Origin of the sequence: Celeribacter naphthalenivorans (assembly GCF_020524585.1) — a bacterium.
Lineage (GTDB): Bacteria > Pseudomonadota > Alphaproteobacteria > Rhodobacterales > Rhodobacteraceae > Celeribacter > Celeribacter naphthalenivorans.
Window position 1 is genome coordinate 1 of sequence record NZ_JAIVLK010000003.1, and the last position, 54,447, is coordinate 54,447.

At 59.9% G+C, this 54,447-nt stretch carries 64 protein-coding genes (1 of these 64 only partly in view); 25 read left to right on the plus strand and 39 right to left on the minus strand.

The window, feature by feature from the left end; translation table 11 throughout:
• The 5 genes from LC094_RS06540 to LC094_RS06560 form a co-directional block, all read right to left on the minus strand.
• The coding region (locus LC094_RS06540) for a GTP-binding protein (RefSeq protein ID WP_264186419.1) at positions 1 to 118 on the minus strand (118 nt) is incomplete at its 3' end.
• Between the two features lie 91 nt (positions 119 to 209).
• Positions 210 to 863, minus strand: coding sequence for a hypothetical protein (locus tag LC094_RS06545; RefSeq protein WP_226551020.1), 654 nt, complete (start codon positions 861 to 863; stop codon positions 210 to 212).
• Positions 864 to 944: 81 nt separating this feature from the next.
• Complete coding sequence (locus LC094_RS06550) at positions 945 to 2,147, minus strand: M48 family metallopeptidase (RefSeq protein WP_226551021.1); 1,203 nt, start codon at positions 2,145 to 2,147, stop codon at positions 945 to 947.
• Entirely contained in the window at positions 2,144 to 3,394 is a 1,251-nt protein-coding gene (locus tag LC094_RS06555) for a YjgN family protein (protein ID WP_226551022.1), read from the minus strand. Before LC094_RS06555 ends, LC094_RS06550 begins: the two co-directional genes overlap by 4 nt.
• A gap of 71 nt (positions 3,395 to 3,465) precedes the next feature.
• Positions 3,466 to 5,826 carry a DNA topoisomerase IV subunit A gene (locus LC094_RS06560; protein ID WP_226552207.1) on the minus strand — a complete coding sequence of 787 codons (2,361 nt, stop codon included), beginning with the start codon at positions 5,824 to 5,826 and terminating at the stop codon, positions 3,466 to 3,468.
• 174 nt (positions 5,827 to 6,000) lie between these two features.
• Between LC094_RS06560 and LC094_RS06565 the strand changes: the two genes are divergently transcribed.
• The 6 genes from LC094_RS06565 (at position 6,001) to LC094_RS06590 (ending at position 10,245) form a co-directional block, all read left to right on the plus strand.
• Positions 6,001 to 6,603 (plus strand): SH3 domain-containing protein, encoded by a 603-nt coding sequence (locus tag LC094_RS06565; protein WP_226551023.1) that lies wholly within the window; start codon positions 6,001 to 6,003, stop codon positions 6,601 to 6,603.
• Positions 6,604 to 6,696: 93 nt separating this feature from the next.
• Complete coding sequence (locus LC094_RS06570) at positions 6,697 to 7,530, plus strand: SDR family NAD(P)-dependent oxidoreductase (RefSeq protein WP_226551024.1); 834 nt, start codon at positions 6,697 to 6,699, stop codon at positions 7,528 to 7,530.
• A gap of 75 nt (positions 7,531 to 7,605) precedes the next feature.
• A complete protein-coding gene (locus tag LC094_RS06575) occupies positions 7,606 to 7,809 on the plus strand; it encodes a twin transmembrane helix small protein (protein WP_167600856.1) in 204 nt (67 codons plus the stop codon).
• 1 nt (position 7,810) lies between these two features.
• On the plus strand, positions 7,811 to 8,389 hold the full coding sequence (locus LC094_RS06580) for a cob(I)yrinic acid a,c-diamide adenosyltransferase (RefSeq protein ID WP_226551025.1): 579 nt from the start codon (positions 7,811 to 7,813) through the stop codon (positions 8,387 to 8,389).
• A gap of 183 nt (positions 8,390 to 8,572) precedes the next feature.
• A complete protein-coding gene (locus LC094_RS06585) occupies positions 8,573 to 9,325 on the plus strand; it encodes an electron transfer flavoprotein subunit beta/FixA family protein (RefSeq protein ID WP_226551026.1) in 753 nt (250 codons plus the stop codon).
• On the plus strand, positions 9,325 to 10,245 hold the full coding sequence (locus LC094_RS06590; RefSeq protein ID WP_226551028.1) for an electron transfer flavoprotein subunit alpha/FixB family protein: 921 nt from the start codon (positions 9,325 to 9,327) through the stop codon (positions 10,243 to 10,245). Before LC094_RS06585 ends, LC094_RS06590 begins: the two co-directional genes overlap by 1 nt.
• A 65-nt stretch (positions 10,246 to 10,310) precedes the next feature.
• Here the strand turns inward: LC094_RS06590 and LC094_RS06595 are convergent, their stop codons facing one another.
• On the minus strand, positions 10,311 to 11,138 hold the full coding sequence (locus LC094_RS06595) for a DUF6473 family protein (protein WP_226551029.1): 828 nt from the start codon (positions 11,136 to 11,138) through the stop codon (positions 10,311 to 10,313).
• Between the two features lie 178 nt (positions 11,139 to 11,316).
• Here LC094_RS06595 and LC094_RS06600 point away from each other — a divergent pair, with 178 nt between their 5' ends.
• Positions 11,317 to 12,192, plus strand: coding sequence for a 3-hydroxybutyryl-CoA dehydrogenase (locus LC094_RS06600; protein ID WP_226551030.1), 876 nt, complete (start codon positions 11,317 to 11,319; stop codon positions 12,190 to 12,192).
• Positions 12,193 to 12,251: 59 nt separating this feature from the next.
• Here LC094_RS06600 and LC094_RS06605 read toward each other — a convergent pair whose 3' ends face one another.
• The 7 genes from LC094_RS06605 to LC094_RS06635 are packed head-to-tail and all read right to left on the minus strand — an operon-like array spanning position 12,252 to position 17,633.
• On the minus strand, positions 12,252 to 13,154 hold the full coding sequence (locus LC094_RS06605) for a lysophospholipid acyltransferase family protein (RefSeq protein WP_226551031.1): 903 nt from the start codon (positions 13,152 to 13,154) through the stop codon (positions 12,252 to 12,254).
• A gap of 1 nt (position 13,155) precedes the next feature.
• Positions 13,156 to 13,419 carry an HPr family phosphocarrier protein gene (locus LC094_RS06610; RefSeq protein ID WP_226551032.1) on the minus strand — a complete coding sequence of 88 codons (264 nt, stop codon included), beginning with the start codon at positions 13,417 to 13,419 and terminating at the stop codon, positions 13,156 to 13,158.
• 45 nt (positions 13,420 to 13,464) lie between these two features.
• Positions 13,465 to 13,857: a PTS sugar transporter subunit IIA gene (locus tag LC094_RS06615; RefSeq protein WP_167600864.1), complete on the minus strand. Its 393-nt coding sequence runs from the start codon at positions 13,855 to 13,857 to the stop codon at positions 13,465 to 13,467.
• Positions 13,858 to 13,871: 14 nt separating this feature from the next.
• Positions 13,872 to 14,753, minus strand: coding sequence for an RNase adapter RapZ (gene rapZ / locus LC094_RS06620; RefSeq protein ID WP_404814982.1), 882 nt, complete (start codon positions 14,751 to 14,753; stop codon positions 13,872 to 13,874).
• Between the two features lie 20 nt (positions 14,754 to 14,773).
• Positions 14,774 to 15,211: an HPr kinase/phosphorylase gene (locus LC094_RS06625; RefSeq protein WP_226551034.1), complete on the minus strand. Its 438-nt coding sequence runs from the start codon at positions 15,209 to 15,211 to the stop codon at positions 14,774 to 14,776.
• Positions 15,208 to 16,932 carry a sensor histidine kinase gene (locus LC094_RS06630; protein ID WP_226551036.1) on the minus strand — a complete coding sequence of 575 codons (1,725 nt, stop codon included), beginning with the start codon at positions 16,930 to 16,932 and terminating at the stop codon, positions 15,208 to 15,210. The genes LC094_RS06625 and LC094_RS06630 overlap by 4 nt, the downstream gene beginning before the upstream one ends.
• Complete coding sequence (locus LC094_RS06635; protein ID WP_226551038.1) at positions 16,932 to 17,633, minus strand: response regulator transcription factor; 702 nt, start codon at positions 17,631 to 17,633, stop codon at positions 16,932 to 16,934. The genes LC094_RS06630 and LC094_RS06635 overlap by 1 nt, the downstream gene beginning before the upstream one ends.
• 380 nt (positions 17,634 to 18,013) lie before the next feature.
• Between LC094_RS06635 and LC094_RS06640 the strand changes: the two genes are divergently transcribed.
• Positions 18,014 to 19,612, plus strand: a complete 1,599-nt coding sequence (locus tag LC094_RS06640) for a phosphoenolpyruvate carboxykinase (protein ID WP_226551040.1) — start codon at positions 18,014 to 18,016, stop codon at positions 19,610 to 19,612.
• A gap of 102 nt (positions 19,613 to 19,714) precedes the next feature.
• Positions 19,715 to 20,053, plus strand: coding sequence for a c-type cytochrome (locus LC094_RS06645; RefSeq protein ID WP_226551041.1), 339 nt, complete (start codon positions 19,715 to 19,717; stop codon positions 20,051 to 20,053).
• Here the strand turns inward: LC094_RS06645 and LC094_RS06650 are convergent.
• Positions 20,045 to 20,815 (minus strand): sulfite exporter TauE/SafE family protein, encoded by a 771-nt coding sequence (locus LC094_RS06650; protein WP_226551042.1) that lies wholly within the window; start codon positions 20,813 to 20,815, stop codon positions 20,045 to 20,047. The two genes, LC094_RS06645 and LC094_RS06650, sit on opposite strands and share 9 nt — an antisense overlap.
• Before the next feature lie 207 nt (positions 20,816 to 21,022).
• Here LC094_RS06650 and LC094_RS06655 point away from each other — a divergent pair, with 207 nt between their 5' ends.
• Complete coding sequence (locus LC094_RS06655; protein WP_226551043.1) at positions 21,023 to 22,708, plus strand: acyl-CoA dehydrogenase family protein; 1,686 nt, start codon at positions 21,023 to 21,025, stop codon at positions 22,706 to 22,708.
• Positions 22,709 to 22,725: 17 nt separating this feature from the next.
• Here the strand turns inward: LC094_RS06655 and recO are convergent, their stop codons facing one another.
• The 12 genes from recO to folK all read right to left on the minus strand — a co-directional run bounded on the left by recO (position 22,726) and on the right by folK (position 32,046).
• Entirely contained in the window at positions 22,726 to 23,469 is a 744-nt protein-coding gene (gene recO / locus LC094_RS06660) for a DNA repair protein RecO (protein ID WP_226551044.1), read from the minus strand.
• A gap of 60 nt (positions 23,470 to 23,529) precedes the next feature.
• A complete protein-coding gene (locus LC094_RS06665; RefSeq protein WP_226551046.1) occupies positions 23,530 to 23,862 on the minus strand; it encodes a DUF1491 family protein in 333 nt (110 codons plus the stop codon).
• Complete coding sequence (era, locus tag LC094_RS06670) at positions 23,862 to 24,776, minus strand: GTPase Era (protein WP_219783603.1); 915 nt, start codon at positions 24,774 to 24,776, stop codon at positions 23,862 to 23,864. The genes LC094_RS06665 and era overlap by 1 nt, the downstream gene beginning before the upstream one ends.
• Entirely contained in the window at positions 24,769 to 25,458 is a 690-nt protein-coding gene (rnc, locus tag LC094_RS06675) for a ribonuclease III (protein ID WP_226551048.1), read from the minus strand. The genes era and rnc overlap by 8 nt, the downstream gene beginning before the upstream one ends.
• Positions 25,455 to 26,237, minus strand: coding sequence for a signal peptidase I (gene lepB, locus LC094_RS06680; RefSeq protein ID WP_226551049.1), 783 nt, complete (start codon positions 26,235 to 26,237; stop codon positions 25,455 to 25,457). Before lepB ends, rnc begins: the two co-directional genes overlap by 4 nt.
• A gap of 145 nt (positions 26,238 to 26,382) precedes the next feature.
• Positions 26,383 to 26,787 (minus strand): holo-ACP synthase, encoded by a 405-nt coding sequence (gene acpS, locus LC094_RS06685; protein WP_226551050.1) that lies wholly within the window; start codon positions 26,785 to 26,787, stop codon positions 26,383 to 26,385.
• 45 nt (positions 26,788 to 26,832) lie between these two features.
• The gene (locus LC094_RS06690; RefSeq protein ID WP_226551051.1) at positions 26,833 to 27,261 is read right to left on the minus strand and encodes an ABZJ_00895 family protein; all 429 of its coding nucleotides are present in this window, start codon (positions 27,259 to 27,261) and stop codon (positions 26,833 to 26,835) included.
• 22 nt (positions 27,262 to 27,283) lie between these two features.
• Positions 27,284 to 28,027, minus strand: coding sequence for a pyridoxine 5'-phosphate synthase (locus tag LC094_RS06695; RefSeq protein WP_226551052.1), 744 nt, complete (start codon positions 28,025 to 28,027; stop codon positions 27,284 to 27,286).
• Between the two features lie 109 nt (positions 28,028 to 28,136).
• Entirely contained in the window at positions 28,137 to 28,787 is a 651-nt protein-coding gene (locus tag LC094_RS06700; RefSeq protein ID WP_226551053.1) for a DUF2062 domain-containing protein, read from the minus strand.
• 18 nt (positions 28,788 to 28,805) lie between these two features.
• A complete protein-coding gene (locus LC094_RS06705) occupies positions 28,806 to 30,923 on the minus strand; it encodes a RelA/SpoT family protein (protein ID WP_226551054.1) in 2,118 nt (705 codons plus the stop codon).
• A 57-nt stretch (positions 30,924 to 30,980) separates the two neighbouring features.
• Positions 30,981 to 31,334 carry a DNA-directed RNA polymerase subunit omega gene (gene rpoZ / locus LC094_RS06710; RefSeq protein WP_167600880.1) on the minus strand — a complete coding sequence of 118 codons (354 nt, stop codon included), beginning with the start codon at positions 31,332 to 31,334 and terminating at the stop codon, positions 30,981 to 30,983.
• Between the two features lie 103 nt (positions 31,335 to 31,437).
• Positions 31,438 to 32,046: a 2-amino-4-hydroxy-6-hydroxymethyldihydropteridine diphosphokinase gene (folK, locus tag LC094_RS06715; protein WP_226552209.1), complete on the minus strand. Its 609-nt coding sequence runs from the start codon at positions 32,044 to 32,046 to the stop codon at positions 31,438 to 31,440.
• A 148-nt stretch (positions 32,047 to 32,194) separates the two neighbouring features.
• Between folK and LC094_RS06720 the strand changes: the two genes are divergently transcribed.
• The 5 genes from LC094_RS06720 to LC094_RS06740 all read left to right on the plus strand — a co-directional run bounded on the left by LC094_RS06720 (position 32,195) and on the right by LC094_RS06740 (position 35,603).
• Positions 32,195 to 32,755: a LabA-like NYN domain-containing protein gene (locus tag LC094_RS06720; protein WP_226551055.1), complete on the plus strand. Its 561-nt coding sequence runs from the start codon at positions 32,195 to 32,197 to the stop codon at positions 32,753 to 32,755.
• A 132-nt stretch (positions 32,756 to 32,887) separates the two neighbouring features.
• Positions 32,888 to 33,850 carry a 4-hydroxy-3-methylbut-2-enyl diphosphate reductase gene (ispH, locus tag LC094_RS06725; protein ID WP_226551056.1) on the plus strand — a complete coding sequence of 321 codons (963 nt, stop codon included), beginning with the start codon at positions 32,888 to 32,890 and terminating at the stop codon, positions 33,848 to 33,850.
• The gene (locus LC094_RS06730) at positions 33,847 to 34,458 is read left to right on the plus strand and encodes a LysE family translocator (protein WP_226551057.1); all 612 of its coding nucleotides are present in this window, start codon (positions 33,847 to 33,849) and stop codon (positions 34,456 to 34,458) included. The genes ispH and LC094_RS06730 overlap by 4 nt, the downstream gene beginning before the upstream one ends.
• Positions 34,459 to 34,521: 63 nt before the next feature.
• Positions 34,522 to 34,983: a ribonuclease HI gene (gene rnhA, locus LC094_RS06735; protein WP_226551058.1), complete on the plus strand. Its 462-nt coding sequence runs from the start codon at positions 34,522 to 34,524 to the stop codon at positions 34,981 to 34,983.
• On the plus strand, positions 34,980 to 35,603 hold the full coding sequence (locus tag LC094_RS06740) for a trimeric intracellular cation channel family protein (protein ID WP_226551059.1): 624 nt from the start codon (positions 34,980 to 34,982) through the stop codon (positions 35,601 to 35,603). Before rnhA ends, LC094_RS06740 begins: the two co-directional genes overlap by 4 nt.
• A 4-nt stretch (positions 35,604 to 35,607) precedes the next feature.
• On the opposite strand, the gene LC094_RS06745 is transcribed toward LC094_RS06740, so the two are convergent.
• The 7 genes from LC094_RS06745 to def (LC094_RS06775) are packed head-to-tail and all read right to left on the minus strand — an operon-like array spanning position 35,608 to position 38,661.
• On the minus strand, positions 35,608 to 35,745 hold the full coding sequence (locus tag LC094_RS06745) for a hypothetical protein (protein ID WP_226551060.1): 138 nt from the start codon (positions 35,743 to 35,745) through the stop codon (positions 35,608 to 35,610).
• Complete coding sequence (locus tag LC094_RS06750; protein WP_226551061.1) at positions 35,742 to 35,981, minus strand: GlsB/YeaQ/YmgE family stress response membrane protein; 240 nt, start codon at positions 35,979 to 35,981, stop codon at positions 35,742 to 35,744. Before LC094_RS06750 ends, LC094_RS06745 begins: the two co-directional genes overlap by 4 nt.
• 4 nt (positions 35,982 to 35,985) lie before the next feature.
• Positions 35,986 to 36,225 (minus strand): hypothetical protein, encoded by a 240-nt coding sequence (locus LC094_RS06755; protein WP_226551062.1) that lies wholly within the window; start codon positions 36,223 to 36,225, stop codon positions 35,986 to 35,988.
• Between the two features lie 9 nt (positions 36,226 to 36,234).
• The gene (fmt, locus tag LC094_RS06760; RefSeq protein WP_226551063.1) at positions 36,235 to 37,140 is read right to left on the minus strand and encodes a methionyl-tRNA formyltransferase; all 906 of its coding nucleotides are present in this window, start codon (positions 37,138 to 37,140) and stop codon (positions 36,235 to 36,237) included.
• Complete coding sequence (def, locus tag LC094_RS06765) at positions 37,137 to 37,652, minus strand: peptide deformylase (RefSeq protein ID WP_226551064.1); 516 nt, start codon at positions 37,650 to 37,652, stop codon at positions 37,137 to 37,139. Before def (LC094_RS06765) ends, fmt begins: the two co-directional genes overlap by 4 nt.
• Complete coding sequence (gene def, locus LC094_RS06770) at positions 37,649 to 38,140, minus strand: peptide deformylase (protein WP_226551066.1); 492 nt, start codon at positions 38,138 to 38,140, stop codon at positions 37,649 to 37,651. The genes def (LC094_RS06765) and def (LC094_RS06770) overlap by 4 nt, the downstream gene beginning before the upstream one ends.
• Positions 38,140 to 38,661 (minus strand): peptide deformylase, encoded by a 522-nt coding sequence (gene def, locus LC094_RS06775; RefSeq protein WP_226552211.1) that lies wholly within the window; start codon positions 38,659 to 38,661, stop codon positions 38,140 to 38,142. The genes def (LC094_RS06770) and def (LC094_RS06775) overlap by 1 nt, the downstream gene beginning before the upstream one ends.
• Before the next feature lie 136 nt (positions 38,662 to 38,797).
• On the opposite strand from def (LC094_RS06775), the gene LC094_RS06780 reads away from it, so the two are divergent.
• Positions 38,798 to 39,976 (plus strand): MalY/PatB family protein, encoded by a 1,179-nt coding sequence (locus LC094_RS06780; protein ID WP_226551067.1) that lies wholly within the window; start codon positions 38,798 to 38,800, stop codon positions 39,974 to 39,976.
• Between the two features lie 2 nt (positions 39,977 to 39,978).
• On the opposite strand, the gene LC094_RS06785 is transcribed toward LC094_RS06780, so the two are convergent.
• A complete protein-coding gene (locus tag LC094_RS06785; protein ID WP_226551068.1) occupies positions 39,979 to 40,326 on the minus strand; it encodes a hypothetical protein in 348 nt (115 codons plus the stop codon).
• 276 nt (positions 40,327 to 40,602) lie between these two features.
• Here LC094_RS06785 and LC094_RS06790 point away from each other — a divergent pair, with 276 nt between their 5' ends.
• On the plus strand, positions 40,603 to 41,577 hold the full coding sequence (locus LC094_RS06790) for a glutathione S-transferase family protein (protein WP_226551069.1): 975 nt from the start codon (positions 40,603 to 40,605) through the stop codon (positions 41,575 to 41,577).
• Between the two features lie 17 nt (positions 41,578 to 41,594).
• Here LC094_RS06790 and LC094_RS06795 read toward each other — a convergent pair whose 3' ends face one another.
• On the minus strand, positions 41,595 to 41,960 hold the full coding sequence (locus LC094_RS06795; protein ID WP_226551070.1) for a response regulator transcription factor: 366 nt from the start codon (positions 41,958 to 41,960) through the stop codon (positions 41,595 to 41,597).
• 218 nt (positions 41,961 to 42,178) lie between these two features.
• Between LC094_RS06795 and LC094_RS06800 the strand changes: the two genes are divergently transcribed.
• The 4 genes from LC094_RS06800 to LC094_RS06815 all read left to right on the plus strand — a co-directional run bounded on the left by LC094_RS06800 (position 42,179) and on the right by LC094_RS06815 (position 46,137).
• On the plus strand, positions 42,179 to 43,123 hold the full coding sequence (locus LC094_RS06800; protein WP_226551071.1) for a threonine-phosphate decarboxylase: 945 nt from the start codon (positions 42,179 to 42,181) through the stop codon (positions 43,121 to 43,123).
• The gene (cbiB, locus tag LC094_RS06805; protein ID WP_226551072.1) at positions 43,120 to 44,043 is read left to right on the plus strand and encodes an adenosylcobinamide-phosphate synthase CbiB; all 924 of its coding nucleotides are present in this window, start codon (positions 43,120 to 43,122) and stop codon (positions 44,041 to 44,043) included. The genes LC094_RS06800 and cbiB overlap by 4 nt, the downstream gene beginning before the upstream one ends.
• A gap of 52 nt (positions 44,044 to 44,095) precedes the next feature.
• Entirely contained in the window at positions 44,096 to 45,268 is a 1,173-nt protein-coding gene (locus LC094_RS06810) for a lytic murein transglycosylase (RefSeq protein ID WP_226551074.1), read from the plus strand.
• A 125-nt stretch (positions 45,269 to 45,393) separates the two neighbouring features.
• Entirely contained in the window at positions 45,394 to 46,137 is a 744-nt protein-coding gene (locus LC094_RS06815) for a siderophore-interacting protein (protein ID WP_226551076.1), read from the plus strand.
• 6 nt (positions 46,138 to 46,143) lie between these two features.
• On the opposite strand, the gene smc is transcribed toward LC094_RS06815, so the two are convergent.
• Together smc and LC094_RS06825 are read right to left on the minus strand one after the other, a co-directional pair.
• Positions 46,144 to 49,599: a chromosome segregation protein SMC gene (smc, locus tag LC094_RS06820; RefSeq protein ID WP_226551077.1), complete on the minus strand. Its 3,456-nt coding sequence runs from the start codon at positions 49,597 to 49,599 to the stop codon at positions 46,144 to 46,146.
• A 149-nt stretch (positions 49,600 to 49,748) separates the two neighbouring features.
• Positions 49,749 to 49,901 carry a hypothetical protein gene (locus LC094_RS06825; RefSeq protein WP_226551078.1) on the minus strand — a complete coding sequence of 51 codons (153 nt, stop codon included), beginning with the start codon at positions 49,899 to 49,901 and terminating at the stop codon, positions 49,749 to 49,751.
• Between the two features lie 114 nt (positions 49,902 to 50,015).
• Between LC094_RS06825 and LC094_RS06830 the strand changes: the two genes are divergently transcribed.
• Positions 50,016 to 50,477 carry a GNAT family N-acetyltransferase gene (locus LC094_RS06830; RefSeq protein ID WP_226551079.1) on the plus strand — a complete coding sequence of 154 codons (462 nt, stop codon included), beginning with the start codon at positions 50,016 to 50,018 and terminating at the stop codon, positions 50,475 to 50,477.
• Between the two features lie 6 nt (positions 50,478 to 50,483).
• Here the strand turns inward: LC094_RS06830 and LC094_RS06835 are convergent, their stop codons facing one another.
• Positions 50,484 to 50,855: a hypothetical protein gene (locus tag LC094_RS06835; RefSeq protein WP_226551080.1), complete on the minus strand. Its 372-nt coding sequence runs from the start codon at positions 50,853 to 50,855 to the stop codon at positions 50,484 to 50,486.
• A gap of 81 nt (positions 50,856 to 50,936) precedes the next feature.
• Complete coding sequence (locus tag LC094_RS06840) at positions 50,937 to 51,785, minus strand: MOSC domain-containing protein (RefSeq protein ID WP_226551081.1); 849 nt, start codon at positions 51,783 to 51,785, stop codon at positions 50,937 to 50,939.
• Positions 51,786 to 52,068: 283 nt separating this feature from the next.
• Between LC094_RS06840 and LC094_RS06845 the strand changes: the two genes are divergently transcribed.
• The 3 genes from LC094_RS06845 to LC094_RS06855 form a co-directional block, all read left to right on the plus strand.
• The gene (locus tag LC094_RS06845) at positions 52,069 to 53,271 is read left to right on the plus strand and encodes a TsoY family (seleno)protein (protein ID WP_226551082.1); all 1,203 of its coding nucleotides are present in this window, start codon (positions 52,069 to 52,071) and stop codon (positions 53,269 to 53,271) included.
• 152 nt (positions 53,272 to 53,423) lie between these two features.
• Complete coding sequence (locus LC094_RS06850) at positions 53,424 to 53,786, plus strand: CidA/LrgA family protein (RefSeq protein ID WP_226551083.1); 363 nt, start codon at positions 53,424 to 53,426, stop codon at positions 53,784 to 53,786.
• Positions 53,783 to 54,447, plus strand: the 5' portion of a protein-coding gene (locus LC094_RS06855) for an LrgB family protein (protein WP_226551084.1). The gene runs 52 nt beyond the window's last position; only the first 665 of its 717 coding nucleotides appear in the window; the start codon lies at positions 53,783 to 53,785; the stop codon falls past the right edge of the window. Before LC094_RS06850 ends, LC094_RS06855 begins: the two co-directional genes overlap by 4 nt.

Sequence of the window (54,447 nt, forward strand, 5' to 3'; positions counted from 1 at the left end):
TGAAGTCACCAAAGTATTTGGTGATCGCTGCCGTCAGGGTGGTTTTACCGTGGTCAACGTGGCCGATCGTGCCGATGTTCACGTGCGGTTTCGAACGCTCAAACTTTTCCTTAGCCATATCGAGGCGCCTCTTGGATTGAAGGGGCCTGCATGCGGCCCGAAATTAACATCGCGGGCTAGGTAGTGGTTTCGAGCAGGAAAATCAAGCGTCAGTTGCTATTTGTCGCCTGTTGCGCGGCTTCTTCTGCGGCCTCGGGCGCCAGAACTTCAAGCGCGGCCTTCGCCTCGTCGGCATCCGAACTGTCGGAGGCAATCGGCTCGATGCCGAACCACTGGCCGTTTTCCTGCAACCAGCGCTCGACTTTGAGGGCGGCATTGCGGCTCAGAATCTCGAGCTGTTCCTCTTTTGTGCGCGCAATACCCGACCCGACGAGCGTCGCGCCAGAAGCGCCTTCGAACACGGTCAACAGCTTGGGCTTTTCCGTCAGTTTCACACCTTTCGAATCGTCCCAGATGTTGACCGACAGCACGAGCACGGATTTCGGCGTGAACAGAACCGGGATGCCGGGCGCGGCAAGGCCATAGGCATCGACCTTGATCCCGATGTGATAGAGCTTGTCGCCATCGTACCGCCCAAAGCGCGCCTGCATCGCGTCCTTGATCGCGACTTCGATATTTTCCTCGCTCTCAGTGCGCGAAAATGGCGCTTTCGTCGCATCCGTGGCCACAACGACATTGTGCCCAAAGGCGAAATCCCCGAGGTCCACCAAAGGCGTATCCTCCGTAATGACCTTCGCATCACTACAGGCCGTCAGAGCCAAAAGGGAAAGACCAAAGACAGCGCGACGAGTGAATGACAACACGGGGGGAGACCTCCTGAATTTTCGGTTCCCTAGGGGTAGCGGCAAACGGCGGGCGGTGCAACGCCATGACTTCGACATGACTTAGTCGCAGATCGCGCGCAGGTCGGACCAGGCCGCCTCCGAGAGAATCGGCTGGGTGTCCTGATCAAAACCGACAGCGGCGGCATGGGCGCGATCCACCCGGTCGCCCAGTTTGGGGTGAGACGCCAGATGCGAGGCGAGGCCTTCGCTGTCGCCGTACTTCTCTTTGAGCCGTTCAAACAGAGGCGCAAGCGCGCCGGGCGACACGCCGACTTTCGGCAAAAGCGCATGGGCATAGGCGTCGGCGGCACTTTCCGCCTCTTGGCTATATTGCGCATTCACCAGTTGGTTGACGCCCAACAGCACCACCGTGCCCCCGGCAAAATCGCCGAAAACCAGAGACAAAACCCCAAAGGTCCCCACCCCGCGCAGGGCGTGTCGCGTGGGGTCGCGATGGGCGACGTGGCCAATTTCATGCGCGATGACGGCGGCGACCTCATCGGGACCACCGGCCTCGTCGATCAGCCCGCGCATCACGACGATCCGACCGCCCGGCAAAGCAAAGGCATTGACCATATCGAAATCGAGCACCGTAAGGCGCACAGCCTCCGGGGCCAGATCGGACGCGCCAATCAGTGCCTCCTGCATCTGCGTCAAAGCCGCAAATCCCGGATCGTTCGTACATTCCCGGATCGGGATATAGTCGTTTTGCGAAAAGCTCTCGCGGATGCGCTCATAGGTCTTGTCACCCAGCGCGCGCTCGCCCTCGACCGGCAAACGCATGGCCAGTTGATCGGCAATCGCCGGGATCAGCACGAAGACAATCAAGAGAACAGAGGCCACCGCCCCCGTGATCAACCCGGCGATGCGGCCTTTTCCGGTCACCGGCGCGCGGCGCGTCAGGTTGGGCGCGGCGGCTTTGATCTCGGACAACAGCACGCCATCGCGCACATAGAGCCGCGCCGTCGGAGACATCACAGTGGTGAACACCCCCATCGACACCTTGCCCCAACGCAGGTTGTGCTGTCCCTCAACATGGCGCAGTTGCGACAGCGGCCAACTCACACACAGGGTTTCATCGGACATGACCTTGCCCCAAATGTCCTCGCGCGGCTCACCAAGATAGCGCACTTCAAGCACACCCTCACCCGGCGGCATCGTCACATAGGCATCATGGCGCTTGGCCGTCTTGCCATCCACGAATTCACAGCGGACACCTTCGGGCGTCGCGGCCCAGGGATTGACTTGGGGGGTCATCGTCATATCGCCGCCCCCAGATCAAAGGCTTCAGCCATGCCCTCGGCCTGCCCTGCGTGGTCCCGATCACGTTGCTGGATCTGCGCCAGATGTTCGCCCCCCGTCAAAGACAGGGTCCGCGCATAGTGCCGCCAGGTCGGAAACAGCACAAAGGTCTGACGAAACACGGAAAAGAACAACAGCGTCGCCATGTAGAGAAACAGCGCAAAGGCCACGGTCAGCCCGGCAGACGGCAGGCCCTCACCATCCCCGGCGGTCCCTTCGCTCACCGCGCCCGAGGCAAAAACCCCGAAATCCGCAAGCCCCGGATAGAACAGGATCAAAAGACCAGAAGCCGCCGCGCCGACGACCAGCATCGCCAGCCCCGTGCAAATATTGGTCAAAAGATAGCCGCCGATGTTGATCCCCAAAACCCGCGGAAAAGACAGGCGCGAGATCAAGCCAACACCGCCCGCCGTCTTATGATTGGCCAGATAGCGCAGGGCAACGATCCGGTAGCGCAGATAGAAAAACAGCGCGATCAGGATCAGCAGCGGCACGAAAGCCAAAAGACCAAAAAGTTCGCCCCCAGCATCGAACCCATTGTCTTTTTCACCCACCGCAAAGCTTTGAGCAACAGCATAAGAGACCATACCCAGCCCAAGCCACAGACACATAAGCGTCGGCAAAAACGACTTCGCCAGACCGGTCCATTTGCCGCCTTGGTGCATCCGCTGATCGCCGAAAAACGTCCGATCGGTGCGGAACTTTTCCAGCTTGAAGGTCATGCGCGGCCAGAGGAATCCAAGCGTGATCAGCGACAGAAACAGATGCCCCATCGCAACCATCGCATATTTCCCCGCCGCCGGTTCAAGCCCAAAGCGAATGCCACGCCAGCGGGTGCGGGCGTAGACATAGCGTTTGGCCCGGTAGGAGGCGAAATAGATCAAAGGCAGGGCAATGACGGCGGCCACGAGATAGGCCTCGACCTCATCTTGGAACACCGCATAGGAGGCATAGACCAGCCCAAGCGCCAGCACACCGATCAGAAGCGCCAGCATCACAAGTGCGATGAGAAATCCGGTGAATTTCTCGATCCCCTTGCCGACATATTCCAAAGGCGTGCCGTCCGGGCGCACGGCGGACCAGAAATGCCGCCGGAGCCGGGTTTTCATCCAGAACCGATAAAAGCCAAGCGTCAGAACGGACAGCGTGGCGGTCCACAAAGACAGGCTCAAAATCGGGCCAACCCGACCCTCGAATTCAGTTTTCAAAAGCTGCGCCACATGTCCCCCACACACCACTCACGACGGTTCCCTGCCAGACAAACAGCGACCGATTAAAATCAGCTGAATTTATTGTCCCGCGGGAAGCCATGCGGCGGCTGTTTACCCACGCCCGCACGTTTTCCGAGCCATTGCGTCAGGTCTTTTTCCGTCCGCGTGTTGCCTCCGCCCATGGTCCAGCTCAGGCCATCTTCCCAATTGAAAGTGGTCAGATCGGACAACCCGCCATCGAGTTCCAGCATGCCTTGGGCGCCGCGCGCCTGATTGTATTTCTGCAACCGCACGCCCTTGCCCCGACCCAGTTCGGGCACCTCGGAAAGCGGGAAGACGAGGAAGCGCCGGTTCTGCGACATGACCGCGACATGATCGCCGGCAATCCGGTGCACGATCACGGCTTTCTCGTCGTCCTTGACGTTCAGCACCTGCTTGCCGGACCGCGTTTGAGCGACGATGTCTTTCTCCGCGATCTGGAATCCGTTGCCCGCATTCGACGCCACCAAAAGACGCCCCTCGGGATCGTGTTTGAAGATGTCGATGATCTCCACCTCATTGGGCAGATCGACCATCAGCCGCACCGGCTCGCCCATGCCCCGCCCACCGGGCAGGTTGGCCGCAGACAGCGTGTAGAAGCGCCCCGACGAGCCCATCAGGATGAGTTTATCCGTGGTCTCGGCGTGGAAGGTGAAACGCGGCCCGTCGCCGTCCTTGAACTTCAATTCGCGGGTCAGATCGATGTGACCGGACATGGCCCGGATCCAGCCCATTTGCGACAGCACGACGGTGATCGGCTCGCGCTCGATCATCGCCTCCAACGGCACATCCTCGACCTCGGCGGCCTCGGCAAATTGCGTCAGACGCGCGCCACGAGGACCGTAATCCTTGCCGAATTTCTTCTTGGTCTCTTTGAGTTCTTCGGAAATCCGAATCCATTGCAGCTCTTCGGAGCCCAAAAGCTCCACAAGACCGGCTTTTTCTTCGAGCAACGCATCGCGTTCGCGGATCAACTCGATCTCTTCGAGACGCCGCAAAGAACGCAGGCGCATGTTGAGGATCGCCTCGGCCTGCACCTCGGTCAATTCGCCTTGGACTTCGGGGGCCGGCAGCGGGCTGACGTAGTCTTTTTCCGTCATCGCACGCGGCACGTCGCGGCCCCAAATCTCCGCCATCAAGGCGGCTTTCGGGTCGTCGTCGTAGCGGATGATGTCGATCACGCGGTCCAGATTAAGGAAAGCAATGATGAAACCTTCGAGCACCTCAAGACGGTGATCGATCTTTTCCAGACGGTGCTGCGAACGGCGCTGCAACACGACACGGCGGTGATCGAGCCAGGCACGTAGCACCTCTTTGAGCGAACAGACTTTCGGCGTCCGCCCGTCGATCAACACGTTCATGTTGAGCGAGAACCGCGCCTCCAGATCGGAGTTGCGGAACAGCGTGTTCATCAACACGTCCGGGTCGACGTTTTTCGACTTCGGCTCAAGGATCACGCGAATGTCCTCGGCGCTCTCATCGCGCACGTCGGCCAGAATCGGCACTTTCTTGGTCTGGATCAGCTCGGCGAGCTTCTCGATCAGCTTCGATTTCTGAACCTGATAGGGAATCTCGGTGACGACGATCTGCCAGACACCACGTCCCAGATCCTCGACCTCCCACTTCGCCCGCAGACGGAAAGAGCCGCGGCCCGTGGCATAGGTTTTTGCCATGCTTTCACGCGGCTCGACAATGATGCCACCTGTGGGGAAATCCGGGCCTTTGACGTAATTGAGCAGAGTTTCGTCGCGCACATCCGGCGCCTTGATCATATGCAGCGAAGCGTCGATCAGCTCGCCGATGTTGTGCGGCGGGATGTTCGTGGCCATGCCGACCGCGATGCCGGACGAGCCATTGGCCAAGAGGTTCGGGAAGGCGGCGGGCAACACCTCCGGCTCGCGCAGCGTGCCGTCGTAGTTGTCGCGATAGTCGACCGCATCCTCATTGAGACCTTCGAGCAAAGCTTCGGCCGCAATCGTCATCCGCGCCTCAGTGTAACGCGAGGCCGCCGGATTGTCGCCGTCGATGTTGCCAAAGTTCCCCTGACCGTCGACCAGCGGATAGCGGACGTTAAAATCCTGCGCCAAACGCGCCATTGCATCGTAAATCGCGGCATCGCCATGCGGGTGATAGTTGCCCATCACGTCGCCGGAGATTTTCGCGGATTTGCGGAACCCCCCGGTCGCGGACAGCCGCAATTCACGCATCGCATAGAGGATGCGTCGGTGCACGGGCTTCAACCCGTCGCGCGCGTCCGGCAGCGCCCGGTGCATGATCGTCGAGAGCGCATATTGCAAATAGCGCTCGCCGATCGCACGGCGCAAAGGTTCAAAGCTTTCGCCCAGAGGCGCGCCTTCGTTTTCGGGATCTTGGGTCAAATCACTGCTCATAGGGAGCATGAATAACCGCCCGCCTCGGCCCCGGCAAGCGTCCCTCTCACAGGATTTTGTCCCCAGAGCGCCCGAAGGTGATCAAATTCTAGGTGGAGTTTTGGAACAAGTTTCCCCGTCAAGAGTTGAAGAATCGGTTATAATAGAACGCGTAACGATATTCGGGGGTGTGTTATGCTGCGTCTTTTGGCAATGACTTCTGTTGGCCTGTGGGCCTCATTCATGGTGTTTGGGCGGGATTTGAGCCCTCAGGAACAGGCCGCGCTCGATCTGCGCCGCGCCGAGAAAGTCTCTGTGTTTGCCGGGCTGTCCGACCGTTTCTCAGAAGCCTTCGGCACCGATGTGAAACGTCAGGGCGCCTATGTGCCCACCTTGGCAGAGTTGAACGCCCAAAGCACCGTGGCTCCGACAGCTGCGCCCTCTCGTGACTCTGGCCTTGTGCAACTGGCCAGCGCCCAGATCGGCACGCCCGACATCACGCCCACCAGCGCCACCACGACCGTCGCACATCCCGAGAAAATGGCCGCCCTGTTGGTCGATCCCGTGATGGACCCGACCGAGGCCGCGTCTGACATGATCCTGCGCGAAGTCACCGCAGCCCGCGTCAACGTGCGCTCCGGCCCCTCCACCGTCAATCCGGTGATGGGTCAGGTCGTGCGAACCGAGATTGTCCGCGTCATCTCTCCCGAAGAAAACGGCTGGGTCAAAATCTCTGTCGAAGGCGACGGGGTCGAAGGCTATATGGCCGCCCGCTTTTTGGCCGATGTTTCTCACTAAGAGTGAATTTTGCGATCTCGCCTGATTGGTGGATTCCCTCGTCGTCGATCATGCGATAAGCCTTTCCCGATCCTCTCGGGAAAGGCTTTTTTTATGCGCTCCATCCTCATCACCGGCTGCTCCTCGGGCATCGGCTATCATGCCGCGCATGCCTTGCAAAAAGAGGGCTGGCGGGTCTTTGCGACCTGTCGACAAGAGGCGGATGCAGCGCGGTTAAGGGGAGAAGGTTTGGAAAGCTTTCGTCTCGATTACGAGGACCCGGCCTCCATTGCTGCCGCCTTTGACGAGGCCCTGTCGCGCACCGGCGGCATGTTGGACGCGCTCTTTAACAATGGCGCCTATGCGATCCCTGCGCTGGTCGAGGACCTGCCTGTCGCCGCGCTGCGCCAGAATTTCGAGGCCAATCTCTTTGGCTGGCACGACCTGACGCAACGTGCCATTAAGGTGATGCGCCAACAGGGAGCAAATGGCCAAGGCCGCATCGTGCAATGCTCCTCCGTCATGGGGTTCATCACCACCAAATTTCGCGGCTCCTATGCGGCGACGAAACATGCGCTTGAGGCGCTGTCCACCGCCGCGCGTCTTGAGCTGCGTGACACGGATATTCACGTCTCGATCATTCAACCCGGCCCCATCGCCACCGATTTCCGTCTGAATTCACGCAAGAATTTCGACCGTTGGATCGACTGGGAAGGTAGCGACCAAGCGCCGCGCTATCGCCCCGTGGTGGATCGCCTCTATGCGACCGACAAATCCCCCGATCCCTTTGAGCTGCAATGCGATGCGGTGACCGCCAAGCTCCGGCGTGCGCTCAACAGCCCGCACCCGAAAGCCCGCTATCACGTCACGAAAGTCACCACATTCTCTGCCCTCGCCCTGCGGTTTCTGCCCGCGCGCGCCAGCGAATGGATGATGTCCAAAGGCTGACACCCGGATTCGCGACTTGGGTCGCGGACATAAAAGCGCTATCACAGTCACATCATTCCTAGGGAGGAAATGCACATGTCCGATCCGTTTCTCTATGTCATTGGCGCGGCCTGCCTCCTCGTCCTCGTCATTCTCGCGCTCGGCATCGGCCAGTTCGGTCGCGGCGGCGCCGAAGGGGCGAAACGCTCGAACAAACTCATGCAGGCCCGCATTTTGGCCCAACTGGGCGCGGTGATCCTCGTGGTCATCTTCGTGGCGCTGCGCAAATCGGGGAACTGACATGGTTGTTTTGAACAAGATCTACACCCGCACCGGCGACGCTGGCGAAACCTCACTTTCCGATCTGTCGCGCACGCCGAAATACGCCACCCGTGTCGAGGCTTACGGCACGGTCGATGAGGTCAACGCCACGTTGGGCCTCGCGCGCCTGCATGCCGAGGGCGAAGTGGACGCCGCCCTGTCGCGCATTCAAAACGATCTCTTCGACTTGGGCGCAGACCTGTCGCGTCCGAATTTGGACAAGGACGATGAGGCCGGCTACCCGGTCCTGCGCGCCGTGCCCTCGCAGATCGAGCGCCTCGAGGCAGAGATCGACGCGATGACCGCGGTCTTGGAACCGCTCCGCAGTTTTATCCTGCCTGCTGGCACCGCCTTGTCCGCGCATCTTCACATGGGCCGCACCGTGGCGCGCCGCGCCGAACGGCTGGCCGTCGCGCTGAACGCCGAAGAATCGGGGGACGTGAACCCGGCGGCGATCAAATATCTCAACCGGCTCTCGGATTGGCTGTTCTGTGCCGCCCGCATGGCCAACGACGATGGCAAAGCCGATGTGCTTTGGGTGCCGGGCGCCAATCGCTAGGCCTGCGCGCAGGGCAAAAACATCGGAACGCGGCGGCGGATGTTCTCTCAAACGCTGCGTCTTTGGGACGAAACGCGACGTTTTGGGGGTGTTTTCTGCGTCCGCAAACGGGTAATCACATCAGCGGAGAGCTTGAGCGCCCCCGGTATCCCGGGCGGCACAGTCATAAGGGAGTTTACGCCTATGAAGGTTTTGGTGCCTGTCAAACGGGTGATTGACTACAACGTAAAGGTCAAGGTTAAGGCCGACGGCACGGGTGTCGATCTTGCCAATGTGAAGATGTCGATGAACCCGTTCGACGAGATTTCTGTCGAAGCGGCCATTCGTCTCAAGGAGGCCGGTGTGGCCTCTGAGGTGGTGATCGTCTCGATCGGCGAGAAAAAGGCAACGGATACGATCCGCAATGCTTTGGCCATGGGTGCCGATCGCGGCATCCTGATCGAAGAGGATCAGGGCGTCGACATCGAGCCGCTGGCGGTTGCGAAAATCCTCGCCAAAGTGGTCGAAGAGGAAGCCCCCGAGCTGGTGATCCTCGGCAAGCAAGCCATCGACAACGACATGAACGCGACCGGTCAGATGCTGGCCGCGCTCTTGGGTTGGGGTCAGGCGACCTTTGCCTCCGAGATGGAGATTGCGGACGGCAAAGCCGTGGTGACCCGCGAAGTGGACGGCGGTCTTCAGACCATTTCCGTCAACCTGCCGGCCATCGTGACGACCGATCTGCGCCTCAACGAGCCGCGCTACGCCTCGCTGCCGAACATCATGAAGGCGAAGAAAAAGCCGCTGGATGAGAAAACCGCCGCTGATTACGGCGTCGACACGAGCCCGCGTCTCACGGTGGTCACCACCGAAGAGCCCGCCGCGCGTGAAGCCGGGATCAAGGTCGGCTCCGTCGATGAACTCGTTGCGAAACTCAAAGAGGGAGGTCTGGTCTGATGGCTGTTCTGCTTCTCGCCGAAGTCGCGGGCGGTGCGCTCGCTGTTGATGCCACCGCCAAGGCGGCCACCGCTGGTGCCAAATTGGGCGATGTGACCGTGCTCGTCTGTGGCCCCGCCGCCGCAGGGGACGCGGCCGCGAAACTCGATGGCGTGTCCAAGGTTCTGGTCGCCGATGACGCGGCCTATGCCAACGGTCTGGCCGAAAACCTCGCCGATCTGATCGTGTCTCTGGCAGGTGACTATTCCCACATCATCGCGCCCGCGACCACCACCGGCAAAAACGTTCTGCCGCGCGTGGCTGCACTCTTGGATGTGATGGTGATCTCGGATGTGACCGAGGTCGTCGACGCCGACACGTTCAAACGTCCGGTCTATGCGGGCAACGCGGTGCAGACCGTGAAATCCGCGGATGCGACGAAAGTCATCTCCTTCCGCACCTCGACCTTCGACGCCGCTGGCACCTCCGGGTCCGCCTCTGTCGAGGCTGTGTCGGGTGCGGGCGACAAAGGTCTCTCGGCCTTCGTCGAGGACAAGGTGGTCGAAAGCGACCGTCCGGAACTGACCTCCGCCAAGATCATCGTGTCTGGTGGCCGGGGTGTCGGCTCCGAGGAAAGCTTTGGCATCATCGAAGCGCTGGCGGACAAGCTCGGCGCGGCTGTCGGCGCGTCGCGGGCTGCGGTGGATTCGGGCTATGCGCCCAATGACATGCAGGTCGGCCAGACCGGCAAGGTCGTGGCACCCGAGCTCTACATCGCCTGCGGCATCTCCGGCGCGATCCAGCACCTCGCCGGCATGAAGGACTCGAAAGTGATCGTCGCGATCAACAAGGACGAAGAAGCCCCGATCTTCCAGGTCGCCGACTTCGGCCTCGTCGCAGACCTCTTCGACGCCGTCCCGGAATTGACCGAAAAACTCTGAGACCTCTCAGGTATGAAACACGAAAGGCCCGCCATAACGGCGGACCTTTTGCTGTCCGGCTCGCGTTAAAGATAAGGCGCAAGCGCATCCTGAAGAGCTTTGGCGGCTTTCGCGTGAGCAATCGGACCCAGCATTTCCCGCGCGGCAGGCGCGTCGAGATCGGAGTAGATCATCATCTCATAGCCCGCGTCGATCTCATCCTGACTCACCACCACCTCGACCACATCTTTGACCAAGGGTCGAATTTCCTCGATCATCTCACGATTCACAAAAAGCGGATCGCCTTCGATCGCGTCGCAAGCGGCCTCGTCATCCGGGGAATGGCCGGAGAGCCACAACAGCACGACATCGCCTTGCAACTTGTTGGCCATGGTCCGCATCCGCGCCACCCAAGCATCGCGCAGCTCTTGGCGCACCATGACGAATTTCTCCTCCGACGTGACCTCCAAGGTTTGCAGGAGATGCCGCGTAAAGTTGAAATCGGTAAAGTCGATCTCGCGATAGATCGTCCGCAGAAGCGTCGAGGCCCGCAGGAAACGGTCATTGCGGCGCGGGTGCACCGCGTAGAACCGGTTCGACATGTTTTGCGCGCCGGGCATTTGCAGCACCGTCACCTTGGCCTTTTTGCAGATGTCCGCCACGGTTTCATCATTCAGAAACACATCCACGCCGCCATTCACACAGCCGAGGTTGAGCGTCGTAGCCCCCAATCCGGCCTCGGTGAGCGCCGGAAACGGCACGTCGACGAATTTCCCGTATGTTTCCGTCCCCCCTAGGAAAGCCACATACGGATCGTCGAGATTTTTTTGCGGTCCGCGGAACAGAAGTTTCGATTTGCCGTACCGGCACGGCGTATAGTTTAACGAGCCTTCGCCCATATTTTGGTAAGCCATGTGTCCACCCACTGGTTCTTAAATTTCACCCGACACAGAGAGTCGCAGACACAGGTTTCGAAATCGCTAAATCGCCAATTCGTTAAAAATTTTATAGGTCAGCGCCCCTGCCTTGCCCCTTGAACCCGGCGGGATGTGGCGCGTAAACTTCATGCAAATTTGTCCAAGGAGAGTGCGGATGGAGATCAAGAAAGTCGGTATCGTCGGCGCCGGTCAGATGGGCAACGGCATCGCGCATGTCTTCGCTTTGGCGGGCTATGATGTGGTGGTGAACGACATCTCTCAAGACGCCTTGGACAAGGGCATTGTCACGGTCACGCGCAACCTCGACCGTCAGGTGTCGCGCGAGAAAATCTCCGAAAATGAACGGGATGCGGCGCTTGCGCGGATCTCCACCACACTCAACCTCGAAGAGCTGGGGCAGACCGATCTGGTGATCGAGGCGGCGACCGAGCGCGAAGACGTCAAGAACGCGATTTTCGAGCGACTTCTGCCGCATCTGAAGCCCGAGACGATCCTCACCTCGAACACCTCGTCCATCTCGATCACCCGGCTTGCGTCGCGGACGGATCGGCCAGAAAAATTCATGGGCTTCCACTTCATGAATCCCGTGCCGGTGATGAAGCTCGTCGAGCTTATTCGCGGCATCGCCACCGATGAGGCGACCTACAAGACGCTTCTGGGCGTGGTCGAATCACTCGATAAAACCGCCGCCAGCGCCGAGGATTTTCCGGCCTTCATCGTGAACCGCATCCTGATGCCGATGATCAACGAGGCGGTCTATACGCTCTATGAGGGCGTTGGATCGGTCAAATCCATCGACGAGTCGATGAAGCTGGGCGCGAACCATCCGATGGGGCCGCTGGAGCTGGCCGATTTCATCGGGCTCGACACCTGTCTGGCGATCATGAACGTGCTGCACGATGGCTTGGCCGATACGAAATACCGCCCCTGCCCGCTTTTGACAAAATATGTCGAGGCCGGCTGGCTCGGCCGCAAGACCCAGCGGGGCTTTTACGATTACCGGGGCGAAACGCCCGTGCCGACGCGCTAAATCGGGCGCATCCGGATATAAAGAAGGGGCCGCGCGGGCCCCTTTTTCGTGTGTGGAGTTTAATCCGTGCGCCCGCCCAGAGCCAACGTATGAGAGCGCATCCAATCCATGAATTCGCGCGTCTTCGTCTGCCAATCCTTGAGGTCGTCCGGCGTCAGCGGGTCACCGATGATCGGCGCCTGCGGCTTGTCCAGCGAATGTGCGATCTCATGCAGCAACAGCCCCTGTCGGAAGCTCGCCGCGATCTTGTCCGCGATCTGATAAAGCCGCGTGTTGCGCCCCGGGAAATAGATCGGCAGCACGGTGGCCCCGGATTTCAGCACCATCTTGGCGGTGAACGGGTTCCACGGTTTCTCCTTCACCGGCCCCCACCAATCCTCGGACGAGGCCACAGCGCCCGCCGGGAAAAGGATGATCACGCCACCGGCTTTCAACGTTTCCATCGCCTCGTTGCGCATCTTGATCGAGGCGCGGTGACTGTCGGGTTCGTGCGGGAAAGGCACCGGCAACATGAAGGGGTCGATCTCGCGAATGCCGGTCAACAGCGAACGCGTCAGGATTTTGTAATCCGTGCGCACCTTGCCGATCAGCTCCGCCATCACCAGACCGTCCACGAGGCCGTGCGGGTGGTTCGCGACCACAACCAACGGACCTGTGGCGGGAATCTTGGCGATCTGATCCTCGGGGGTCTGCACCTTGATGCCCATGACCTCAAGCGCCTGGCTGAAGAACGGCTGGCCCATCGGCGTGCCCATCTTTTCGAACCGACGGATGCGGCGCAAAAGCGGCAGCTTGCCGGTCACCCATTCGATGGTGCGGATGATCAGAACCTTAGAGGGATCGGAAAACGTGCCCGCATAGGACAGCCGGCGTGCGTCGTATTTGACGAAATCCTCGTCGCCAGGTTTCGGAGCGTGGAGGTCCGTCACGTCGTCTTGCCCATCTTTTTCGGGGTGAGACACTTTACATATCCTCGCCAAATCTGTCCTTGATCAGGGCCTCTATGGCATCCGCCAGCGCGTCCGCCTCCGGCCCGGTCGTCGTGACGTCAATAGTGGTTCCTTTGGAGGCTGCCAACATCAAAAGCCCCATAATGCTGTCGCCAGAAGTGCTCAGCCCGTCTTTGGAAACCTCGGCGCTGGCGTCGAACTCCTCGACCACTTCGACGAGTTTCGCCGAGGCGCGCGCGTGCAGCCCCTTAACATTCACGATTTCATGTGTGCGCATAACCGACGCCATCTCCCCACTCGACTTTATTCTTGTCCGACAGCTTTAACGCCCGTGGACGTCGAAACTGTCGATATATTTTCGCCCGGCATCAAGCGCATTGCCGACCGCCTCCGCAACCGTTTTGTGCCGCGATTTTGCCAGCTTGATCAGCATCGGCAGGTTCGCGCCATAAATGATCCGACGGTCGTTGTGATGACAGGCCAAAAGCGACAGGTTCGACGGGCTGCCGCCAAACATATCGGTCACCACGACCACGCCATCGCCACTGTCGACATCGTCGGCGGCGGCGCAAATCTCGCGCTGTTTGGCCGAGCGGTCATGATCCGGCTCGATCGAAATCGCTTCGATACCCACCTGTTTGCCAACGACATGTTCGACCGCCGCGAGATACTCGCGGGCCAGTCCCCCATGTGCGACGATCACAATTCCGATCACGTAAGCATTCCCGGTCAAAGGCCGCTCTGGCGGCGTTCAAGTTCCCTGTGTCTTATTGACACTTGCCAATTATGTTCTGCAAGGGCTTTGGATAGAATTTCCGCGAGCGTCACCGATCTGTGTTGCCCTCCGGTACACCCAAAGGCGATTGACAGGTGCTTTTTACCCTCATCGCGATAGGCGGGCAGCAGAAGCAGGGTCAGTTCCAGAATTTTCTGGAAAAACGCGTCAAAGCGCGGGTCGTTTTTCACGTAGTCCTGGACCTGCGCATCCGTGCCGTTCAGGGTTCGCAGGCTCTCGTCCCAATAGGGATTGGACAGAAAGCGCACGTCAAAGACCATATCGACGCCCCGCGGCATGCCGCGTTTGTAGGAAAAGCTATGAACCGAGAGCGCCATGTCCGCCTCGCGCCCTTCGGCGAACCAGTGTTCGATCTCGTCGCGGAGCTGGTGCGGCGTCATCTCGGAGGTGTCGATCAGGATGTCAGCCCGCGCCCGGATCGGCACCAAAAGATCGATCTCGCGCGCCACGCCATCCTGCGCAGTTTCGGCAGGCGCCAGAGGGTGGCGACGGCGGGTTTCGGAATAGCGCCGGATCAGCACCTCGGGCGCGCAATCGAGGTAGAGCACCTCCGCCTCATGGTTCGGATCGCGTGTCAAATCGTCGATCACTTCGATCAGCCCATTGACGGAAAAATCACGGTTGCGCACATCGAGGCCCAGCGCCAGAGGCTTGGTCAGCCCGCCGCCCTCCAAAAGCCGCGGCAGGATCGAGATCGGCAGGTTGTCGATGACCTCATAGCCCAGATCTTCAAGCGTATTGATCGCCGTGGAGCGCCCCGCGCCAGACGGACCGGTCACCAAGACCACGCGGTGGCGGGATTTCGATTGCGGGATCGGCATCTCTGCGGATGAAGTCACGCGCATCGGCCTCCTTTGAGCCATTGGATCAGGGCCGGGGCGAATTGCGGCCCATCGACCCGGTAGAACAGGGGAATCGAGACCCCGATGAGAGCCTTTTCGCGCCGGGGTGGCAAGCGCTCTGTTTCGACCTGTGCCATGTCGACCACAGCGCGCAATCGGGTGTGCGGCAGGCACTCTGCTGTCAAAATCCCGACCCCGCGCGCTTCGATCATGCTGGTCAGCGTCCCGGGCGCTGTCGCCACGAGGTCAGCCCCATCGCGCGTCAGGAGGGTGCGGTCGTCAGACACCAGCGTGGCGCCCAACGCCATCATCGTGAGCGACAGGGTCGATTTCCCGCTGCCCGATGGCCCGATGATCAAAAGCCCGCTTTCGGAGTCCAAAGCGACACAGGAGGCATGAAGGTTCACCTCCTCCTGCGCGTCCTTGCTCACACCGGCAGACCCACGACGAAACGGGCGCCCAGCGGATCGGAGGTGATGTCGGCATCGGTCGGGCGGATGTTCTCAGCCCAAATCACACCGCCATGCGCCTCGATGATCTGTTTCGAGATCGCAAGGCCAAGACCGGAGTTGTTGCCGAATTGCCCCTCAGGGCGCTCCGAATAGAAACGTTTGAAGATTTTCGTCAGCGCCTCTTCCGGGATGCCCGGCCCGGTGTCCTCGACCACGATCAGAACACGATGATCCCGCTTGCGGACCCAGACCCGAATGGCGTCGCCGTCTTCACAGAACGAGATTGCATTGGTGATCAGGTTCACAAACACCTGCGCCAGACGTGCTTCGAGCCCCGAAATCATGATCGGCTTGTCAGGCATGTCCGCGATGAATTCGACGCCCTTCTCCTGCGATTCCTGCGACAGGTAGTCGATCAGGTTCGTCAGCATCTGGATCAGGTTGAACTCTTCTTCCTCTTCCTTGACCAACTCACTGTCGAGGCGAGAAGCGTTGGAAATGTCGGACACAAGACGGTCAAGACGACGCACATCATGCTCGATCACATCGAGCAGCTTGATGCGATGCTCCTCTTTCTTGATCATCCGCAAAGAGCCTACAGCAGAGCGCAAAGACGCCAGCGGGTTCTTGATCTCATGTGCCACGTCCGCGGCAAATTGTTCGTTGGCGTCGATCCGATCATAAAGCGCAGACACCATACCCCGAAGCGCCGAGGACAAACGTCCGATCTCATCGGGACGCCCCGAGAGATCAGGGATACGCACCCGGCCCGGCGCGACTTTGCGGCTGTTCTTGTCGCGGCCAATCTCGGCGGCGGCGGCCAGATCGGCCAGCGGGTTGGCGATAGTCGAGGCCAACACAAGACTCAGCCCGATAGAGACCAGAATGGCGATCACAAAGACTTGCAGGATTTGTTCGCGCTCGACCCGAACCAGATCGTCGATCTCGCCCTTGGCGGAGACAAGCCCGATCACACCGATGGTCTCTCCAGTCTCATCCAAGGTGATCGGCGCGGCCACGGTAAAGACCGTGGAGCCTTCGGCATTCACGCTGGTGTTGACATGGATCTCGTTATTCAGCGCGAGCACAGCAAGGCCCGCAACATGTTCTTCGTAATCCGCAAAGCTCTCTTGGCCGCTACCTTTGGCAAAGGTGATGGCAGACCAGATTTTGTTGAGGAAATCGGAGATGACGGTCGAGCGGCCCTCCTCGCGCAGCCCGGCGACATTCGCAGGTTCCACCCGAGGCATCCCCTCGGTCGAGGCGATAAGAACGCCCGTCTGATCATAGATGTAGACATTATCGCGCAGAGGCAGCTCCAGCACCTGAAGCACGCCCGTCACATCATCAGAGCCATCGCTGACATCGAGCAGACCATCCGCCCCGGCCGTCACCTCAAGCATATCGGCGACCAGCGCCGCCTCCGTCACCATCGCCTTTTCGCGTTGCAGCACGAGGCTGTCGCGGAAGGGGTTGAGGTAGAGAATGCCCGCGACCATGAGAATGATCGCAACAAGGTTAAAAGTGATGATCTTCTGCGCCAGAGGCGAACGGTTCACAGCAATAAAACTGCGGCGCCGACGCTTTTCCCGCAGCTCCGCATCAGAGGTGCGCGGCGCAACCCAGTCGTCGCCGAGAACGACATCCGCGTTCTCGGAGTTGGACTTGCCCGAACGATCCATACCGGAAGCCAGAGTCATTACTCCTCGTTGTACCTGTACCCGATGCCGTACAGCGTTTCGATGGCCGAGAAATCGCCGTCGACGGAGCGCATTTTCTTGCGCAGGCGTTTGATGTGGCTGTCGATGGTGCGATCGTCGACATAGACCTGATCATCATAGGCCACATCCATCAACTGATCGCGCGATTTCACAAAACCCGGACGCTGTGCCAGCGCTTGCAACAGCAAAAATTCGGTCACGGTCAGGGTGACGTCGAGACCTTTCCATTTCACCGCATGGCGCAACGGGTCCATTTCCAACTCGCCACGGACCAGCACCTTGGTCTCTTCGGTCTCTGCCACATCGATGCCCGCAATCGCCTCTTGGCGGCGCAAAAGCGCGCGGATGCGTTCGACCAGAAGGCGTTGCGAAAACGGTTTCTTGACGTAATCGTCGGCGCCCATGCGCAGGCCCAGAACCTCGTCGATCTCATCGTCTTTCGAGGTCAGGAAAATCACCGGCATGTTGGTTTTCTGACGCACGCGCTGCAACAGATCCATGCCGTCCATGCGCGGCATCTTGATGTCGAAGACCGCCATATCGGGAAGGCGTTTGTTAAACGCATCCAGAGCCGACTGGCCGTCATTATAGGTTTCAACCTCAAACCCTTCGGCCTCAAGCGTCATGGATACGGAGGTGAGGATATTCCGGTCGTCGTCTACCAAGGCGATACGGGACATGGTCGGTTTCCTTCAACTGCTCAACTGGTTCATTTTTTGTACTATATTCCGTGTTTCAACCGCTCAAATCAAGCGAAACCACGAATCAGAGTCCGGGGTTAAAGCCATAGAAACCTGAAAGTTTCAAGGAATGGCTAATATGTCTCACCTTCGTGCTTATCCCTTATGCAGATTGGCTTTGACGCCCGGCTGTCGGCAAGTGTTTGCGCTACCCCCTATGTGGTTGCGCAAACACTTGATCTCGCGCCTGTTTACGCGCGGCGCAAGCGTGATATAGCAACTCCGTTGGCACATGTGTTGCCCATCCGCGAATGGCCCTTTCGCGGTACAGAATTCTATATCCAAAGACGCCGGCAAGGACACGGCGAGGGAGTTTGCATATGACAACCGGACGCGTGAACCCGGCTTTCACCCTTGAAGACCAAGGCATTACCGGACTTGGCAATGTCTATTACAACCTTCTCGAACCGGCCCTCATCGAAGAAGCCATCAAGCGCGGCGAAGGTGCTCTCGGCAAAGGCGGTTCTTTCCTCGTCAGCACTGGCGCCCACACCGGTCGGTCCCCGAAAGACAAATTCGTCGTCCGCACCCCGGACGTGGAAGACACCATCTGGTGGGAAAACAACCAGCCCATGGACCCGGCGAAATTCGACGTGCTCTACGCCGATATGCTCGAGCACATGAAGGGCAAGGATTACTACGTTCAGGATCTCTACGGCGGTGCCGACCCGGCCAACCAGCTCGACGTGCGCGTCATCTCCGAACTGGCCTGGCACAACCTTTTCATCCGCACCATGCTGCGCCGTCCCGAGCTCAGCGATCTGGATGATTTCACCGCCGATTTCACCATCATCAACTGCCCGACCTTCAAAGCCGACCCGGAAAAGCACGGCTGCCGCTCCGAGACGATCATCGCGCTGAACTTCGAGAAAAAGCTGATCCTGATCGGCAACACCGAATATGCGGGCGAGAACAAGAAGGGCGTGTTCACCCTGTTGAACTACATCCTTCCGGGCAAAGGCATCATGGCGATGCACTGTTCCGCCAACCACGCGCCGGGCAACCCGGTCGACACCGCGATCTTCTTTGGCCTCTCCGGCACCGGCAAGACCACGCTCTCCGCCGACCCGGCCCGTGTGCTGATCGGCGACGACGAACATGGTTGGTCCGACAAAGGCACCTTCAACTTCGAAGGTGGCTGCTACGCCAAGACCATCAACCTCTCCGCTGAGGCAGAGCCGGAAATCTATGCGACCTGTTCGATGTTCGGCACCGTGATCGAGAACATGGTCTATGACGAGCACACCAAAGAGCTCGACTTCCAAGACAGCTCGCTGACCGAGAACATGCGCTGCGCCTACCCGCTGCACTACATCTCCAACGCGTCCGAGACGGCGATGGGCGGTCACCCGAAGAACATCATTCTTCTGACCTGTGACGCTTACGGCGTTCTGCCTCCGATCGCGCGTCTGACGCCTGCTCAAGCCATGTATCACTTCCTCTCCGGCTTCACCTCGAAGACCCCCGGCACCGAAGTGGGCGTGACCGAGCCGATCCCGACCTTCTCCACCTGCTTTGGCGCGCCCTTCATGCCGCGTCGTCCGGAAGCTTACGGCAACCTGCTGCGCGAGAAGATCGCGAAACATGGCGCGACCTGCTGGCTCGTCAACACCGGCTGGACCGGTGGCGCGTTCGGCACTGGCTCGCGGATGCCGATCAAGGCAACCCGCAACCTGCTGCACGCCGCTCTCGAAGGCACGCTGGCCGAGGTCGAATTCCGCAAGGACGACAACTTCGGCTTCGACGTTCCGGTCTCCGTGCCGGGCGTGGCCGATGTGCTCTTGGACCCGCGCCGCACCTGGGCCGACAAAGAGGCTTTCGACGCGCAGGCTGAGAAACTGGTCCAGATGTTCAAAGAGAACTTCGAACAGTACCTGCCCTATATCGACGAGGACGTGAAAGCCGCCGCCATCGGCTAAGGCCTTCCCTCACCTCATGAATTGACGCCCCGGCCCATATGGTTCGGGGCGTTTTCTTTTGCGCGTCATTCGGATGTCACCCTGCTCAGGCAGTCTGCTTTCATGAAATATGCTCTGATTTTCACGTTCCTCACGCCCCCGGCTCTCGCGCAGGAGGTCGACTTTGCCGACCCCGCGTTGATCGACGCCGGCAAAGAGGTCTTCACCGATTTCTGCATGGCCTGCCACGGGGAAGAGGCCTTGGGCGGCAATGGTCCGGACATCCAAGGCGCGATTCTGAGCGATGTCACACAGGCCATTCGCGGCACGGATCAGATGGAGCCGGTTGAGCTTGTCGACGGCGAACCGGAGGCCGTCGCGGCCTATCTCATGGCACTGGCGCCCAAAGTGGCCGAGATCAAAATGCGCCTTCTGGCCGACCGCCAGCAGGGCTCAAAATAGCCCGCGCCGGACCAGATTGGCGCCAGCCACCAAAAGCACAAACAGCGTCGCGCGTTTGAATTTCTTTTGATCCAGACGATCCTGCACCCGCTGCCCCAAGGCCATACCCAAGAGCGCAGGCACCAAAAGCGCCGCAGACAGCGGAATGGTCTGAGCATTCAAAACGCCAGAGCGCAGATGCGCCAGCATCAGGGTCAAGGCGCCGGTGCCAAAGATCACGCCGGTGATCTTGATCTGGAGCTTCTTCGGCGTGTCCACGGCGGTCAGATAGGCCACGGTCAGCGGCCCCCAGATGCCCGCCACGCCGCCGATCACGCCGGAAATCGCACCGAGACCCAGATCGTAAAACCCACGATGATGCGACGGGATATTCAAAGCACGTCCGACCAAAAGATAACTCGCCAGCACGATCACGATGATCCCGAGGCTCAGAAACACCACCGATTGCGGCAGGATCACCACGAGTTGCGCGGAGAGCACAATCAGCACCAAAAGCGCGCCGATATAGAGCCTGTATTGTTTGGCGGCCGCCACCGCCTCGCCTGCGCCACCGCGCAGCGCCTGCCAGACGTTGGAGACGACGGTCGAAAAGATCAGCCCGGCCAGCGCCACCTCGGGCGCCAGAAAGGATCCCAGCCCAGAAATCATGATCATCGGCATGGCGAACCCGGTCGCGCCTTTGACAAATCCCGCCAAAAGAGTGATCGCCAAGGCGGCCAAAAGTTGCGGCAGGGTGAGAAAGGTCAGGAGGCTATCAAACATCATACCCCCTGATAGAGCGCAGCCCTGCATGCGGCTAGAGGAAAGCACCCCTAGGATGGGGCCAGTGTTTTTCTTTCGGCATGCCAGAGGTGATCACAAATTCATCGCGACACTTTAAGTCTCAATAAAACTTCATTTGAAAATATTATTGCGCTGCGGCTGCGAAAGGATTAGACAAGTTCGAGACCTTCAGGAGGAGAGAATCCCATGGCCCTTGATCAACAGGAGATGAAACAGGAGATGACAATGCCGAACCCCATTCTGCCCGATCTTCTGGCTCTGACCGGCGCGGCTGTGGCCCCGGCGGAGGCCATTCTCGACCGGGCGCGCGCCGCCTTGCGCTCCGAATTCCTTGAGGGCGACCGTGTCTCCAGCAAAAAGATCGAGGCCAATCAACCCGCCGCCCATGGGCTGGCGTGGCTCGCGACCTATGTCGAAAGCCTGCGTCAGATGCAGAAATGGGCCGAAGCGCTCTCCGCAGACGGCAAATTCGGTGAGATGGAGCAGCTGATCCACCAGATCGCCTTTGGCGAATACCTCAGCCAGATTTACGGCGGCATCCCGATGAACCAAGGCGAGATTTGCCGTCTCTCCGATCTGGGTCTGGGCCTTGTCCAGCCGAGCCACTGCGAAGTGGTCAAACTCATGCTCGACGGCAATTCCACCGGCGCACGCACGCGGCTTGTGGAATTGATGCGGACCAATTCCGGTCATGCGACCTTTGGCGCTTCTGGCCTCGACGACGAATTGGAAATGATCCGCGATCAGTTCCGCCGGTTTGCCGACGAAAAAGTCGCGCCATTCTGTCATGAGTGGCACCTGAAAGACGATTTCATCCCGATGGAGATCATCGAGGAACTCGCCGAACTGGGCGTCTTTGGCCTCACGATCCCCGAGGAATACGGCGGCTTTGGCTTTCCGAAAGCGGCGATGGTCGTGGTCTCTGAGGAGCTGTCACGCGGCTACATCGGCGTCGGCTCGCTGGGCACGCGCTCCGAGATTGCGGCAGAGCTGATCCTTGGCGGTGGCACCGAGGCGCAAAAGGAACAGTGGCTGCCGAAACTGTCCTCCGCCGAAATACTGCCGACCGCCGTCTTCACCGAACCCAATACCGGATCGGACCTCGGGAGCCTGCGCACCCGCGCGGTGAAAGAGGGCGAGACCTATACGGTGACCGGCAACAAGACTTGGATCACACACGCCGCGCGCACCCATGTGATGACGCTTCTGGCCCGCACCGATCCGGACACCACGGATTACAAAGGCCTGTCGATGTTCCTGGCCGAGAAAACACCGGGCGATGACGAAAACCCCTTCCCAACGCCCGGCATGTCTGGGGGTGAGATCGAGGTCCTAGGCTATCGTGGCATGAAGGAATATGAGATCGGCTTTGACGGGTTCAAGGTGAAGGCCGAGAACCTCTTGGGTGGCGAGGAAGGCAAGGGCTTCAAACAGCTCATGGAAACCTTCGAGTCTGCCCGTATCCAGACCGCCGCCCGCGCCATTGGCGTGGCGCAAAATGCGCTGGAGGTGGGTATGCAATATGCCGAGGATCGCAAACAATTCGGCAAGAGCCTGATCGAATTCCCGCGTGTCTCCGGCAAGCTGGCGATGATGGCGGTCGAGATCATGGTGGCGCGTCAGCTCACCTATTTCTCCGCTTGGGAAAAGGACCATGGCCACCGCTGTGACCTTGAGGCCGGGATGGCGAAGCTTTTGGGCGCGCGTGTGGCTTGGGCCGCCGCCGACAATGCGCTTCAAATCCATGGCGGCAATGGCTTTGCGCTTGAGTATCAGATTTCCCGCATTCTTTGCGACGCGCGGATTCTGAACATCTTTGAAGGCGCTGGTGAAATTCAGGCACAGGTGATTGCGCGGCGTTTGCTGGGCTGAGCCACCACACACAAGACCTAAAAAGGCGGTGCCTCCTGCGCCGCCTTTTTAGCGAGCCGGTCCACGAACCGATCCCGCGCGGCAGGCAAGCCCCGATCCGACAGCTCCGCCGTGATCTTCGCCAGAAAATACCCCGTCGTTTTGAGCCCCTGCCCAATCTCGGCAAAATCCAGCGAGGACTGCCCCAAGAGACACTGCGGCAAGGGCAAGAGCCGATCCGCCCACTCCCCCGCGCCTTTTCGCGACACGGCGCGGCCCGTCTTGGGCGAGACGTAAATCAGATCGTCAGGCGATCCGGTGACGGCACAAGAAGAGAGATCGAGGCCAAAGCCCAACTCCTCCAGCAAAGACACCTCCCAATGCAGATAGGCCAAGGGCCACATCGGATCGGTGCCGATCCGATCGAACAGCGCCAGACTGTCGATATAGAGATAGCCATGCGCCTCGCGCTCCGGCAAAAGCTGCGAGAGCATCGCGGCCATCGCCGTCATTCCGGCAAGCGCCATGGGATCACCCAGCACATGCGCGCGGCTTTTCACCGGCTCGAACGTAAAGCTCCCCAGATGATCTTCGATCCGCGCTTTCCAAGTGACGGCAACCTGCCCGCCCGGCTGCAAATGCGGCGTCATCTTGCGCGAAATACCGCCCCGCACCACGCCCGCATGCCGCCCGTGCCCGGGGGTAAACACCTCGACAATCACCGAGGTCTCGCCATGTTTTCGGACGGACAATACCACCCCTTCATCGCGCCACTCGATCATGCGCCTGCTTCATCGTAGCTGAAAATACTCACACGACCCTGCCCCGCGACGCGCGGAACGTCAATCAGACAGACCGGCCTCATCCAAAAGCGTGCGCCCCAGACGGTCCTCGACTTCAATGATCCAGAGATCAGGGTCAAAACTGCGTTGTTTGGCCAAGGAAGCATCCACATCACGCTCGTCGCCCTCGGCCAGAACGATCCACTCACGGCGATCTTCCATCAGGTTGAACTCGCGTTGAAACGCCTTGGCCTGACCGTCCAGCGTGTTGAGCTTGACCATCACGGCGCCAGCGGTCGCGTCGCCTTTTTTCACAACAAAGGCCGGAATATCGGCCAGCCGCAGCCGCGTCAGATAAGCCGAGACCCAGACATCCGCCGTCAGCCGCGCCATCAGTTGCCGTCTTTGAAATCGAGCCCCATTTCGCCGTAGCGCTCGGCCTCTTCCAACCAGTTCGGGCGCACTTTCACCTGCAGGAACAAGTGTACCTTGCGGCCCAGAAACTCCGACAATTCCTCGCGTGCGGCGCGCGAAATGCGTTTGATCGTCTCGCCACGTTTGCCGAGGATGATGCCCTTATGCCCGTCACGCGACACGTAGATCACCTGATCGACCTTGGCGGAGCCATCCTTGCGCTCTTCCCAATTCTCGGTCTCGACGGTGAGCTGGTAGGGCAATTCCTGATGCAGGTTCAGCGTCAGTTTTTCGCGGGTGATCTCGGCGGCAATCATCCGCATCGGCAGATCGGCGATCTGGTCCTCAGGGTAGAGCCACGGCCCCTCTGGCAGCTCGCGTGCGAGCCACTTGCGCAGGTCATCGACGCCTTTGCCCTTCTCGGCGGAAATCATAAAGGTCTCCACAAAGTCGCGGCGTTCGTTCATGTCCTTGGTGATCGCGAGGAGTTTCTCGACGTCCACCATGTCGATCTTGTTGATCGCCAATGCGACTTTCTGCTTCGGGTTCGAATGCTCGTCCAAAGCGGCCAAAATCGCCTCGACGCCCTCGGTGACACCCTTATGCGCCTCGATCAAAAGCACCACCACATCGGCATCCGCAGCGCCGCCCCAGGCGGCAGAGACCATGGCGCGATCCAATCGACGTTTGGGTTTAAAAATCCCCGGCGTGTCGACGAAGACGATCTGGCTGTCGCCTTCCATGGCGACGCCGCGAATGCGGGCGCGGGTGGTTTGCACCTTATGTGTCACGATCGACACTTTCGCGCCAACCATGCGGTTCAACAGCGTGGATTTCCCGGCGTTGGGTTCCCCGATCAGGGCCACAAAACCTGCGCGTGTCGTTTCAGCCATCTTTGGCCTCCAGTTTTGTCAAAAGCGCCTTGGCGGCGGCTTGTTCGGCCTGACGTTTGGAATTTGCTTCCGAGCGCTCCGCCTCGCCACTTTCCAGCGTCACTTCGATGGTGAAGATCGGCGCGTGATCGGGACCTTCGCGGGCGACTTCGGAATATTTCGGCGGCTTTTGCCCACGGGCCTGCGCCCATTCCTGAAGCGCGGTTTTGGCATCGCGGGCGTCGTCTTCGACCCGGTCGATGCGCTTGCCCCAAAGCCTGCGCACCAGCGCTTTGGCGACCTCAAACCCGGCATCGCGATAAACGGCGGCGATCACCGCTTCCATTGCATCGGCCAAAAGCGCCTCTTTGCGACGTCCACCCGACATCATCTCAGAGCGGCCCAGTTTCAGCACAGCCCCAAGGTCGATCTGACGGGCGACATCGGCACAGGTTTCCTTGCGCACCAGCGCGTTGAACCGCGGCGCCAACTGACCCTCTGAGGCGGTTTTGTCTTTCTCGAACAGCGCCTCGGCCATGGTCAGGCCCAGAACCCGGTCGCCCAGAAATTCGAGGCGCTGGTTGTCGGGACGGGTCGCGGACGAGATCGAACTGTGGGTGAGGGCGCGCAAGAGCAGTTCCGGCTGAGCAAACTCATGCCCGAGCCGCGCCTGAAACGCGCTTATATCTGCGGACATCTTCACTGGAGCGCCTTGAAGAAACGGTCTTTGCGCCAGGTCCAGAAATAGACAAGACGTTTGCCCGCAGACGAGAAAATGACGCGGCTCGCCTTCCCGACAATATATTCCTCAGGCACGTAACCCACGCCGCCCTGGGCTGCCGAGAGCCGGCTGTCGGCGGAGTTGTCGCGGTTGTCGCCCATGAAGAAATAGTTGTTAGCGGGAACGGTGTAGACCGGTGTGTTGTCGACGCTGGTGGGGCCGATGTTGAGGATCGAATGCTGACGCCCGCCCGGCAGGGTCTCGATGTATTTCTCTTTGGCACACTCGCCGCCAAGGCCGGTCGTGGTGGTGCAGGCCGGACGACGACCGGCGGCACCCTGTTTTTCATCAGTCTCGACGAACATACCATCAGGGGTCTGCGTCACCTCTTCGCCGTTGAGGAAAATCACACCATCGCGAATCTGCACCCGATCCCCCGGCATCCCGATCAGACGTTTGACGAAGGTGCGGTGCTCGGTCGGGTGTTCGAACACCACGATGTCACCGCGCTCAGGTTCAGAGCCAAGGATACGGCCAGAGATCGGGCAAAGGAAATTCACCACCTTCGGGCAAGACCATTGCGAATAGCCGTAGCTCATCTTGTTGACGAAGAGGAAGTCGCCGATCAGTAACGTGTCCTTCATCGAAGACGACGGAATAAAGAACGGCTGGAAGAACAGCGTGCGGAAAATCCCGGCGATCAGCAGGGCATAGACCACTGTTTTGATGGTTTCGGTCAGGCTGTCCTTGGCACTGCTCATCTTTTCGTCCTTTGGGGAAACGGTTTTACGCTTTAGCCGGATATGAAAGGCGCGCGGCAGGGAGTCAAGGCAAACGCCCGTGATGGTGGGGTTTTCGGGGGGTAATCGACAATTGGGCGCGCTTTATTTGTCCTTCGGGCAGGCTTCATATGTCCTTCGGACGGGCTTCGATCACCACGAAAGCCTGCGCCCAGGGGTGATCGTCGGTCAATGTCACATGGATGATCGCCTCATGGCCCGGCGGCGTCATCTCCTCGAGCCGCTCTTTGGCCCAGCCCGTGACCTCCATCACCGGCTGCCCGGTGTGGAGGTTCTTGACCGCCATGTCTTTCCACGAAATCCCCATTGCAAGACCTGTTCCAAGCGCCTTGGAACAGGCTTCCTTCGCGGCCCAACGTTTCGCATAGGTGCCCGCGACGTCGCGACGACGTTCGGCCTTGGCCTGTTCGATCTCCGTGAAAACGCGATTTTTGAAGCGCTCGCCAAAGCGCTCCAAAGTGCCGGTGATCCGGTCGATATTTGCGAGATCTGTGCCGATGCCCAGGATCATCCCTGATGCCCCATATAATGTGGCGCGATGCACGGCACGTTCGGATTAAGCCGCAGCTTTCGCGCGTTTCTTTTCCTCAACCTTGATCTTGTTCTTGGCAACTTGACCAAAGAAAAAGCCGCTGACGAAATATACCAAAAGCAGAAGAATGACGGAGGTAACAGCCGTCGCGATCATCGCGGTCGACGTGCGCAGTTCCGGAAGGACAGTCATAAGCCCCACATAACCGATGGCACCGATCACAAGGTTGACCAGCGTCGCCATGCGCGCAAAGGCGCGTTTTTCGGCTTTTTCAGGGATGCGACGTTCTTTTTTGTAAAAGAATTCCCCTTCGAAAGCAGCCGCACCGATGAGCGGCGCAACACCTGCCGCCATGCCCACGCTGGAGCCAAGAAATGCCTCAAGAATCCACAGCAGGATGCCCACAACAACCGTCAGGCCGATCAGGATCCCTGTATACCGCAAAACTTTCATATCATTAACCTTTTTATAGATTTTACTTGCGAGCTTCGTCCATCAAACGGCGCATCTCGCGAATCGCGGGGATAATACCCAAAAAGATAGCCTCGCCAATGAGGAAATGCCCGATATTCAATTCTGCGACCTCCGGCAGCGCAGCAATCGGTTGCACCGTGTCATAGGTCAGCCCGTGGCCGGCGTGGACCTCGAGACCGAGCCCATGCGCGAAAGCCGCCATCTCGGTCAGACGCTTCAATTCATCGTCACGCTCGGCAAATTTGCCCTCGGCGTGCAGATCGCAATAGGCGCCGGTGTGCAGTTCGACGACGGCGGCGCCGATGCGATGCGCGGCCTCGATCTGCGGCTGGTCGGCCGCGATGAAGATCGACACACGCGAGCCAGCGTCGCGCAGGGGCGCGATGAAATGCGCCAGACGGTTTTCCTCGCGCGCCACCTCAAGCCCGCCCTCGGTGGTCCGTTCCTCGCGCTTTTCCGGCACAATGCAGACCGCATGGGGTTTGTGGCGGAGCGCAATCGCCTGCATCTCATCCGTGGCGGCCATCTCGAAATTCAACGGCACGGAGAGGTTCGCGACCAGCGCCTCGATGTCCGCGTCCGTGATGTGGCGGCGATCTTCGCGCAGGTGCGCCGTGATCCCGTCAGCCCCGGCCTCTTCGGCCAGCTTCGCGGCCCGCACCGGGTCCGGGTAGGCCGAGCCACGCGCGTTGCGCACGGTGGCGACGTGATCAATGTTCATGCCGAGGCGGAGTTTCTGGGTCATGGTTTCGTTCCCAATCAAGATCGTTTGGCGCGGACAATAGCCTGCGGGTCGCGAAAGAAAACCGACAAATCCTGATCGAAGCGATCAAACCTCGTGCGGGCGTGTCGGGTTACGGTTTCTGAGCCGCTTTTTGCGCCTGTTTCTTGCGCCGCAACTCTTCGAGCTTGGCCTTAAGCTTGCCGCGGCGGCGGTTTTGATAAGCGGTCACCATCGGCAAAGTGATGTAATAGGCCGCAATCCCCGCCACGATGCCCGGAATGATGCCGCCGACCAGATAGGGCATGAAAATCTCATGCCAGAACCGGATCAGCGCATCCCAATTGGCATCGCGATCTGTGAACAGCGCCAGGAAATTGCGCCAGAAATCATCGGCTGCGTCGAAAAACTTGCCCGTAAAACTGCGCTCATGCTCGTGATCGAAACTCGTGCCCAGCAGGAAGTGGCCCATTTTCATCGAGATCACGCCAATCGGCACATAGGTCAGCGGGTTGCCGACAAAGGTCGACAAAAGCGCCGCGATGACATTGCCGCGCATCAGCTTGGCCAAGACAAAAGCGATGACGAAATGCAGGCCGAAAAACGGGGTGAAGACCGCGAAGACGCCAGCAAAGACGCCGCGCGCAATTTTATGAGGGGTGTCAGGCAGACGGTGAAGACGATGTTTGAGATACCGGACCGCCCGCCCCCAGCCGCGTTTGGGCCAGAGGGATTGCGCAAGCCATTGAAGTGGCTTTAGCTTTTCCCGGCGTTTAAAGACCACATCACCCTCTTGACCCCCTTAGGGCCGTCTGTCCAAATTCCTGTATCTGCGCACCCGTGCCACTTCGCTTTCGGCCTCAAGCGCCAGCATCACCGCATGCAGATGCTCCACATCGCGCAGGTCCACATCTACGATCAAACGGTAAAAGTCGGGCTTGCGATCGACGAAATTCAGGTCCGAGATATTGGCCTTTTGCTCCGCAATCAGCGTGCAGATACGGCCCAAAACCCCCGGATCGTTGGAGATCGTCAGATCCAAAGACACGGTGTATTGCGGCGCATGCGGCCCGGCGTGCCACTGCAGATCGACCCAGCGATTGGTTTCCGCCTCAAGTTCTTCAAGCGCGGGACAGTCAATCGCATGGATCACCACACCCTTGCCGCGATAGGTGATGCCGACAATGCGTTCGCCCGGCACCGGCTGGCAGCATTTGGCACGATTATAGGTCTCCCCCTCGGAAAGACCAAGCACCGCACGTTTCGCGTCAATCGCACCACTTTCGCGCACCAGCTCCGGATAGACCGCCTTGACCACCTCAGAGGCGGTGAGTTCCGCGGACCCAAGACGCGCCAAAAGTGCCTCGCTATCGGCCAGAGACATCTGTTTCGCCGCCGTCGCAAGCGCCTTTTCCGACGCCTTCTTGCCGACATGCTCAAACGCCACGCGGGCCAGTTCACGCCCCAGTTTGACAAAGCGTTCGCGGTTCTCTTCGCGCAAAGATTTGCGGATCGCCGCCTTGGCGCGGCCCGTCACCACGATGTCGAGCCAAGTTGCCTGCGGGCGCTGACCTTCGGCCGTCAAAATCTCAACGCTCTGGCCGTTTTTCAACCGGGTCCAAAGCGGCACGCGGATGCCGTCTACCTTGGCGCCGACACAGCTGTCGCCGATGCGCGTGTGGATCGCATAGGCGTAATCCAACGGCGTGCCGCCTTTCGGCAGCGACACCACCTCGCCTTTCGGCGTGAAGGTGAAGACTTTGTCGGAGTACATCTCCAACTTGACGTGTTCGAGAAACTCAGAGTGATCCTCTGCATTCTCGAACCGCTCGGTGAGGCTCGCCAGCCATTTCGTCGGATCGACGGCAAAGGGGTTCTGCGCGCGCACGCCGTCGCGATAGGACCAATGCGCCGCAACGCCGGATTCCGCGACCTCGTGCATTTGCCGCGTGCGGATTTGCACCTCGACGCGTTTGCCATCACGGCCCGACACAGTGGTATGAATAGACCGGTAGCCGTTGGATTTCGGCTGGCTGATATAGTCTTTGAACCGGGTCGGCACCGCGCGCCAACGCTGGTGGATCACCCCCAAAACGCGGTAGCAATCCATCTCGGTCTTGGTGATGACACGAAAGCCGTAAATATCTGACAGACGGGAGAAACTTTGCTGTTTCTCCTCCATCTTGCGCCAGATCGAATAGGGTTTCTTGGCGCGGCCGAACACATCGGCCTCGATGCCTTCTCGGTCCAGCTCCGTGCGGATATCGTTGGTGATCTTATGGATCACATCGCCAGTTTCGCGTTGCAGCAGGATAAAGCGGCGGATGATCGAATTGCGCGCCTCGGGATTGATGACCCGAAAGCTCAAATCCTCCAGCTCTTCGCGCATCCATTGCATCCCCATGCGGCCCGCCAAGGGCGCATAGATATCCATGGTCTCGCGCGCTTTCTGGAGTTGCTTCTCCGGGCGCATCGACTTGATCGTCCGCATGTTGTGCAGACGGTCGGCGAGTTTCACGAGGATCACCCGCAGGTCTTTCGACATGGCCATGAACAGCTTGCGGAAGTTCTCCGCCTGTTTGGTCTCTGTCGACGACAGTTGCAGGTTGGTGAGTTTCGTCACCCCATCCACGAGCTCCGCGATCTCTTCGCCGAACTTGCGCGCGACCTCTTGGTAGGACGCCCTCGTGTCCTCGATCGTGTCGTGAAGCAAAGCCGTGATGATCGTCGCATCGTCCAGAGACTGTTCGGTCAGGATGGCGGCGACGGCAACGGGATGGGTGAAATAGGGTTCGCCAGAACGGCGGAACTGCCCCTCATGCATTTCCCGTCCGTAGGCATAGGCCTCGCGGATCAGATCGGCATTCGTTTTGGGGTTATAGTTGCGGACCAGAGCGATCAGGTCTTCGACGTCGATCATTTTGGTCCGCGAACTCCGTGAATGGGGGCCACCATGAAACCCATGCGGCCCCGCCTCTTAGTTTTGCCCCTGCGCTTCCATCAGCGCGCGCAGCAGTTTCTCTTCGGACATGTCGTCCTCGGCCGGTTTGTCGGCCTCTTGCCCCATCAGGAGAGCCATCTGATCGTCTTCCGGCTCATCGACCTCGATCTGGGTCTGATGGCTTTCGATCATCCGCTCGCGCAGCGCGTCGGCGGATTGGGTCTCTTCAGCGATCTCGCGCAGCGCCACAACCGGGTTCTTGTCGTTGTCACGATCCACGGTCAGCGGAGAGCCAGCGGCAACTTCGCGCGCACGGTGGGCGGCGAGCATCACGAGCTCGAAGCGGTTCGGAACCTTGTCGACGCAATCTTCAACGGTCACGCGGGCCATGGGATCTCCAATCGTTTGGACAGACATAGGAATGCGTCGGGACGCATTTGTTCAAAGGCTCTATTTAGGGGCTCAGCCCCCTATTGACAAGCGCCCTTTCCCCTTAATTCACGCGGATTTCAACTCCGGACATGGGTTTTACCTCGGTTTTCTCGCTCTCAGGCCGGGCGGCAAGCATCTCGGCGACGGTTTGGCCCAAAAGCGGATGTCGCCAGTCGGGGGCGAGATCGGCAAAGGGAATCAGCATGAAAGCCCGATCCTGAATGCGCGGATGCGGCAGAATAAGCTGATCCGGCGCACGCACCGTTTGCTCGGCCAAAGGCAAATCGATCCAGGCCTGAACGGAGCGCGCATCGGGGCGCACCTCATCCGCGTAGGCCATGAGGTCCAGATCGATCGGACGTCCGGCCCAACGCGTCTTACGCACCCGTCCCAGCTCCGCCTCGATCTCGTGCAGAACCAACAAAAGCGCCTCAGGAGGGCCGTCGAACATGACTTCTGCGGCAAAATTCACGTAATCCGGCCCGGCCCCAGCCGGAAAACAGGGCGTCTCGTAAATCTGGCTAAGCCCCTTGACCTCGACACCCTTTGCTGTGAGCGCTAGCAAAGCGGCCTGCAAAGTTTCCATCGGAGTGCCGGTTTCAGAGGGCAAATTGGCGCCGAACGCGATCCATGCGCGCATTTTCGCCCAGCCCAAAGATGTCTCTCGCACCAAGTTTTTAACGCCCTATCTTTTTTGGCAAGTTCAGTTTCGGTGCATTTCATACTATTCAGCAGGACAGAAAGCCAAGAACAACTGACTGTCCCCATGGAGATTGCTGTCGGGGCGGTCCAAAAAACAAGATATAAAGGACCTTTATATGTTTTATAAAGATGAGCGGCTTGCCTTGTTCATCGATGGGTCGAATCTCTACGCAGCGGCAAAATCGCTCGGGTTCGATATCGATTACAAACTGCTCCGACAGGAATTCATGCGCCGCGGTAAATTGCTGCGCGCATTCTACTACACCGCATTACTTGAAAACGATGACTATTCGCCGATCCGCCCGCTGGTCGATTGGCTGAACTACAACGGGTTCACCATGGTCACCAAACCGGCCAAGGAGTTCACCGACTCCATGGGTCGACGCAAGATCAAGGGCAACATGGACATCGAGCTTGCCGTCGATGCGATGGAACTGGCCCCTCATGTGGATCACATCGTGCTCTTCTCCGGCGACGGCGATTTCCGTCCGCTGGTCGAAAGCCTGCAACGTCAGGGCGTGCGCGTCTCTGTCGTTTCCTCGATCCGCACCCAACCGCCGATGATCGCCGATGAGCTGCGTCGCCAGGCCGATAATTTCATCGAGCTGAACGACCTCAAAGACGTGCTCGGGCGTCCGCCGCGCGAACCGCGCGAAGATGACGGTTACGACAACTGAGTTTTGAAAGCCCTCGCCGTCTCGGCGGGGGCTTTTCACTTACCGGCCATTTGATCTGTCGGCCTTTTGAACTTCCGGTCGTTGCACTTGGACCCTTTCGCCGCTACCTCTGAAAAAGATCAGGAGTGCCGCATGACCGAAACGACCCCCAAGCCCCCTCTTATGCTCTATCTCGCCGCCCCGCGCGGGTTCTGCGCCGGCGTCGACCGCGCGATCAAGATCGTCGAAATGGCGATCGAGAAATGGGGGCCGCCGGTCTATGTCCGCCATGAAATCGTGCACAACAAATTCGTGGTCGATGGGCTGAAAGAGAAAGGTGCTGTGTTTGTCGAGGAGTTGGAAGACTGCCCCGACGACCGCCCGGTGATCTTTTCCGCCCATGGCGTCCCGAAAGCCGTGCCCGCCGAGGCCGCCAAGCGCGAGATGGTCTATGTCGACGCCACCTGTCCGCTGGTGTCCAAGGTCCATATCGAGGCGGAGCGGCACCACGCCGACGGGCTTCAGATGATCATGATCGGCCACGCCGGTCACCCGGAGACCATCGGCACGATGGGGCAACTGCCCGAGGGCGAGGTTCTCTTGGTTGAGACGCCCGATGATGTGCCGGGGCTTGAGGTGCGCGACCCGGAACGTCTGGCCTTTATCACCCAGACCACATTGTCGGTCGATGACACGGTCGATGTGATCGCCGCCCTGCGCGCGCGCTTCCCCAATATCGTCGGCCCGCACAAAGAAGACATCTGTTACGCCACCACCAATCGGCAGGCGGCCGTGAAAGCCATTTCCTCAAATATAGACGCTCTTTTGGTCATTGGTGCGCCGAATAGTTCTAATAGCAAACGTTTGGTCGAAGTTGGCAAAGCCAATGGCTGCGCCTATTCTCAGCTTGTGCAACGTGCCCCCGACATCGACTGGCGCGCTCTTGCGGGCATCACCTCCGTCGGCATCACCGCAGGGGCGTCGGCCCCCGAGGTCTTGGTCAACGAGGTGATCGACGCTTTCCGCGCCCGCTTTGACGTGACCGTCGAGCTGGTGGAAACCGCGCAGGAAAACGTCGAATTCAAAGTCCCCAGAGTTTTGAGAGAACCCGCATGAGTTTTGAGTTTCTCCTGACCGCCTTCATCGTCTGCCTCGCCCCCGGCATCGGTGTGATTTTCACCCTTTCCACCACTTTGGGGCGCGGATTGCGTGCCGGGCTTTGGGCGGTTTTGGGCTGCACGCTCGCCACCGTCGTCCATCTCGGCGTGGCGCTTGCCGGGCTGGCCGCCGTGTTGCACACCTCCGCGCTTTTGTTTTCCGCGATCAAATACGCCGGTGTCGCCTACCTGCTCTACATGGCCTGGGGCACGCTCAAAGGCACAGGCGCGCTCGAGGTCAAACCGGATCATCAACCGCATAGCGCCGCAAGCTTGGTGCGTCGCGGAGTTCTCTTGAACCTGCTGAACCCGAAACTGCCGATGTTTTTCGTCGCCTTCCTGCCGCAGTTCGTTCCTGCGGATGCGACCCATACGAATATGCTGCTCGTCGAGCTTGGCTTCGGTTTTGTCGCCATGACATTTGCTGTCTTCCTGCTTTATGCACTCGCCGCCGGATTCTTGCGCGCACGCGTGGTTGAAAGCGAGTGCACCATGGCATGGATGCGCCGCATCTTCGCCGCCTCCTTCGCAGGCCTTGGAGCCAAACTCGCCTTTGAGCGCGCATGAGACCCCAAGCCTTCACGCGAAGACTTGACCATTCGCCCGTAGCCTCTATCACCCGATCCCATCATGGCTGAATTTTACGCATATACCGACGGAGCCTGCTCCGGAAATCCCGGCCCGGGGGGCTGGGGCGCTTTGTTGCAGGCAAAGGACGGCGGCACGGTCGTCAAAGAACGCGAACTTAAGGGCGGCGAGGCAGAGACCACGAACAACCGGATGGAATTGCTCGCGGCGATCTCTGCGCTTGAAACGCTGGGACGCCCGACGTCTATCACCATCGTCACCGACAGCGCCTATGTGAAAAACGGTGTCACCGGCTGGATTCACGGCTGGAAACGCAACGGTTGGAAGACCGCCGCGAAGAAACCCGTGAAGAATGTCGACCTGTGGCAGCGCATCGACGAGGCGCAAAAGCGGCATGATGTGACCTGGGAATGGGTCAAGGGCCACGCCGGGCATCCGGAAAACGAGCGCGCAGATGAGTTGGCCCGCGCGGGCATGGCGCCGTTCAAAAAGGGTGCCACATGACACCTCTGGCGGCCCTCGATTACGCCTCGGTCATCGTCTTTGCGATTTCCGGTGCTTTGGCCGCCTCCCGCGCTCAGCTCGATCTCGTTGGCTTCGCCTTTGTCGCCTGTCTCACGGCGGTGGGCGGCGGGACGCTCCGCGACCTGTTGCTCAATCGCGAGGCCGTGTTTTGGGTCGCCGACCCGACCTATATCGTCATCGCCTGTCTTGTGTCTGCCGTGGTATTTTTCACCGCGCACCTTTTTGAGAGCCGCCAGAAAGCCCTTTTGTGGGCGGACGCCGTGGCGCTTTCGGTCGCTGTTGCGGCGGGCGCTGGTGTGGCGCTTAAGCTCGGACAACCGCCGGTGATCGTGGCCCTCATGGGCGTCGCGACCGGGTGTTTTGGCGGCATGATGCGGGACGTCGTCTGTAACGAAGTGCCTTTGATCCTGAAGCACGGCGAGCTTTACGCCTCGGCGGCTTTGGCCGGACCTTTGGCATTGCTTTTAGCATCTCAATTTGAGATTCCGCGTTTCTTTGAATTTATTATATGTGCGATTGTGACATTCATTCTGCGCGCCGGAAGCCTGGCCTGGGGTTGGTCCCTCCCCGTCTACAAGTCGCGTCCCCCAAAGAACTAGGGCCTTACGCCTTAATATACCACGTCGCCGCCACCGCGAGGCAGCAGGCGACGAACCACCCTCCGGGGCGGAACATCAGCCAAAGCCCGAGGCCGAAGAGGATGCGTGCAAGCATCCCCGGAATGGACAGGAGCCAGATCATCTGCGCCCCCTGATCGCTTTCCACGCCCAGATCAACAGCATCGCACCAAGCACGGCCCCGACAAAGCCCGCCGCCACGCCAGAGAGCATCAAGAGAAAGCGCAGCACAAGCCCGCCGATCAAAGCGCCAAACATGCCGATCACCACGGTGGTGATCAGGTCGGTTTTCAAATCCATCACGCGGGTCGCAATGAACCCGGCGGCGGCTCCGACGATGATGAGGAACAGGACCGGCATGGGTTCAACGCCTCCGCCAATGGGTCGGCACGATGATCAGCGCGCCCAGCGAGGACACGATGGCATTCAGCCCCGGAGAGCCAAAGCCGACACCGAACATGAGTTTGACGAAATAGGCCAGAAACGCACCGCCGACACAGATGATGATCGAAGGCAGGATACCGTTGCGGGTAAAGCCCGTCTTTTCGCAAATATAGCCGACGATGCCCGCGATAACGACCGTGCCGATCAGGATTGGAAACATGACGCGCCCCTAGTCGAACCGGCTGCCCTTTGGCAGATCCAGCCCTTTCAAAATCTCTGCGACAGGCATAGCACGTTTGCCCTCGCGCTGCGCGGTGAGAATTTCGACCGCGCGGTCCCCGCAAGCAATTGTGAAGTCGTCCACCACTTCGCCGGGGGCGCCGGAGGCGTCCGTCACGCGGGACATGTGGAATTTGATCCGCTCGCCGTTGAGCGAGGCCCAGGCACCGGGAAAGGGCGAAAGACCCCGGATTTGCCGGTCAATCTGAGTGGCGGGGCGGGTCCAGTCGATCTTGGCCTCAGCTTTGTCGATCTTACGCGCGTAGGTCACGCCATCCTCCGGCTGCGGCTCCGGGACGAGTTGGTCCAGCGTGTCGAGCGCCACTGTGATGGCGTCGGCGCCCATGTCAGACAGACGATCATGCAGGAGGGCAGTGGTGTCTTCTGCGGTGATCTCGGTTTCTTGGCGCAAGAGCACCGGGCCGGTGTCGAGACCTGCCTCCATCTGCATGATGCAGACACCGGTTTCATTGTCACCTTCGAGGATCGCGCGATGGATCGGCGCAGCCCCCCGCCAGCGCGGCAAAAGCGAGGCATGGATGTTCAAACACCCGCGCTGAGGCGCATCGAGGATGCTCTGCGGCAGCAACAGGCCGTAGGCCACGACCACGGCGATCTCGGCGTTCAGGTCCTGAAACGCCGCCACATCCGCCGCATCTTTGAAATTCACCGGATGGCGCACCGGCAAGCCAAGCTCTTTGGCGCGAGCTTGCACCGGCGTCGGGCGGTCTTTCTTGCCCCGCCCCGCCGGACGCGGCGGCTGGCAATAGACGCAGGCAATGTCATGTCCCGCCTCGACCAGCGCGTCGAGCACAGACACGGAAAAATCGGGGCTGCCCATGAAGATCACTCTCATTTCATCGCTCCCATCTTCTTGGCCTTTTTCAGGAACATCTGACGTTTCACCGGCTTCAAGTTGTCGAAATACATCTTGCCGTTCAGGTGGTCGATCTGGTGCTGCACAGAGGTGGCCCAGAGGCCGACGAAATCGCGCTCTTCGATCTCGCCCGCCGCATTGAGAAAGCGCACGGTGACGGCGCGCGGGCGCGAGATCGCGGCGGACATGCCCGGCAGGTTGGGCGAAGCCTCTTCGTGTTCGCGCAGCTGCACGGAGGCGTGGAGCACTTCGGGGTTCGCCATCAAAACCGCCTTGCCGCGTTCGTCCGAACAATCGACCACGGCCAGTTGCTGCATCACGCCGATCTGCGGCCCCGCCAAGCCATATCCCGGCATGGCATCCATGGTCTCGACCATATCGGCCCAGATGTTGCGGATCTCATCGGTGATCTCCGCGACGGGCGGCACAGCGGTTTTCAGGCGCTTGTCCGGGTAGGCCACAAAAGGGCGTTCTGTGGGCGTATATGTCATGCGTAAATCTCCTCGAGACGGGCGCGGGTTTTCGCATCAATGCGGTCGAAATGCACCAACCCGTCGAGATGGTCATATTCATGCTGAATGATGCGCGCCTCGGCGCCCGTCATTTCGCGTGCGTGGCGCTGCCCGTCGAGATCGGTCCATGAGAGCGTGATACGCTCGGGCCGCGTCACAGTGGCTGTAATGCCGGGAATAGAGAGGCAGCCCTCGTCCATCTCGCAGGTCTCATCGGAGAAACCCGCAATCTCGGGATTGATCGCGACAAGCGGCGATTTTTCGCCCTCTTTCCACGTCGCATCCATCACGAAGAGCCGCAGCATCGCGCCCACTTGCGGCCCGGCAAGGCCCCGCCCCGGCGCGTCATACATCGTCTCGAACATGTCAGAGACCAACGTGCGAATGTCGTCGGTGATCTCATCCACCGGCGCGCAAGAGGTGCTCAGCCGCGCGTCCGGCCAGAGCAGGATCTCGCGCCGCGCCATTAGGGACGAGCCCTCTCGCGCTTGAGCTTTTGCATCTTGCGGGTGATCATCTGACGCTTGAGCGGCTTGAGGTAATCGATGAACAGCACGCCGTCCAAATGGTCGATCTCATGCTGAACACAGGTCGCCCAGAGCTCGTCGAACTCCTGCTCATGCGCCTTGCCTTCGACATCCTGCCAGCTCACGCGCACCATCTTCGGGCGCTCGACCTCGGCATATTGGCCGGGGATCGACAGACAGCCCTCTTCGTAGACGTTGCGCTCGTCGCTTTTCCACGTCACCTCGGGGTTGATCAAAACCATCGGTTCTGGGCTACCGTCCGCCTCCTTGGCACAATCCATCACCAGCATACGCTGGATCACACCGATCTGCGGCGCGGCAAGCCCGATGCCCGGCGCGTCATACATGGTTTCCAACATGTCGTCGGCCAGCTTGGCGAGCTCCTTGTCAAACTCGGTGACAGGATCGCAATGCTTTTTGAGGCGCGGATCGGGGTGAATGAGGATCGGTTTGAGTGTCATGCCCTGCATTTAGTCAAACCAAGGGGGCCGCGCAACTGTGCAGCGCTGAAATCGCGTAGCCCCTTTTGCAGGATTGCGGTTTTCTTTCGCCCCGAGGCGGGATTAGGCTCGCGGCGGACCTCAAAAGGAGTTTTGCATGACCAACCCGCTGTTCGACCCGATCATCCCCCGCTTTGGCACCCATTGCGCGAAATGGGACAAGATGGAGGGCATCTACGGCGTGCCTTCCGAGGATGGGATTGCGATGTGGGTGGCGGATATGGACTTCCGCCCGCCTGCCGTGGTGCAAGCCGCCGTCGAGAAGATGGCCGCGCATGGCATCTACGGATATCTGGGCGATGACAGCGAGTATCTGGCCGCCATTCAATGGTGGATGAAAAACCGCCATGGCTGGGAGGTCAGCCCGGAGTGGATTTTCACCACGCATGGTCTGGTGAATGGCACAGCACTTTGTGTCGACACCTACACGCAACCGGGCGATGGCGTGGTCCTGATGACGCCGGTTTACCATGCCTTCAGCCGGGTGATCAAAGCCGCCGGGCGCGAGGTGGTCGAATGTCCTCTGGCGCTTGAGGGCGGCAAATATGTGATGGATTTCGACGCCTGGGATGCGCAGATGACCGGCAAGGAGACCATGTTGGTCTTTTGCTCGCCGCACAATCCGGGCGGCCGGGTCTGGAGCCGGGACGAGTTGGAGGGCGTGGCCGCGTTCTGCCAGCGTCACGACCTTATTCTTGTGTCGGACGAGATTCACCATGATCTGGTGATGCCCGGGAATACTCACACGCCGATGGCGCTGATCGACGGGATCGAAGATCGGCTGATCATGATGACCGCGACCACGAAGACCTTTAACATCGCGGGCACGCATTCCGGCAATGTCATCATCCCGGACGCCAAATTGCGCGGAAAGTTTGCGGCGCGGATGACCGCACTGGGGATTTCGCCCAACTCCTTTGGGCTGGAAATGGCCACCGCCGCCTATAGCCCCGAAGGCGCCGCCTGGGTCGATGAGTTGGTCGTCTATCTCGACGGCAACCGACAGATTTTCGATGCGGCGATTGCGGAGATTCCGGGGCTGGCCTCGATGGCTTTGGAGGCCACCTATCTGGCTTGGGTCGATTTTTCCGGCACCGGCATGAGCCCTTCAGAGTTCACCGCAAGGGTCGAGAAATCCGCGCGCATCGCCCCCAATCATGGGCCGACCTTTGGTAAGGGCGGAGAGCTTTACCTGCGCTTCAACCTCGCCACGCAGCGCAGCGTGGTTGAGACGGCCTGTACCCGTCTCAAAGAGGCGTTCAGCGACCTACAGTAAGGTTAACGCGGCAACAAGGCGATCGGCGCGTCATCGGGCCGGTCGTAATCCAAAGGCGGCTTGTCGCTGGCCACGGTCGAGCGTTTGAACTCAAAGCTCATCTCATGTCCGTCGTCCGTCGCCGCCACAATCAGCGCCTGATAGAGGTGCCGCGTGCCATCAAAGACATCGACCAATCCACGCAGATGCTCGGTGTTGTCGCGATCCAGCGCAAAGCCATTGTCCCACGTCCGAAGGATCGGATAGGTGTCGTCCCCGACTTTGACGCGCAGTCGAGACCGGCGCTTGAGATCACGCTTGCGGGCCATCTCAAGACCTTCAAGCACCTCTTTGGGTAAAAAATCAGTCATGGTGGCCTCCCTGGCAGTCTTCTTCTCGCCGAAATGCTGCGCAGCATCTGTGGCTTCTTAAAGCTTGGCGCAAACATGGTTTCGGTCAAGTTAACCGTTTCGCCATGTGCCAAGTTCCGCCATGAGAGTCACCGGATTGCCGCAATTCCCGTTCGAAGTGAACGCTCACAGCCCCTCATGTGCATCCGCGCACCATCTATGCGCCCTGACGCCTGTTTGCGCATCAATGCAAAGCGGTTACCTCAATGTAACCACAAGCGGAGGAAAGAGGGTCACATGGGCTATTTGCAAGACGGGATTTGGCACGACGGCTGGTACGACACGGCCAAGTCCGGCGGAAAATTCGAACGCACCACGGCAGGGTTCCGCAATTGGGTGACCCCCGACGGGCAGCCCGGCCCCAGCGGCCAAGGCGGCTTTGCCGCCGAGAGCGGGCGCTATCACCTCTTTGTGTCCTACGCTTGCCCTTGGGCGCATAGGGCCTTGATTTTCCGCGCTTTAAAGGGGCTTGAAGAGCATATCACCATCTCGGTCGTGCACCCGGACATGATGAAAGACGGCTGGACCTTTGGCACGGATTTCGAGGGCGCGACGGGCGACACGCTTTTGGGAAAACGCTTTCTGCGCGAGGTCTACCTTGAGGCCGATCCGCATGTTTCCGGTCGCGTCACCGTGCCGATCCTTTGGGACAAGAAAACCGCCACGATCGTCTCCAACGAATCATCCGAGATCATCCGCATGTTCAATTCCGCCTTTGACGGGATCACCGGCAACACGTTTGATTTCTGGCCCGAAGAGCTGCGCGATGACATTGAGGCCATGAATGCCCGCATCTATGAGCCGATCAACAATGGCGTCTACAAAGCCGGTTTCGCCACAACGCAGGCCGCCTATGACGAGGCGATCCACCCGCTGTTCGACGGTCTCGATGCCTTGGAAGATGTGCTGTCCGAGCGTCGCTACCTTTTGGGCGAGTGTCTGACCGAAGCCGATTGGCGCCTGTTCACCACGCTCATCCGCTTCGACAAGGTCTATCACACGCATTTCAAATGCAACAAACGCATGCTGAAGGACTATCCGAACCTTTGGGCCTACACCCGCGAGCTATATCAAATGCCCGGGATCCGCGAGACCACGCATTTCGATCACATCACGCGGCACTATTTCTACAGCCACGACATGATCAACCCTTACCGCATCTTGCCGATCAGCCCGGAGATTGATTTCGACGCGCCGCATGAACGTGGTTAAGGCGGCGTAGGCGGCGTTCAGGACGCCGCTTTCCCATAATGCGCCACCATGGCACTGAGATCATCGGGATCGACCTGTTTGGGCACAAAGGCACAGGCATTCGCCGAATGCTGGAAAATCGATCCATCCGAGAAAAAACTCGAATTCGTGGTGAAAATCACCCGCGTTTCGGGATGGCGATAATTGGCATAATCGGCCACCGCAAAGGCCGATCCCTCATCGAGTACAAGGTCCAGAACGATCAGCTCCGGCGCGCTATGCTGCAGAGCGGCAATCGCTTCGTCCTGCCCCTGCACGAGAGACACATCCATGCCCTGACGCTCCAGATGGCGTTTCCAGATCTGCCCAAGCTCAGGGCTGCTTTCGACGATCAATACCTGCATGCGCTCTCTGACCACGGGTCACGCCGCGATCCGTTTTTTATCTCTCTGACGAGGAAGTGGATTCGATAGGTCAAAGTAACGGACCTTTAACTTGGTGGTCAATCGCGTCGGAGTCGCTCCTCGCTCCAGAAAAGCTAAGATTTTAACTTGCACTCTCTGACAAGCCCGCCGAAACACATGCCAAAGGGGCAGCTCAAGCGCCCCCATCGGGAGGGCCTATGAGCAAACATCGCGATCATGGTGGGGGTTTGGATGCCGCTGTCGCCCGATATGGCGGCGAGAAAGCCGATTGGATCGACCTCTCAACCGGCATCAACCCGACCCCCTATCCCATCGGCGAGATTCCGCAAGGCGCATGGTCCGCATTGCCGGATGCCGCGGCTCAGGACGCCCTGATCCAGGCCGCGCGCAGCTTCTGGAACGTGCCGCGTGGTGCCGCCATCCTTGCCGCGCCCGGCGCCTCAAGTCTCATCGCACGCTTGCCCGCGCTTTGGCCCGTTGGGCAGGTCGAGGTTCAAACCCCGACCTATAACGAACATGCCGGCGCTTTCGATGCACATGGCTGGCAGGTCTCTCACCAATCCAACCCGTCCGCAGATGTGCAGGTGGTCGTTCACCCGAACAACCCCGACGGGCGGCTTTGGCGGCACGAGGAATTGACCGCGCCCTATGTGATCATCGACGAAAGCTTTGGCGATGTGATGCCGGAGGAGAGCCTGATCGAGCGCGTTTCCGATGGTCGCACCATTGTCCTCAAGAGCTTTGGCAAGTTTTGGGGGCTGGCCGGTCTGCGCCTCGGGTTTGCCATCGGCGCGCCGGAGCTGATCGACCGTCTTTCCAGCCTGATCGGCCCTTGGGCGGTGTCCGGCCCGGCGCTCTCTATTGGAACGGCGGCTCTGAATGAGCCCGGATGGGCCGCAGCAATGAATATCAAATTAAAACATGATATAGAAAAATTAGATCACCATATGATCCATAAGGATGCAAAGCCTATTGGCGGCACCACTCTCTTTCGTCTCTATGAGACCCCGGATGCCCGCGCCTTTCAGAACAGATTGGCCAAGGGTCACGTCTGGTCGCGCATCTTCCCCTATTCCGACACTTGGCTGCGTCTTGGTCTGCCGCCAGAGGACAAGTGGGATCTGCTGGAGGCGGCGTTGTGAACACTGCCGCCGCGCTCTTTCTCGCTCTGGCACTCGACGCGATTTTCGGGGAACCGAAATGGCTTTGGGATCGGATGCCGCATCCGGCCGTCCTGATGGGGCGATTGATCGGCTGGGCTGATCGGCGGTTCAATCAAGGCGCCCGACGCAAAGCCAAGGGCATTCTTGTGATGACGGCTTTGGTGATCGGCGCTGCCGCTCTTGGGAGTGTGCTGCGCCATATCCCGTTGGTCGAGATTGTGCTCGGCGCCATTCTTCTCGCCCAGAGGTCGCTGGTCGATCACGTTAAGGCGGTCGCACGCGGGCTCGAAACCTCGCTTGAAGCGGGACGTCATGCCGTGTCGATGATCGTCGGGCGGGACACCTCCGAGATGGACACCCCCGCCGTTGCGCGCGGCGCTATTGAATCTGCGGCGGAGAATTTCTCCGACGGTGTGATCGCGCCCGCCTTCTGGTTTCTGTTGTTCGGTCTGCCCGGCATTCTGGTCTATAAAATCACCAACACCGCCGACAGCATGATCGGCTATCGCACCGAGCGGTACAGGGATTTTGGCTGGGCCGCCGCGCGGTTGGACGATGTGCTCAATCTGATCCCTGCCCGCCTCACCGCGCTTTTGCTGTTTCCCTGGCGGAACATGCATGGATCACACGAGGCAAAGCTTTCGCTCTGGCAAGAATTCTATGTCGATGCCCGCCGACATCGTTCCCCCAACGCCGGTTGGCCCGAGGCCGCCCTGTCGCGCAAACTTGGTATCGCCCTCTCCGGCCCCCGCGCCTATCATGGCGAACTGCGTGACTACCCATGGGTCAATCGCTATGGCCGCGAGGCCACCGTCGGGGACATTGACGCCGCCTGCGTCCAGCTCTGGCGGGCATGGTCCATGGTTTTGTTCTGCCTCGCTTTCCTGTCATTTGCCTGACACGCTCAGCCCCGCTATCTTGCCCCAAAATATGACTTTAAAAGGTGTCTTCATGCGTTCTCTCGGCCTCGTGCTCGCCCTCTCCCTCGCCTCCCCCGCTGTTGCGGATGTCTCCTGTGGCGGAAATTTCTCAAGCTTTGTCAATCAGATGAAGCAATCCGCCGTGAGACAAGGCCATGCACAGGCCAATGTCGACCGGTTCTTTGCCTCCGTGCGCCACGACCCCGCTGTCATCAAGGCCGACCGCGCGCAGGGCGTGTTTCAAAAGACATTCATCGACTTTTCCCGCGCTCTGATCAGCCAAAACCGGATTCAGAACGGCGCCGCCAATGCTTCGAAGTACAAAAGCGTTTTCGACCGGATCGAGCGTGACTATGGCGTCTCGCGCGGCGTGCTTTTGGCCTTTTGGGCGCTGGAGACCGATTACGGTCAGGTGCAGGGCAATTTCAACACGCTGAACGCGCTGATGACCCTGAGCCACGATTGTCGCCGCCCCGAGTTGTTCCAGCCGCAGGTCTTCGCAGCCCTCACCCTGTTCGAGCATGGCGATTTCGATCCGGCGACCACGCAGGGCGCCTGGGCCGGTGAGATCGGCATGGTGCAGATGCTGCCGAAAGACATCCTTGAAAACGGTGTCGACGGCGACGGCGATGGTCATGTCCGGCTCAAAACCTCCGCCCCGGATGCGCTCATGTCCGGTGCGAAAATGCTGCGGCATCTGGGCTGGCGCGCGAATGAACCGTGGTTGCAGGAAATCACCCTGCCCTCGACCCTCGACTGGTCGACAACGGGCCTGAATCACAAGATGTCCGTGCGCGACTGGGAACGCCTCGGCGTCAAACCTCGCAGCGGGTCGTTCCAGAACGGCAATCTTCAGGCCTCGGTGCTTTTGCCGATGGGGCGCAATGGTCCGGCCTTCCTCGCCTATCCGAATTTCGAGGTCCTGTTCGAGTGGAACAAGAGCTTTGTCTATGTGACGACTGCGGCCTATTTCGCCACCCGTCTCGAAGGTGCGCCGGTCTATAATGCGGGCAACCCGGATGCCGGGCTTTCGGGCGCACAGATGAAGCAGCTGCAACAAAAGCTCGTGAACATGGGCTACGATGTGGGCGGCGTGGACGGCATTCTGGGCGAGAAAACCCGCGAGGCGGTGCAAAGCGTTCAGGAAAAACTGGGCCTGCCTGCGGATGCCTGGCCGACACCTGCTCTGTTGTCACGCCTATAAAACAAGGGGTTTCGGGGGCAGTGGTCCGAGATGCACAGGTCCTGTGTTATGGCAGGGCTTGCATTTTCTGAGTAAAATAGTTTGTTTTGCGCAAACATCAGAATAACCAGTGAAAGTGAAGAGCCATGACTGCCCCCACCATCCGCCGCATGCGGCATGAGCTGAAATTCCGCGACCTCACCGTGGCCAGCACCGAACGCCTGACCCCGCATATGATCCGCATCACATTGAGCGGGGCCGATCTGGCGGATTTCGCCAGCGGTTCGTTCGACGATCACCTCAAAATGATTATTCCCACGGACGGAGACTCGGCGAAACGCGATTACACCCCGCGCCGGTTCGACACCGAAGCCCAAGAGCTTATCATCGACTTCGCCGATCACGGCGAAGGTCCGGCGGCAAGCTGGGCACGCGATGTGAAAGCCGGCGACACGGTTCAGATCGGTGGCCCGCGTGGCTCGCGCGTGATCGAAGGCGAGATTGCCCATTGGGTGCTGATCGGCGACGAAACCGCCCTCCCCGCCATGGGTCGCAAACTCGAAGAACTGCCCGCAGGTGTGAAGGTCACGATGATCGCCGCCGTGCCGGGCAGCGAAGATGAACAAGTCATCGAAAGTGCAGCCGATGTGACCACCCATTGGGTACATCGTCCGATGGATCAGGCGACCGAGGCTCAGCCCTTCTTGGACGCCCTGCCGCAGATCGCGTTGACGCCGAACACTTTTGTCTGGATCGCCACCGAGGCCGGGATCGCCAAGCAATTGCGCGAGGCTGTTCTCGACATGGGCCACCCGCTGCAATGGCTGAAGGCGGCGGGCTATTGGATCAACGGCGAGGCCGAAGCCTCGATCAAGGATTTCGACGCCTAAGGCCGGTTAGGCCACCAGCGCCTCGGCCTTTTTCAGATCCACGGACACCAGCTGCGACACACCTTGTTCCTGCATGGTCACGCCAAACAGGCGGTCCATGCGGGCCATGGTCACGGCGTGGTGGGTGATCACCAAAAACCGCGTATCCGTCCGCTGGGTCATCTCGTCGAGCATGTCACAAAACCGCGTCACGTTGGCGTCGTCCAGCGGCGCGTCGACCTCGTCCAGCACACAGATCGGCGCCGGGTTCGCCATGAAGACCGCAAAGATCAGCGCCAGCGCGGTGAGCGTCTGTTCGCCCCCCGACAAGAGCGACAGCGTCGACAATTTCTTGCCCGGCGGCTGACACATGATCTCAAGCCCGGCCTCCAGAGGATCGTCGCTTTCGACCATCATGAGCCGCGCTTCACCACCGCCAAACAGGTGGGTGAAGAGCATGGAGAAGTTGCTGTTCACCTGCTCGAAGGCCGTCAGCAAACGCTCCCGCCCCTCACGGTTCAAAGAGGCAATCCCGGAGCGCAGCGTCTTGATCGCCTCTTCCAAATCCTGCTTTTCTTTCAAAAGGGTATCGTGTTCCTCACGCACCTCTTTCGCATCTTCCTCGGCCCGAAGGTTCACTGCGCCCAGGCTATCGCGCAACCGTTTCAGCCGGTTCACATCGACCTCGATCACCTCATGCGAGGGGATTTTCTCCGGGTCGATGTCGAGCTCTTCCAGCAACTTCGCGGGCGTCGTTTCCAACTCTTCGCGGATCCGCTCAAGCGCCGCCTCGACGGTCTCTTTCGCCGCATCGCGACGGGCCTCTGACGCAGCCCGCGTTTCACGCGCCTCAGACGCCAAACGCTCCGCCTCACGCTCCGCATGCACCGCCTCGCGCAGTCCCTCTTCGGCCAGAGCCAACCCATCCGACGCGCGTTTGCGACGATGCTCCGCCTCCTCGATCTGCGCCATCAAGGCCTCGCGCTTTTCGGCGATTTCCTCGGGCTGGGCGGCGGCCTCGTACAGCTCTTCTTCGGTCGCTTCCTTGCGATCCTGAAGCTCGGCGATCCGTTTGCCCGCGGTCTCAAGACGGTGCCGCCAGCCGGACAATTCCTTGGTGACTTCCTGCGAACGACGCGTCCGCGCTTCGCCTTCGCGGCGAATTTCATCATGCGACGACCGCTTGGTCATCATGGTGATCCGCGCGGCCTCAACCGCCAGCTTCACCTCTTCGATGTCCGAGCGCGCCGCCTGCAAATCCGGCAGGTCCTTCACGGTTTTTTCCGCCTCGCGCAGACGCTGCTCCGCCCCCCGCGCCTCTTCCTCGTGACGCGCCACGGCGAGGCCGAGGTTCTCAACCTTACCCTCTGCCAATGTCTTTTCATTCTCGACCTTCGACAGCATCCGTGCCGCCTCGGACATCGCGCGATCCGCGTCGCGACGCGCCTCGCGCGCCATGCGATCCGCCTCGGTCAGGCGGGTCAATTCCGTTTTGAGATGCTCATGCGCCTGAGCCGCGCCGCCCGCTTTGGCCTCTGCCGCGACGAGTTCCTGTTTCAGGTCTTCGAGCCGGTTGAGCTGTTGCAACCGCAGCGCTGCCGCCGAGGGCGCATCTTCGGCGCCCGCGCGGTAGCCATCCCAACGCCACATGTCGCCTTCGATAGAGACCAACCGTTGCCCCGGTTCGAGATCGGCCTGCAACCGCGCGCCATCTTCCGCACGCACCAATCCGATCTGCGCCAGGCGACGGCCAAGAACCGGCGGTGCAGTGACGTAGTCCTCAAGCGCCTCGACCCCGTTGGGCAGGTCCTGATCGTCCGGGTAGTCCGGCAAGGTGACCCAACCGGAGGCCTGATAGCTTTCAATCGAAGGCTGTCTTAAATCGTCAGAAAGCGCCGCACCGAGCGCTTTTTCATATCCTGATTTGACTTTCACCAAATCCAAAAGCTGCGCGCCGCCGATCTGGTCGCGGTCGAGCATCTTCGCCAAAGCCGCAACTTCGGCCTTCAGCGCCCCGACCTCACCCTCGGCCTCGGAGCGGGCCGCACGGGCCAGCGCCTCGCGCGATTGCGCCTCGGTGCGGGCCTCGTCGGCCTCGATCAGCATCGCCTCGGCCTCTTCGGTGCGCGCCACAGCCTCTTCCTGTCCTGCTTCGGCCTCTTCCAAAGCTTCGGCAGATTGCGCCAGCGTTTCGCGCGCCGTCTCAACCGCGCCTCGCGCCCGGTCCGCCTCGCCACGTGCGCGGTCCAGCGTCTTGCGGTTGTCCTCGACCAGACGTGTCGCCGATTGATGCCGCGCCGCAAGACGGGCGACGTCTTCGGTCATTTCGGTCAGCGTGGTTTCGCGGTCCGCCAAAATCTGGCTGGCTTCCGAGGCCTCTGCAGAAGCGTCCAACAGTTTCGGTTCATGACCTTCGGCGGCTTTGATCAGCTCGCGTTGTTCCCATTCCAGACGCGAAATCGTCTCGCCCGCATCCTTGTTGAGCTGTTCCTCGCGTGCCATGTCGGCTACCAGTTGGTCGATGCGGCGCGACAGGGTTTCGATCATTTCGCGAGCGCGGCGTTCCTCGTCAGACAGCTGATCACGTGACACTGTGAGACGTTGCAAAACAGCCGCCGCGATGGCCTCCTCCTCGCGCAGGGGCGGCAGGGCCTCTTCGAGTTTTTCACGCTGTTTCGCGGCATCGCGGGCAAGGCGCTCCGCCTCAGACGCCTGTTTCAGCCGGGTGCGCAGCACATCCTCTGCTTCGGCCCGCGCCAAATCGGCATCGCGCCAACGACGATAGTGCAAAAGCCCCTCAGCATGGCGCAGCTCCGTGCCGATCTCACGATAGCGCGCGGCCTGACGGGCCTGACGGGCGAGCGAGGCCAATTGACTGGCGAGCTGTTCGATCACGTCATCGACACGCGCGAGGTTGGTTTCCGCGCCCTTGAGTTTCAACTCCGCCTCGTGACGGCGTTGATAGAGCCCTGAAATCCCGGCAGCTTCCTCGAGAATGCGGCGACGCGCTTTCGGTTTGGCGTTGATCAGCTCGGAGATTTGCCCCTGACGCACCAGCGCCGGCGAATGCGCACCGGTGGAGGCGTCAGCAAAAAGCATCGAGACGTCGCGCGCCCGCACGTCTTTCGCATTCACCTTATAGGCGGAGCCCGCATCGCGGGTGATGCGGCGGATGATCTCGACCGAGTCGCTGTCGTTGAACCCCGCGGGCGCGAGGCGCTCCGAGTTGTCGATCATCAGGCAGACTTCGGCGAAATTGCGCGCAGGACGCGTCGAAGCACCAGCGAAGATCACGTCTTCCATGCCCGCGCCCCGCATCGCCTTGGGGCGGTTTTCGCCCATCACCCAGCGCAACGCCTCCAAGAGATTCGATTTGCCACAGCCGTTCGGGCCGACAACGCCCGTCAGCCCATCCGCGATCACAAGATCGGTGGGGTCCACAAAGCTTTTGAAGCCATTGAGACGCAGACGGGTGAAACGCAAACGAAAACTCTTTTCTGATTCCTATAGAGGAAAAGTCTTTGGGAGGGGCGGGCATGTGTCAACGGCGAACACGCGAGATATGGGGAAAACCGGGAAGTTATCCACAAAATATCGCATTTACATGACGCAGAGTGCTTACACGGAGAGGCTTACTTCTCCGTCTTCTTAGCTGCTGCGGCTTTCATCCGGGCCAAAAGTTCCGCCTTCGGCGCGGCTTTCCCGCCCGGCGCCTGACGTTTGTGTTCACCATGTTTCGGCGCTGCGGAGGGCTTTTTCGCGCCGCCCATTTTCGAATAATCCATCGACATACCTCATGAGAGTTGATCCTTGTGATGCCTTGAAATCGCGGCCTGGGCAAGCGCATGATTTCATACCAGATCGCCCCATCGCGGCGAAATCGATATCTGGAGGGACATATGATCGCAGAGCAGCTAAACTCCAAGGATGCCCGCGTCGCAGAGGCGCTGGCCCTGATCCGTTCAGCGTTTGCCGGCATGACGGGGCGTATCGCCCCCCCCTCCTCGATGCATCTCATGACCTTCGAGAGCCTGTGTGAGGATGCGCGCAGCAAAGAGCTTTGGGGCATCGGGAATCCGTTGCGGGCTTGTGTCCTTCTGACGCCACGACCCGACCGGCTTTATATCGGCAAGCTGGCGGTTGCGGAGACGTTTCGTGGGCAAGGGCTGGCGCGCGATCTGGTCGTCCTCGCGGAAACGCGCGCAAAGGATATGGGCTTGGCGTGTCTCGAGTTGGAAACCCGGGTCGAGCTGACGGAAAACCATGACGTTTTTCGGAAACTCGGTTTTGAAGAGGTCGCCCGCACAGCGCATCCGGGCTTTGATCGCCCGACCTCAATCACCTTTCGCAAAGTGCTTTAGCCATCGTCAACGCCAAGGCATGGTGTTGCAGGTGCCCGGCACCCAATCCTTGGCGCCCTGTCCATCGGAACAATCCAACTGGGCTTTCGACATCGCCTGATCGCCGATGAAGGTGCCTTTCTTGAGCTTGCACTGGGAGACCTGCATCGCGGCGGTTTCCATTTGCATCAGGATCAGCCTGCGCGAGGGTGGCGGGAAGACGGCATTGACGCGATGAATCTCGACGCAATTGCGGGTCTCTTCGGTGTAGACGCGGTAGCTGTTGCCGCCGAGTTCTACGGTGGAAAACGCCGCGCGTGAGTAGCCCAGCGCAGGGCTGTCGGCCAAGCAGGCGGGCAGCATGAGAGAGAGAGCGGCAAGAGGCACAAGATGTTTCATGACACGAGATTGCGCGAGCTTGGTTAACCAAATGTTAACACCACTCCGATCCCGGCCCTCTCAGGCGCGCAACTTCGTCAGCTAAAAGGACTGCATCCCACCGCGTTTGGGATCGAGCAGGTTGGACGGCCCGGTTTCGAGCACCTCGACCTCATCGCCCAGCACCATATTGCCCTCTTCCTCGACGACCATGTTCTGACCGAAGATGATCTTGCCCGACACGGATCGGTGAATGCGGCGCAATGTGGCCAAGGGCTCATGCGGATGCGTTTGCTCACCGGACTGCGGGTCTTGGGTTATCATCACGCAGCGGTCACAGGGTTTGACGATCCGCAATACGGTCGATCCGATACGCAGCACGCGCCACGTGTCCTCGCTCCAGGGTTCGATGTCGCCCGCGATCACGACATTGGGGCGGAAGCGGCGCATTTCGACCGGCGAGGCCAATTCTGCGTTCAGCTCAGCCAAAGAGGCCTGCGTCGTCAACAACAGCGGAAAGCCATCGGAGAGGGCGGTGTAGTGACCGTCAGGCGCATAGATGCGATCCACCGGACGGCGCGCATGATCGGGGAAATAGACCAGACGCACCTCGCGCTCGAGTGCGGAAGACAGGAAATGCGAGGCGTAATTGCCGGCGTCCTCGACATCGTCCACCTGGGTCGAAAAAACGCGGACAGACACGGAGGCGCCGCTTGGATAGGGCACATCGAGACGGCTGCCCTCGAAGGAAATCGAGACGCCGGTCGCCGTATCCACGGCATTCAAATGCGCCATATGGGGCAATTCACGCCGTGTCGCCACCCTGCCGTTCGGATAGACCACGGCCCAGCGTCGGTCGCCAGCGATCCCAAAAGCCTCGACCTTGACGGCGGCGTGATCCGTGCCGGTCAGACTTTTCACTGGGTAGGTGGTGATGCGCGCCAGTTTCATTGTCCCCCCGAACAGATTTTAAGAACTGCCTCGTCCTAAACGATTCGGTACGAAAAGAGCAGTTGGCTCAAAAGACAGGCCCGCTCATTCCCCAAAGCGTTTCGACTTTAACCTGATCTATCACATAAAATCGAAACGCCGCTCTGTTTGAACGCTTCGGCGATGCTACAAAACCTGCCAAGCGTCCATGGAACTGGTGTCACGCGACGTTTTGACCTGTGTCAAGGATATAGGCTTCCCCTCAATTACATTCGCCAAATCGAATATGATTAGGAGACCTGACATGAAACCTTCACGCGCGGCCGATCATTACGTGCCCACGTATTTCCTCGCCTCTTTGGGCGCGGGTGGCCTCTCTGTCACCTTCTTTATGTATCTGATGTTCTGGGTGCCGCATCCGGGGCGTCCCGTTCCGGTGTTCGAGGACATTCTGGCGGCATGGGGCACCGGCAGCCTGCCGATGCGTCTCGGCCTTGCGGTGGCCATCGCAGGCATTGCCGTCTTCGTCTTTCTCAACCTCAAACTGCTGTTCTGGAACCTGAGCCGATATGCGGCGCTGAAGAAAACCGAGAGCTACACGCAGTTGCGCAATTCCAACGCCGAATCCACGCTTTTGGCGATGCCTTTGGCACTCGCCATGTCGGTGAACGGGCTGTTCATCGCGGGGCTGGTGTTCGTGCCGAACCTCTGGAGCATCGTGGAATACCTCTTTCCCTTCGCGATAATCGCTTTTGGCATCATCGGCTGGATCGCCCTGTCGATCATCGGTGATTTTCTGGGCCGCGTTTTGTCCAAAGGCGGCGTGTTCGATATGACTTCGCACAATTCCTTCGCCCAGATGCTGCCCGCTTTCGCACTCTCCATGGTCGGCGTCGGCTTTGCCGCCCCTGCCGCCATGTCGCATGTGCCTTGGGTGGTCGCGACCGCCCTCGTGCTCTCGACCTTCTTTGCCGTCGCCGCTTTGGTCTATTCCCTCGTGGCGCTGACCACAGCGTTCAACTCCATGCTGCATTACGGCACACACGAAGAATCCGGTCCGACGCTTTTGATCGTGATCCCGATTGTGACGATCCTCTCGATCCTCTTCATGCGGCAAAACCATGGGTTGCACACCTTTGACGGCCATTCCGATCCGGCCAGCACGATGATGTTCCTCGCCCGCATGTTGTCGCTTCAGGTCGTCTTTCTGGGCCTCGGCCTCGTGGTGTTGAAACGTCAGGGCTATTTCAAGGATTTCGTCTTTGGAGCGAAGACCTCGGCGGGGTCTTATGCGCTCGTCTGTCCGGGGGTCGCTCTCTCCGTGCTGATCCAGTTCTTCGTGAATTCGGGTCTGGTGCAAGCCGGTGTGATTGCCAAGTTCGGCGTCACCTATTGGGCGATCACCGCCATCGCAATTGCGTTCCAAGTCGCCATGATCGCCCTGGTGGTCCGTCTCAACGCCCAGCATTTTAGCCGCACAAGCGCCGAAGCTGTGCCTGCGGAATAATCAAAACCGCTCACACCTCTCCGCGCGCGTCACGCTCTCTGCGTGGCGCGCACTATCTTGCCCTATCTGCGCTTGCGGCCAGACCTCTGCAGAGTAAAATCGTCCCTCGTGGCCTAAGGCCTCAAAGCGACAAAACGAGGTATGGCAGCGGCATGATCTTTCATTTCGGACTTTTTCTAGGCTTTCAGCTCATCGGCGAAATTCTCGCCCGGACGCTGTCCCTGAACCTCCCCGGCCCGGTGATCGGCATGATCCTCTTGGCCGTGCTTTTGTTGTTACAACCCCGTATCGGCCACGCCATCGAGAAAACTGCCACAGGGTTTCTCTCGCATCTGTCGTTGCTCTTCGTGCCTGCGGGTGTCGGCGTGGTGCAATATCTCGATCAGATCTCCGACATCGGCCTGCCTCTGGCCGCCGCCCTTGTCGGTTCCACCGTGCTGTCCATCGCGGCGGGGGCCTTGACCTTCAAATATGTCAACCGTTTGAGAGGCGTCCCCGACGAAACCCCGGAATGAACGAGATTCTCAACATCTGGAGCTACCTCTCCGAAGGGCCGCTGTTGTGGCTGACCGTCACGCTTTTCGCCTATCTGATCGGGCTGGGCTGTTTCAACCTGTCGGGCAACAAGCCCGTGGTGAACCCCGTTCTGATCTCGATGATCCTGCTCTCCGCTCTGCTGAAACTCACCGGCACCAGCTACGCGACCTATTTCGAGGGCGCACAGTTCGTGCATTTCATGTTGGGACCGGCCACCGTCGCCCTCGCCGTGCCGCTTTGGCAGAACTGGCAGCGCGTCAAAGCCGCCGCCGTCCCTATGCTGGCCGCTTTGGTCGTGGGCGGCACCGTCTCCATGGCCTCGGCGGTCGCGATTGGGTACGCCTGCGGGCTGCGCGGTGAGTTGTTGCTCTCCTTGGTGCCCAAGGCCGCGACCTCTCCCGTCGCCATCGGTGTGTCGGAGGCCATCGGCGGCCTGCCGACGCTCACCGTGGCGCTGGTGCTGATCACCGGGGTGATCGGTGCGGTGGTGACCACGCCTTTGCTCAACGCCCTGCGCATTCGCGATTATCGCGGGCGCGGCTTTGCCACCGGCGTGGCCGCCCATGGCATCGGCACCGCGCGGGCCTTTCAGGTCCACGGCACGGCGGGGGCTTTCGCGGGCATCGGCATGGTATTGAA

Bases quoted from the DNA above. Each gene is read 5' to 3' on its own strand.
- LC094_RS06705 (WP_226551054.1), bottom strand. From the start codon at position 30,923: ATGATCGACGTCGAAGACCTGATCGCTCTGGTCCGCAACTATAACCCC.
- def (WP_226552211.1), bottom strand. From the start codon at position 38,661: ATGACACTCAAACCGATCCTCATTCACCCCGATCCGCGCCTCAAAAAG.
- LC094_RS06580 (WP_226551025.1), top strand. From the start codon at position 7,811: ATGGTTGTTTTGAACAAGATCTACACCCGCACCGGCGACGCTGGCGAA.
- LC094_RS06585 (WP_226551026.1), top strand. From the start codon at position 8,573: ATGAAGGTTTTGGTGCCTGTCAAACGGGTGATTGACTACAACGTAAAG.
- lepB (WP_226551049.1), bottom strand. From the start codon at position 26,237: ATGAGCAGTGCCAAGGACAGCCTGACCGAAACCATCAAAACAGTGGTC.
- LC094_RS06695 (WP_226551052.1), bottom strand. From the start codon at position 28,027: ATGACCCAGAAACTCCGCCTCGGCATGAACATTGATCACGTCGCCACC.
- LC094_RS06595 (WP_226551029.1), bottom strand. From the start codon at position 11,138: ATGGCTTACCAAAATATGGGCGAAGGCTCGTTAAACTATACGCCGTGC.
- LC094_RS06665 (WP_226551046.1), bottom strand. From the start codon at position 23,862: ATGGCGCGGCTGACGGCGGATGTCTGGGTCTCGGCTTATCTGACGCGG.
- LC094_RS06785 (WP_226551068.1), bottom strand. From the start codon at position 40,326: ATGACTGATTTTTTACCCAAAGAGGTGCTTGAAGGTCTTGAGATGGCC.
- LC094_RS06575 (WP_167600856.1), top strand. From the start codon at position 7,606: ATGTCCGATCCGTTTCTCTATGTCATTGGCGCGGCCTGCCTCCTCGTC.
- acpS (WP_226551050.1), bottom strand. From the start codon at position 26,787: ATGATCCTGGGCATCGGCACAGATCTCGCAAATATCGACCGGATCACC.
- rpoZ (WP_167600880.1), bottom strand. From the start codon at position 31,334: ATGGCCCGCGTGACCGTTGAAGATTGCGTCGACAAGGTTCCGAACCGC.
- LC094_RS06570 (WP_226551024.1), top strand. From the start codon at position 6,697: ATGCGCTCCATCCTCATCACCGGCTGCTCCTCGGGCATCGGCTATCAT.
- ispH (WP_226551056.1), top strand. From the start codon at position 32,888: ATGACCGAAACGACCCCCAAGCCCCCTCTTATGCTCTATCTCGCCGCC.
- LC094_RS06755 (WP_226551062.1), bottom strand. From the start codon at position 36,225: ATGTTTCCAATCCTGATCGGCACGGTCGTTATCGCGGGCATCGTCGGC.
- LC094_RS06835 (WP_226551080.1), bottom strand. From the start codon at position 50,855: ATGAAACATCTTGTGCCTCTTGCCGCTCTCTCTCTCATGCTGCCCGCC.
- LC094_RS06590 (WP_226551028.1), top strand. From the start codon at position 9,325: ATGGCTGTTCTGCTTCTCGCCGAAGTCGCGGGCGGTGCGCTCGCTGTT.
- LC094_RS06720 (WP_226551055.1), top strand. From the start codon at position 32,195: ATGTTTTATAAAGATGAGCGGCTTGCCTTGTTCATCGATGGGTCGAAT.
- LC094_RS06630 (WP_226551036.1), bottom strand. From the start codon at position 16,932: ATGACTCTGGCTTCCGGTATGGATCGTTCGGGCAAGTCCAACTCCGAG.
- LC094_RS06780 (WP_226551067.1), top strand. From the start codon at position 38,798: ATGACCAACCCGCTGTTCGACCCGATCATCCCCCGCTTTGGCACCCAT.
- LC094_RS06565 (WP_226551023.1), top strand. From the start codon at position 6,001: ATGCTGCGTCTTTTGGCAATGACTTCTGTTGGCCTGTGGGCCTCATTC.
- LC094_RS06635 (WP_226551038.1), bottom strand. From the start codon at position 17,633: ATGTCCCGTATCGCCTTGGTAGACGACGACCGGAATATCCTCACCTCC.
- LC094_RS06610 (WP_226551032.1), bottom strand. From the start codon at position 13,419: ATGCGCACACATGAAATCGTGAATGTTAAGGGGCTGCACGCGCGCGCC.
- LC094_RS06790 (WP_226551069.1), top strand. From the start codon at position 40,603: ATGGGCTATTTGCAAGACGGGATTTGGCACGACGGCTGGTACGACACG.
- def (WP_226551066.1), bottom strand. From the start codon at position 38,140: ATGGCGCGGCGCGAGATCCTGCTCTGGCCGGACGCGCGGCTGAGCACC.
- LC094_RS06740 (WP_226551059.1), top strand. From the start codon at position 34,980: ATGACACCTCTGGCGGCCCTCGATTACGCCTCGGTCATCGTCTTTGCG.
- LC094_RS06800 (WP_226551071.1), top strand. From the start codon at position 42,179: ATGAGCAAACATCGCGATCATGGTGGGGGTTTGGATGCCGCTGTCGCC.
- LC094_RS06750 (WP_226551061.1), bottom strand. From the start codon at position 35,981: ATGCCGGTCCTGTTCCTCATCATCGTCGGAGCCGCCGCCGGGTTCATT.
- era (WP_219783603.1), bottom strand. From the start codon at position 24,776: ATGGCTGAAACGACACGCGCAGGTTTTGTGGCCCTGATCGGGGAACCC.
- rnhA (WP_226551058.1), top strand. From the start codon at position 34,522: ATGGCTGAATTTTACGCATATACCGACGGAGCCTGCTCCGGAAATCCC.
- LC094_RS06795 (WP_226551070.1), bottom strand. From the start codon at position 41,960: ATGCAGGTATTGATCGTCGAAAGCAGCCCTGAGCTTGGGCAGATCTGG.
- LC094_RS06830 (WP_226551079.1), top strand. From the start codon at position 50,016: ATGATCGCAGAGCAGCTAAACTCCAAGGATGCCCGCGTCGCAGAGGCG.
- LC094_RS06810 (WP_226551074.1), top strand. From the start codon at position 44,096: ATGCGTTCTCTCGGCCTCGTGCTCGCCCTCTCCCTCGCCTCCCCCGCT.
- recO (WP_226551044.1), bottom strand. From the start codon at position 23,469: ATGATCGAGTGGCGCGATGAAGGGGTGGTATTGTCCGTCCGAAAACAT.
- LC094_RS06845 (WP_226551082.1), top strand. From the start codon at position 52,069: ATGAAACCTTCACGCGCGGCCGATCATTACGTGCCCACGTATTTCCTC.
- LC094_RS06730 (WP_226551057.1), top strand. From the start codon at position 33,847: ATGAGTTTTGAGTTTCTCCTGACCGCCTTCATCGTCTGCCTCGCCCCC.
- LC094_RS06640 (WP_226551040.1), top strand. From the start codon at position 18,014: ATGACAACCGGACGCGTGAACCCGGCTTTCACCCTTGAAGACCAAGGC.
- LC094_RS06560 (WP_226552207.1), bottom strand. From the start codon at position 5,826: ATGAGCAGTGATTTGACCCAAGATCCCGAAAACGAAGGCGCGCCTCTG.
- LC094_RS06690 (WP_226551051.1), bottom strand. From the start codon at position 27,261: ATGAAAGTTTTGCGGTATACAGGGATCCTGATCGGCCTGACGGTTGTT.
- LC094_RS06815 (WP_226551076.1), top strand. From the start codon at position 45,394: ATGACTGCCCCCACCATCCGCCGCATGCGGCATGAGCTGAAATTCCGC.
- LC094_RS06840 (WP_226551081.1), bottom strand. From the start codon at position 51,785: ATGAAACTGGCGCGCATCACCACCTACCCAGTGAAAAGTCTGACCGGC.
- LC094_RS06650 (WP_226551042.1), bottom strand. From the start codon at position 20,815: ATGTTTGATAGCCTCCTGACCTTTCTCACCCTGCCGCAACTTTTGGCC.
- LC094_RS06645 (WP_226551041.1), top strand. From the start codon at position 19,715: ATGAAATATGCTCTGATTTTCACGTTCCTCACGCCCCCGGCTCTCGCG.
- LC094_RS06745 (WP_226551060.1), bottom strand. From the start codon at position 35,745: ATGATCTGGCTCCTGTCCATTCCGGGGATGCTTGCACGCATCCTCTTC.
- LC094_RS06825 (WP_226551078.1), bottom strand. From the start codon at position 49,901: ATGGATTATTCGAAAATGGGCGGCGCGAAAAAGCCCTCCGCAGCGCCG.
- def (WP_226551064.1), bottom strand. From the start codon at position 37,652: ATGACATATACGCCCACAGAACGCCCTTTTGTGGCCTACCCGGACAAG.
- LC094_RS06655 (WP_226551043.1), top strand. From the start codon at position 21,023: ATGGCCCTTGATCAACAGGAGATGAAACAGGAGATGACAATGCCGAAC.
- fmt (WP_226551063.1), bottom strand. From the start codon at position 37,140: ATGAGAGTGATCTTCATGGGCAGCCCCGATTTTTCCGTGTCTGTGCTC.
- LC094_RS06550 (WP_226551021.1), bottom strand. From the start codon at position 2,147: ATGACGATGACCCCCCAAGTCAATCCCTGGGCCGCGACGCCCGAAGGT.
- LC094_RS06850 (WP_226551083.1), top strand. From the start codon at position 53,424: ATGATCTTTCATTTCGGACTTTTTCTAGGCTTTCAGCTCATCGGCGAA.
- LC094_RS06600 (WP_226551030.1), top strand. From the start codon at position 11,317: ATGGAGATCAAGAAAGTCGGTATCGTCGGCGCCGGTCAGATGGGCAAC.